At 30.5% G+C, this 57671-nt stretch carries 56 protein-coding genes (2 of these 56 running past the window's edge); 20 read left to right on the forward strand and 36 right to left on the reverse strand.

Going from position 1 to position 57671, the window contains the following annotated elements; genetic code table 11:
* Window positions 1-308 carry the 5' end (the start) of a tetratricopeptide repeat protein gene (locus HNV10_RS06035; RefSeq protein WP_173300422.1) on the reverse strand. Its footprint begins 457 nt before the window's first position, so only the first 308 of its 765 coding nucleotides appear in the window; it begins with the start codon at window positions 306-308; its stop codon lies off the left edge, out of view.
* Between the two features lie 139 nt (window positions 309-447).
* Here HNV10_RS06035 and recF point away from each other — a divergent pair, with 139 nt between their 5' ends.
* The 9 genes from recF to HNV10_RS06080 all read left to right on the forward strand — a co-directional run bounded on the left by recF (window position 448) and on the right by HNV10_RS06080 (window position 9317).
* On the forward strand, window positions 448-1527 hold the full coding sequence (gene recF, locus HNV10_RS06040; protein ID WP_173300423.1) for a DNA replication/repair protein RecF: 1080 nt from the start codon (window positions 448-450) through the stop codon (window positions 1525-1527).
* The gene (locus HNV10_RS06045) at window positions 1524-1943 is read left to right on the forward strand and encodes a lipocalin family protein (protein ID WP_173300424.1); all 420 of its coding nucleotides are present in this window, start codon (window positions 1524-1526) and stop codon (window positions 1941-1943) included. The genes recF and HNV10_RS06045 overlap by 4 nt, the downstream gene beginning before the upstream one ends.
* Before the next feature lie 29 nt (window positions 1944-1972).
* The gene (locus tag HNV10_RS06050; RefSeq protein ID WP_173300425.1) at window positions 1973-2269 is read left to right on the forward strand and encodes a DUF721 domain-containing protein; all 297 of its coding nucleotides are present in this window, start codon (window positions 1973-1975) and stop codon (window positions 2267-2269) included.
* Window positions 2270-2372: 103 nt separating this feature from the next.
* The gene (locus HNV10_RS06055; protein ID WP_173300426.1) at window positions 2373-2855 is read left to right on the forward strand and encodes a CIA30 family protein; all 483 of its coding nucleotides are present in this window, start codon (window positions 2373-2375) and stop codon (window positions 2853-2855) included.
* Between the two features lie 93 nt (window positions 2856-2948).
* Window positions 2949-5360: a penicillin acylase family protein gene (locus HNV10_RS06060; protein ID WP_173300427.1), complete on the forward strand. Its 2412-nt coding sequence runs from the start codon at window positions 2949-2951 to the stop codon at window positions 5358-5360.
* A complete protein-coding gene (locus HNV10_RS06065) occupies window positions 5360-5719 on the forward strand; it encodes a hypothetical protein (protein WP_173300428.1) in 360 nt (119 codons plus the stop codon). Before HNV10_RS06060 ends, HNV10_RS06065 begins: the two co-directional genes overlap by 1 nt.
* Window positions 5720-5815: 96 nt before the next feature.
* A complete protein-coding gene (locus tag HNV10_RS06070; RefSeq protein ID WP_173300429.1) occupies window positions 5816-7399 on the forward strand; it encodes a glycoside hydrolase family 30 protein in 1584 nt (527 codons plus the stop codon).
* A gap of 69 nt (window positions 7400-7468) precedes the next feature.
* The gene (locus tag HNV10_RS06075) at window positions 7469-8704 is read left to right on the forward strand and encodes a DNA cytosine methyltransferase (protein ID WP_173300430.1); all 1236 of its coding nucleotides are present in this window, start codon (window positions 7469-7471) and stop codon (window positions 8702-8704) included.
* Complete coding sequence (locus tag HNV10_RS06080; protein WP_173300431.1) at window positions 8697-9317, forward strand: hypothetical protein; 621 nt, start codon at window positions 8697-8699, stop codon at window positions 9315-9317. Before HNV10_RS06075 ends, HNV10_RS06080 begins: the two co-directional genes overlap by 8 nt.
* Window positions 9318-9340: 23 nt before the next feature.
* Here the strand turns inward: HNV10_RS06080 and HNV10_RS06085 are convergent, their stop codons facing one another.
* The 3 genes from HNV10_RS06085 to HNV10_RS06095 form a co-directional block, all read right to left on the reverse strand.
* Window positions 9341-9763, reverse strand: a complete 423-nt coding sequence (locus tag HNV10_RS06085; RefSeq protein ID WP_173300432.1) for a hypothetical protein — start codon at window positions 9761-9763, stop codon at window positions 9341-9343.
* Between the two features lie 60 nt (window positions 9764-9823).
* Window positions 9824-10528 (reverse strand): tetratricopeptide repeat protein, encoded by a 705-nt coding sequence (locus HNV10_RS06090; RefSeq protein ID WP_173300433.1) that lies wholly within the window; start codon window positions 10526-10528, stop codon window positions 9824-9826.
* Between the two features lie 89 nt (window positions 10529-10617).
* Window positions 10618-11553: a peptidylprolyl isomerase gene (locus HNV10_RS06095; protein WP_173300434.1), complete on the reverse strand. Its 936-nt coding sequence runs from the start codon at window positions 11551-11553 to the stop codon at window positions 10618-10620.
* Window positions 11554-11703: 150 nt separating this feature from the next.
* On the opposite strand from HNV10_RS06095, the gene HNV10_RS06100 reads away from it, so the two are divergent.
* Entirely contained in the window at window positions 11704-12150 is a 447-nt protein-coding gene (locus tag HNV10_RS06100; protein ID WP_173300435.1) for a hypothetical protein, read from the forward strand.
* Between the two features lie 85 nt (window positions 12151-12235).
* Here HNV10_RS06100 and recQ read toward each other — a convergent pair whose 3' ends face one another.
* Window positions 12236-14437, reverse strand: coding sequence for a DNA helicase RecQ (gene recQ / locus HNV10_RS06105; RefSeq protein WP_173300436.1), 2202 nt, complete (start codon window positions 14435-14437; stop codon window positions 12236-12238).
* Window positions 14438-14526: 89 nt separating this feature from the next.
* Here recQ and HNV10_RS06110 point away from each other — a divergent pair, with 89 nt between their 5' ends.
* From HNV10_RS06110 to lptB, 3 genes are all read left to right on the forward strand, one after another.
* Window positions 14527-15492 (forward strand): KpsF/GutQ family sugar-phosphate isomerase, encoded by a 966-nt coding sequence (locus HNV10_RS06110; RefSeq protein WP_173300437.1) that lies wholly within the window; start codon window positions 14527-14529, stop codon window positions 15490-15492.
* Window positions 15492-16313: a twin-arginine translocase subunit TatC gene (gene tatC, locus HNV10_RS06115; RefSeq protein ID WP_173300438.1), complete on the forward strand. Its 822-nt coding sequence runs from the start codon at window positions 15492-15494 to the stop codon at window positions 16311-16313. Before HNV10_RS06110 ends, tatC begins: the two co-directional genes overlap by 1 nt.
* 109 nt (window positions 16314-16422) lie before the next feature.
* Complete coding sequence (lptB, locus tag HNV10_RS06120; protein ID WP_173300439.1) at window positions 16423-17163, forward strand: LPS export ABC transporter ATP-binding protein; 741 nt, start codon at window positions 16423-16425, stop codon at window positions 17161-17163.
* Window position 17164: 1 nt separating this feature from the next.
* Here lptB and HNV10_RS06125 read toward each other — a convergent pair whose 3' ends face one another.
* From HNV10_RS06125 to HNV10_RS06135, 3 genes are read right to left on the reverse strand one after another with little or no spacing between them, the layout of a single operon-like run.
* The gene (locus HNV10_RS06125; protein WP_173300440.1) at window positions 17165-17467 is read right to left on the reverse strand and encodes a hypothetical protein; all 303 of its coding nucleotides are present in this window, start codon (window positions 17465-17467) and stop codon (window positions 17165-17167) included.
* Window positions 17468-17470: 3 nt separating this feature from the next.
* The gene (locus HNV10_RS06130) at window positions 17471-18298 is read right to left on the reverse strand and encodes a TerC family protein (RefSeq protein ID WP_173300441.1); all 828 of its coding nucleotides are present in this window, start codon (window positions 18296-18298) and stop codon (window positions 17471-17473) included.
* 42 nt (window positions 18299-18340) lie between these two features.
* Window positions 18341-19096 (reverse strand): CDP-alcohol phosphatidyltransferase family protein, encoded by a 756-nt coding sequence (locus tag HNV10_RS06135; RefSeq protein WP_173300442.1) that lies wholly within the window; start codon window positions 19094-19096, stop codon window positions 18341-18343.
* A gap of 143 nt (window positions 19097-19239) precedes the next feature.
* Between HNV10_RS06135 and HNV10_RS06140 the strand changes: the two genes are divergently transcribed.
* Both HNV10_RS06140 and HNV10_RS06145 read left to right on the forward strand, forming a co-directional pair.
* Window positions 19240-20310: a putative type IX sorting system protein PorV2 gene (locus HNV10_RS06140; protein ID WP_173300443.1), complete on the forward strand. Its 1071-nt coding sequence runs from the start codon at window positions 19240-19242 to the stop codon at window positions 20308-20310.
* An 8-nt stretch (window positions 20311-20318) separates the two neighbouring features.
* Window positions 20319-21488, forward strand: coding sequence for a lipoprotein N-acyltransferase Lnb domain-containing protein (locus HNV10_RS06145; RefSeq protein ID WP_173300444.1), 1170 nt, complete (start codon window positions 20319-20321; stop codon window positions 21486-21488).
* 6 nt (window positions 21489-21494) lie between these two features.
* Here HNV10_RS06145 and HNV10_RS06150 read toward each other — a convergent pair whose 3' ends face one another.
* From HNV10_RS06150 to HNV10_RS06285, 28 genes are all read right to left on the reverse strand, one after another.
* On the reverse strand, window positions 21495-22889 hold the full coding sequence (locus tag HNV10_RS06150) for an exopolysaccharide biosynthesis polyprenyl glycosylphosphotransferase (RefSeq protein WP_173300445.1): 1395 nt from the start codon (window positions 22887-22889) through the stop codon (window positions 21495-21497).
* Between the two features lie 56 nt (window positions 22890-22945).
* On the reverse strand, window positions 22946-23956 hold the full coding sequence (locus HNV10_RS06155) for a glycosyltransferase family 4 protein (protein WP_173300446.1): 1011 nt from the start codon (window positions 23954-23956) through the stop codon (window positions 22946-22948).
* Entirely contained in the window at window positions 23913-25271 is a 1359-nt protein-coding gene (locus tag HNV10_RS06160; RefSeq protein ID WP_173300447.1) for an O-antigen ligase family protein, read from the reverse strand. The genes HNV10_RS06155 and HNV10_RS06160 overlap by 44 nt, the downstream gene beginning before the upstream one ends.
* A gap of 42 nt (window positions 25272-25313) precedes the next feature.
* Window positions 25314-26396 (reverse strand): glycosyltransferase, encoded by a 1083-nt coding sequence (locus HNV10_RS06165; RefSeq protein ID WP_173300448.1) that lies wholly within the window; start codon window positions 26394-26396, stop codon window positions 25314-25316.
* Complete coding sequence (locus tag HNV10_RS06170) at window positions 26396-27535, reverse strand: glycosyltransferase (protein ID WP_173300449.1); 1140 nt, start codon at window positions 27533-27535, stop codon at window positions 26396-26398. The genes HNV10_RS06165 and HNV10_RS06170 overlap by 1 nt, the downstream gene beginning before the upstream one ends.
* Before the next feature lie 41 nt (window positions 27536-27576).
* Window positions 27577-28569, reverse strand: coding sequence for a glycosyltransferase family 2 protein (locus tag HNV10_RS06175; protein ID WP_173300450.1), 993 nt, complete (start codon window positions 28567-28569; stop codon window positions 27577-27579).
* Window positions 28570-28578: 9 nt separating this feature from the next.
* The gene (locus HNV10_RS06180) at window positions 28579-29385 is read right to left on the reverse strand and encodes a hypothetical protein (RefSeq protein ID WP_173300451.1); all 807 of its coding nucleotides are present in this window, start codon (window positions 29383-29385) and stop codon (window positions 28579-28581) included.
* Window positions 29386-29393: 8 nt separating this feature from the next.
* The gene (locus HNV10_RS06185) at window positions 29394-30938 is read right to left on the reverse strand and encodes a glycosyltransferase family 2 protein (RefSeq protein WP_173300452.1); all 1545 of its coding nucleotides are present in this window, start codon (window positions 30936-30938) and stop codon (window positions 29394-29396) included.
* On the reverse strand, window positions 30935-32101 hold the full coding sequence (locus HNV10_RS06190) for a glycosyltransferase family 4 protein (protein ID WP_173300453.1): 1167 nt from the start codon (window positions 32099-32101) through the stop codon (window positions 30935-30937). The genes HNV10_RS06185 and HNV10_RS06190 overlap by 4 nt, the downstream gene beginning before the upstream one ends.
* Complete coding sequence (locus HNV10_RS06195; RefSeq protein ID WP_173300454.1) at window positions 32098-33480, reverse strand: UDP-glycosyltransferase; 1383 nt, start codon at window positions 33478-33480, stop codon at window positions 32098-32100. The genes HNV10_RS06190 and HNV10_RS06195 overlap by 4 nt, the downstream gene beginning before the upstream one ends.
* On the reverse strand, window positions 33473-34594 hold the full coding sequence (gene neuC / locus HNV10_RS06200) for a UDP-N-acetylglucosamine 2-epimerase (protein ID WP_173300455.1): 1122 nt from the start codon (window positions 34592-34594) through the stop codon (window positions 33473-33475). The genes HNV10_RS06195 and neuC overlap by 8 nt, the downstream gene beginning before the upstream one ends.
* Window positions 34595-34596: 2 nt before the next feature.
* Window positions 34597-35256: a TylF/MycF/NovP-related O-methyltransferase gene (locus tag HNV10_RS06205; protein WP_173300456.1), complete on the reverse strand. Its 660-nt coding sequence runs from the start codon at window positions 35254-35256 to the stop codon at window positions 34597-34599.
* On the reverse strand, window positions 35256-36296 hold the full coding sequence (gene neuB / locus HNV10_RS06210; protein WP_173300457.1) for an N-acetylneuraminate synthase: 1041 nt from the start codon (window positions 36294-36296) through the stop codon (window positions 35256-35258). Before neuB ends, HNV10_RS06205 begins: the two co-directional genes overlap by 1 nt.
* Before the next feature lie 450 nt (window positions 36297-36746).
* Window positions 36747-37409 (reverse strand): hypothetical protein, encoded by a 663-nt coding sequence (locus HNV10_RS06215; protein WP_173300458.1) that lies wholly within the window; start codon window positions 37407-37409, stop codon window positions 36747-36749.
* A 29-nt stretch (window positions 37410-37438) separates the two neighbouring features.
* Window positions 37439-38260, reverse strand: coding sequence for a polysaccharide pyruvyl transferase family protein (locus tag HNV10_RS06220; protein WP_317166886.1), 822 nt, complete (start codon window positions 38258-38260; stop codon window positions 37439-37441).
* Complete coding sequence (locus tag HNV10_RS06225; protein ID WP_173300459.1) at window positions 38247-39356, reverse strand: glycosyltransferase family 2 protein; 1110 nt, start codon at window positions 39354-39356, stop codon at window positions 38247-38249. Before HNV10_RS06225 ends, HNV10_RS06220 begins: the two co-directional genes overlap by 14 nt.
* Before the next feature lie 81 nt (window positions 39357-39437).
* A complete protein-coding gene (locus HNV10_RS06230; protein ID WP_173300460.1) occupies window positions 39438-40535 on the reverse strand; it encodes a glycosyltransferase family 4 protein in 1098 nt (365 codons plus the stop codon).
* A 103-nt stretch (window positions 40536-40638) separates the two neighbouring features.
* Window positions 40639-41592, reverse strand: a complete 954-nt coding sequence (locus HNV10_RS06235) for a glycosyltransferase family 2 protein (RefSeq protein ID WP_173300461.1) — start codon at window positions 41590-41592, stop codon at window positions 40639-40641.
* A 1-nt stretch (window position 41593) separates the two neighbouring features.
* A complete protein-coding gene (locus HNV10_RS06240; RefSeq protein ID WP_173300462.1) occupies window positions 41594-42718 on the reverse strand; it encodes a polysaccharide pyruvyl transferase family protein in 1125 nt (374 codons plus the stop codon).
* Entirely contained in the window at window positions 42702-43625 is a 924-nt protein-coding gene (locus tag HNV10_RS06245) for a nitroreductase family protein (protein WP_173300463.1), read from the reverse strand. The genes HNV10_RS06240 and HNV10_RS06245 overlap by 17 nt, the downstream gene beginning before the upstream one ends.
* A gap of 133 nt (window positions 43626-43758) precedes the next feature.
* Window positions 43759-45015 carry an ABC transporter ATP-binding protein gene (locus tag HNV10_RS06250; RefSeq protein ID WP_173300464.1) on the reverse strand — a complete coding sequence of 419 codons (1257 nt, stop codon included), beginning with the start codon at window positions 45013-45015 and terminating at the stop codon, window positions 43759-43761.
* Window positions 45015-45887 carry an ABC transporter permease gene (locus HNV10_RS06255; protein WP_173300465.1) on the reverse strand — a complete coding sequence of 291 codons (873 nt, stop codon included), beginning with the start codon at window positions 45885-45887 and terminating at the stop codon, window positions 45015-45017. Before HNV10_RS06255 ends, HNV10_RS06250 begins: the two co-directional genes overlap by 1 nt.
* A gap of 64 nt (window positions 45888-45951) precedes the next feature.
* Window positions 45952-46893, reverse strand: coding sequence for an NAD-dependent epimerase/dehydratase family protein (locus HNV10_RS06260; RefSeq protein ID WP_173300466.1), 942 nt, complete (start codon window positions 46891-46893; stop codon window positions 45952-45954).
* Between the two features lie 111 nt (window positions 46894-47004).
* The gene (locus HNV10_RS06265) at window positions 47005-47982 is read right to left on the reverse strand and encodes an SDR family oxidoreductase (RefSeq protein WP_173300467.1); all 978 of its coding nucleotides are present in this window, start codon (window positions 47980-47982) and stop codon (window positions 47005-47007) included.
* A 4-nt stretch (window positions 47983-47986) separates the two neighbouring features.
* Entirely contained in the window at window positions 47987-49282 is a 1296-nt protein-coding gene (locus tag HNV10_RS06270) for a nucleotide sugar dehydrogenase (RefSeq protein ID WP_173300468.1), read from the reverse strand.
* A complete protein-coding gene (locus HNV10_RS06275; protein WP_194241023.1) occupies window positions 49279-49869 on the reverse strand; it encodes a sugar transferase in 591 nt (196 codons plus the stop codon). The genes HNV10_RS06270 and HNV10_RS06275 overlap by 4 nt, the downstream gene beginning before the upstream one ends.
* Before the next feature lie 20 nt (window positions 49870-49889).
* The gene (locus tag HNV10_RS06280; protein ID WP_173300469.1) at window positions 49890-52367 is read right to left on the reverse strand and encodes a polysaccharide biosynthesis tyrosine autokinase; all 2478 of its coding nucleotides are present in this window, start codon (window positions 52365-52367) and stop codon (window positions 49890-49892) included.
* Window positions 52368-52370: 3 nt separating this feature from the next.
* Window positions 52371-53171, reverse strand: coding sequence for a polysaccharide biosynthesis/export family protein (locus HNV10_RS06285; RefSeq protein ID WP_173300470.1), 801 nt, complete (start codon window positions 53169-53171; stop codon window positions 52371-52373).
* A 99-nt stretch (window positions 53172-53270) separates the two neighbouring features.
* Between HNV10_RS06285 and HNV10_RS06290 the strand changes: the two genes are divergently transcribed.
* From HNV10_RS06290 to HNV10_RS06310, 5 genes are all read left to right on the forward strand, one after another.
* Complete coding sequence (locus HNV10_RS06290; RefSeq protein WP_173300471.1) at window positions 53271-55133, forward strand: ABC-F family ATP-binding cassette domain-containing protein; 1863 nt, start codon at window positions 53271-53273, stop codon at window positions 55131-55133.
* A gap of 12 nt (window positions 55134-55145) precedes the next feature.
* Entirely contained in the window at window positions 55146-55904 is a 759-nt protein-coding gene (locus HNV10_RS06295; protein ID WP_317166887.1) for an O-methyltransferase, read from the forward strand.
* 87 nt (window positions 55905-55991) lie between these two features.
* On the forward strand, window positions 55992-56681 hold the full coding sequence (locus HNV10_RS06300) for an ABC transporter ATP-binding protein (protein WP_173300473.1): 690 nt from the start codon (window positions 55992-55994) through the stop codon (window positions 56679-56681).
* Window positions 56682-56778: 97 nt separating this feature from the next.
* Window positions 56779-57354: a cob(I)yrinic acid a,c-diamide adenosyltransferase gene (locus tag HNV10_RS06305; RefSeq protein WP_173300474.1), complete on the forward strand. Its 576-nt coding sequence runs from the start codon at window positions 56779-56781 to the stop codon at window positions 57352-57354.
* Between the two features lie 245 nt (window positions 57355-57599).
* Window positions 57600-57671, forward strand: the 5' end (the start) of a protein-coding gene (locus tag HNV10_RS06310; RefSeq protein ID WP_008272287.1) for a DUF2795 domain-containing protein. Its footprint extends 150 nt past the window's final position; only the first 72 of its 222 coding nucleotides appear in the window; the start codon lies at window positions 57600-57602; the stop codon falls past the right edge of the window.

Raw genomic sequence — 57671 nt, forward strand, 5'->3', positions numbered from 1 at the left:
GAATCTGCTGATGTACCGCTAACCGCCTCGTTAAAATATTTCTTTGCTGTATACATTTCGTTCATAGCATCCTTTTCTTTAGGTTCTGCTAGAAATCTATTATAAGCCATATATGCCAAAACCAATACTGCAATAATACCAACAATACCTAAAATATATTTTTGGTTTTTTACAGCCCATTCCTCTGCTTTAGAAGCACCTTCATCTAAAGTGTTAAACACTTCAGCTGTTGTTGAATCTTCTTCAACAATTACTTCCTTTTCTTTTTTGGTTTTTGGTTTGTAGCCTCTTTTATTATACGTTGCCATAAATTGTCATTTTGTGCGTGCGCAAAAATAAAATTTTTATTGGGATTTAAAAGCCTATTTATTTGTTATTTTTGAATAATTAATAACAAGCCTCAAAGCTTTTCTACATCAGTAAAATCAAGGAATCCGTGTACTTTTCATGAATCTAAACACACTATCTTTAATTAATTATAAAAATTTTGAAAGCCAAGTTTTCGATTTTGACGCCAAAATCAACTGTTTTGTTGGCGCAAACGGTATTGGTAAAACAAACGCTTTAGATGCTATTTATCACTTAGCTTTTGGAAAAAGTTATTTTAATCCCATAGCAATTCAGAATATAAACCACAATGCAGAGTTTTTTGTGGTCGATGGAAAATTCACTAAAAATGAACGGGAAGAAAAAATAATAGTATCCCTAAAAAGAGGCCAAAAAAAAGTCATTAAAAAAAACAGTAAGGCTTACGAAAAATTCAGCGAGCATATTGGTTTTATTCCTTTAGTTATTATCTCTCCTGCAGATAGAGATTTAATTATAGAAGGTAGCGATACAAGACGTAAATTTATAGACAGTGTAATTTCTCAAAGTGACAAAAGCTATTTAGCAGAATTAATTAACTATAATAAAGTATTATCTCAACGTAATGCGCTTTTAAAATATTTTGCTTTAAACAACACTTTTAATGCAGATACACTTGCTATATATAATGAACAGCTTCATAGTTATGGAAGTGAAATATTTAAAAAGCGAGATGCTTTTTTACAAACTTTTATTCCTATTTTTAAAGCACGCTACGAAGCTATCAGTCAGAATAAGGAAGCAATAGATTTAAAGTATAAAAGTGATTTGTTTGACACTGATTTAATTGATTTACTAGCTAAAAACATTAATAAAGACAAGGCATTACAATATACTAGTGTTGGTACTCACAAAGATGATTTGGTGTTTTTAATAGATGATTTTCCAATTAAAAAATTCGGTAGTCAAGGTCAGCAAAAGTCGTTTTTAATTGCTTTAAAATTAGCGCAATTCGATTTTATAAAACAGCAAAGTGGTGTTTCTCCAATTCTACTTTTAGATGATATTTTTGATAAGTTAGATGAAAACAGAGTAGCACAAATTATTAGTCTCGTGGACGATGAGCATTTTGGGCAAATCTTTATTAGTGATACTCATGCTGAGCGCACTGAAAATGTTATAAAACAAACGCATCAATCTTATAAAATTTTCAAATTATGAAAAACTACTTATGGATATTCTGCTTACTAATACTAAGTTGTTCTAAAAACCCAGAAACGCACATAAAACATCTAGAAGGCTATTGGGAAATACAAGAAGTTACCATGGCAGATGGCAGTAAAAAAGAGTATCAATTTAATGAAACCATAGATTATATTAGTATAAATGATAGTCTAACAGGTTTCAGAAAAAAACTAAAACCAGGTATAAATGACCAGTATTTTGCTTCTGGAGATGCGGAAGCCATTCAGTTAAAAATTGAAGATAATAGTTTAATAATTTATTATACGACACCTTATGCTAATTGGAAGGAAACCGTTTTAAATGCTGACTCTCTTCAGCTAAAAATTATTAATGAAAATAAGAATGTATATTTGTATAAACGCTATACGCCTATTAAGTTAGATATTGAATAATAAAAGGTAACACTTTCAGTTGAAATAAAATGGCAAAACGAAACAACGATAACCAAACCATTGAAGACATTCTAAAAGAGTTTGTGCAAACTAACAATCTACAATCTGGTTTAGATAAAGTAGATGTGCGTGAAGCTTGGGCTAACCTTATGGGAAATGGCGTTAACAATTACACAACAGCTATAGAATTAAAACACGAAACATTATATGTACAACTCAGCTCTAGTGTTCTTAGAGAAGAACTAAGTTACGGAACTGACAAAATCATAAAAATGCTTAATGAGTCCTTACAAAAAGAAGTTGTAAAGAAACTAGTGCTCAGATAATTCCTAAAGTTTTCAAAAAATAGTTTTCATTAGACGAGTGCCATTGTATTTTTATAAAATGACAATCGTTAAGTATATATTGCTGCTTTTAGTTTTTCAAACCATGACAATATTCAACTTTAATTCTGATAGCAATATTTCTAATTGGAAAATTGTAGATGATGTGGTAATGGGAGGACGCTCTAACGGAGAATTTAAATTAAGTAATGAAGGATATGGTGAGTTCTCTGGAAAAATATCCTTAGAAAATAATGGTGGATTCTCTTCTGTAAGATATGCTTTTGAAACATTAAACAGCTCAGGTTATTCTAAATTTATTATTAGAATAAAAGGTGATGGAAAAATGTTTCAATTTAGAGTAAAAGCTAATAGTAACAGTCGTCATTCTTATATATATAAATTCAACACTACTAGAGACTGGCAAACCATTGAAATTCCGTTTAAAGAAATGTCTCCATCTTTTAGAGGTTATGCCTTAGATATTCCAAATTATAACGGAGAACAAATGGAAAACATTACGTTTTTAATTGGGAATAAAAAAGAGGAATCCTTCATGCTATTAATTGACTCTATTATTCTTAAATAGTAATAGCCAAGTATTCAATTAAAATTCATTATTTGTTTTATCGTAGCATTTAATAATAATTGGTATTTTTAAAATCAATAATTATTTGATAAAATGAAATACTTCAAACTTATCCTATCCTTTATACTAACCATTGCCATATTTTATGCCCTCAACACAAAATTTGGAACCATTCCTCCTATCGGTAAATTTCTAAACCCATATTCTGGCGTCTGGCAAAATGAAAATGACGAATCCATAGCCGGAGAAATCTCAATTCCTAATTTAAAAGACAAAGTAACCGTCCATTATGATGCCCAATTAATTCCACATGTTTTTGCACAAAACGAACTCGATTTGTACAGAGCTCAAGGTTATATTACGGCTAAGCATAGACTTTGGCAAATGGAATTTCAAACTTATGCTGCAGCAGGACGATTATCAGAATTAATAGGTGAAAAAGCATTAAATTACGACAGGCAAGAGCGCAGAAGAGGCATGGTATATGGTGCAGAACAGAGTTTAAAAAAAATGTCTGAAGACGAAAACACAATGGCACTGATACAAGCGTATTCTGAAGGTGTTAATAGTTATATCAATCAACTAAACCCAAATAATTATCCAGTTGAATACAAATTATTAGATTATAAACCAGAACCTTGGACACCTAAAAAATCAGCGTTGTTATTAATGTACATGACAAAGATGTTGGCTGGTGGAGACGAGGACATTGAAAATACCAACGCTTTAAGACTTTTTGGAAAAGAACGGTTTGATTTATTGTTCCCAGATTTCTTCGATATTACAGAGCCTATTATCCCTAAAGAAACGGATTGGAGCTTCATAGATGTACCACAAACTCCAAATCCAAACACTTTACCTGTTTTAGACTCTATAGCCGAAACTATAGATAAACCAGACCCAAATTATGGTAGTAATAATTGGGCTGTTTCTGGTAAAAAATCTAACTCAGGCCATGCCATTTTAGCAAATGATCCTCATTTAGGACTCAACTTACCTTCCATTTGGTTTGTAATGCAATTAAGCACACCAAATCACAATGCTTTTGGAGCAACACTTCCTGGAGCATTAGCTGTAATTTCTGGTTTTAATGAGCATATTTCTTGGGGAGAAACTAATGCTACTAGAGATGTTATAGATTGGTACAAAATTGAATTTAATGATGATAGAACGCAATACAAATTTGATAACCAATGGAAAGATATTTCCGTTAGAGTTGAAGAAATCAAAATAAAAGGAAAAGAAACTTACAAAGATTCTGTACTCTATACACATCATGGACCAGTGGTTTATGATAAAAATTTTAAATCAGATAATGAATTGTCTGGTTATGCGATGCAATGGACTGGTCATATTCCTAGTAATGGTCAAAAAACATTTACGGAAATGAACAAAGCTAAAAACTATGACGACTATGTTAATGCTTTAAAAAGTTGGGTTGCACCAGCTCAAAATTTTGTGTTTGCCTCTACCGAAGGTGATATTGCCATTTGGGTTCAAGGATTGTTTCCTAATAAATGGGAAGGTCAAGGTAAATTTGTAATGGATGGCAGTAAACCTGAAAATGATTGGCAAAGCTTTATACCTCAGCAATTTAATGCACATACAAAAAACCCAGAACGCGGATTTGTAAGTTCTGCTAACCAAACTCCTGTAGATGAAAACTATCCATTTTTTGTATTTAATGATGGCTATGAAACGTACAGAAATAGAGTAATTAATGATTTTTTTAATTCTAAAGACAAGTTTAACGTTAAAGACTTTAAGGATTTACACAATAACAATTACAATCTTAAAGCAGCTGAATTAATGCCATATATGTTAGAAAAAATGAATACTTCTAACTTTACTAAAGAAGAAAAAGAAATTTATGACATCGCTAAAAAATGGAAATACAACAATGACATGACAGAAATAGGGCCAAGTATTTGGAGTGCTTGGTGGCCTATTTTAAGCCATATGGTTTGGGATGAATTTGACGTAAAAGACACAGCAATTGAACCTCCATTTACGTACCAAACTATCTATTTATTAAAAAACAATGGCGACGACGATTTTATGGATATAATAGAAACACCAGAAAAGGAAACTGCAAAAGATTTATTTAATCTTAGTTTTAGCAAAGCGGTTACAAAACTTAATAATTGGAAAACTAAAAATGGTGACCTTGCATGGGTAAATTACAAAGGCACTTTTGCAGGCCATTTATTACAAGCTTTACCTGCCTTTTCTCGATTTGATATACCAATTGGTGGAGGAAAAAACATTGTAAACGCGACTTCAGAAAATTGGGGACCTTCTTGGCGGATGATTGTAGAAATGACCTCTCCTCCTACGGCATTAGGCATTTATCCTGGTGGACAATCTGGAAATCCAGGAAGTAAATACTACGATAATTTTATTGATGATTGGGCTGCAGGAAATTATCATAGCCTTAATTTTTTAGAAAATGATACCACAACAGAAGCTGTTATCGGTACACAAACCTTAACACCTAGTAAATAATGAGCAAGAACATACTCCATTTTATAGTTACAATTATCTTAGCATATATACTCTCATTAGTATTGCCTTGGTGGTCTGTTATGATTGCTGCAACAGTAACAGCTTTATTTATTCCTTTAAAAAAAGCAGCTGTATTTTTTATTCCATTTTTTGCCATTCTTTTATTTTGGTTTGTATACAGCTATATATTAAGCAGTAGTAACGATTTTATTTTAGCCAAACGTATTGCTATACTATTACCGTTAGGTGGAAACCCATATATTCTAATGTTAGTTACTAGTATTATTGGTGGCTTAGCTGCAAGTGTTTCTGCTATTTTTGGAAAACAATTAAACTCAATAATAACAGAAAAAAAATAAGTATTAAAGTTTTTGTTATACTTAAATTAAAAATAGAGAAACTGTATATTTACTATCATAAAATAAATTTTAAAACAATAGAAATATAAAGCTATAATGAAAATATTTAATAGTAAAAAAGAATGGTTAAAATATATGGTTCTCCCATTTTTGTTAATCAATTGTACTCCAAAAAGCACCTATCAAAATTATGTTTCTGACGTCTATCAAACATCACAATCGGGAGATAACCTAAAACTTGTTTCCAGTGAAGGTTCTATTTCAGATTCTAAAGATTTAAAAAAAGTAAGTATCGAAATTTTTCCTAATGAAGAATTTCAAAAATATTACGGTTTTGGTGCTTCATTTACAGAATCTTCAGCATGGAATCTGGCTACAATTCCTGTTGAATCTCGTAAAAAAGTGTTGACCAAACTTTTTAGCCCTTCAGAAGGTGCTGGTTTTACATTAACACGTACTCACATTAACAGCAGTGATTATTCTAATACACATTACACCTATGTAGAAGACGGTGATAAAGACCTTTCTACCTTTAATATAAATGAAGATTTAAAAGGATTTTCTGGTGATGAAAATGACCAAGTTACTGGTATAGAACTTGTAGAACCAGGTTATGATCTAATCCCAATGATATTAGAAGCATCTAGTATTCCTGGTGCTGATTTCAAAATTATAGCATCACCATGGAGTCCGCCTTCTTGGATGAAAACTGGAGAAACTTCAGAAATGACTAATGGTTCGTTATTACCTGAATATTATGGACTTTGGGCAGAGTATATTTCAAAATATGTAAGTGCATATAAAGAACAAGGCATAAAACTTTGGGGAATTACACCTCAAAATGAACCGCTACATGCGCATGATGCGCGATGGGATAGTAATGGATTTACACCAGAACAAGGTAGAGACTTTTTAAAAAATCATTTAGGACCTCAACTTGTAAAGGATGGTCATCTTAACCTTGATGATTTAGAATCTGGATTACGTGTTCTTATTTATGACCACAATAAATCTACAATGAATGAGTATGTTTCTGCTACTTATAAAGACCCAGAAGCTTCTAAATATGCTTGGGGAACTGCATTTCATTGGTATACAAATTCCGAATTAAAGAAAAACAATTGGTACGCAGAAGAATTAGCCGAGTTACAAAAAACATGGCCTAACAAAGGAATGATTCATTCGGAATCTAGTATAGATATTGATGCCAATGACCCAATTGGTCAATATTGGAGAGCTAGTACAGATTATGCAGGAACTTTTGTGCCTTTTGAAACTTATGCTTACGATGTCATTACAGATTTAAACCACGGAACTCAAGGTTATGTAGAATGGTGCAGTATTCTCAGCAATGAAGGTAAACCAAATCCTTACGACAATTTTAATAGTGCTCCAGTACTTATAAATCCAGTTACTGATGAAGTAATTTACACACCGCTCTATTATTTACTAAGCCACTTTAGTAAGTTTATACGTCCGGATGCAAAAAGAATAAACCTTAAAGGTGAAACCACAAAAGGGATTATTTACACCGCTGCAAAAAATATAGATGGCTCCATTGCTGTTGTTGTATATAATAATAACAAAGAAACACATGAAGTTACTATAACTTTAGAAACCGAAACCTTTACAACACAAATTTCACCAAAAGCCATGCAAACCATTCATTTACATCAGTAAAAGCCAATTATATTAATGTCAATTTTTTAATTAAAACCTTATAAACCAGAACAATACAGACACAATTACATGGGAAATAAAAAATTAAAAGTTGCAGAGTTATTTGCAGGTGTTGGAGGTTTCCGTCTTGGGTTAGAGAAAAATAATTTTGAAATTGTTTGGAGCAATCAATGGGAACCATCTACTAAGATGCAACATGCTTCAAAAGTTTATGAAGCACGTTTTGGTAAACATAATCACTCTAACGAAGATATTAACCAAGTTGTAACAAGAGATGTTGAAGAAATCCCAGACCATGATTTATTAGTTGGTGGCTTTCCTTGTCAGGATTATTCAGTAGCAACAACTTTACATAATTCTAAAGGCTTAAAAGGAAAAAAAGGTGTGCTTTGGTGGTCTATTCATAATATTTTAGAAAATAAAAAGAACAAACCAAAATATCTATTTTTAGAAAATGTAGATCGGCTTTTAAAATCGCCAGCCAAACAAAGAGGACGCGATTTTGCCGTAATGCTACAGAGCTTAAATGATTTGGGTTACGCTGTAGAATGGCGCGTTATTAATGCTGCAGAATATGGAATGCCACAGCGTAGACGACGTGTTTTCTTTATTGGTTATCACAAATCAACTTCAACTTATAAAAGGCTTCAAAAATCGAGCAAAGCAGAATGGCTTACTAAAACTGGAACCATTGCAAATGCTTTTTCTGTAGCCAAAACCAATTCTATTGAAGAGGTTGAATTAAAAGGTGACTTAGTAGAAATTACCAATAACTTTAATAAAAACGGAAAATTATCACCTTTTTTAAATACTGGCTTACTCATTAAAGGGAAAGTTTACACCACTAAAACAGAACCAAATTACGATGGTAAAAAAACGGTTTTAGCAGATGTTTTACAAAATGGAGACGTAACACCAGAATTTTTTATTGACGACAAAGACAAAGAAAAGTGGGAATATTTGAAAGGTGCAAAAACTATTGAACGCAAATCTGCAGATGGCTTTGTTTATAAATATTCTGAAGGAGGTATGATTTATCCAGATGCCTTAGATAATGCTTCAAGAACCATAATTACTGGTGAAGGCGGAAAATCTCCATCGCGATTTAAACATGTTATTATTTCAAATAAAGGTTTAAGAAGATTAACACCTGTAGAACTAGAACGTCTTAATATGTTTCCGGATAATCACACAAAGCTAGAGGGTATTACTGACGCCAAACGTGCCTTTTTTATGGGAAATGCCTTAGTTGTTGGTGTTATTGAAAAAATTGGAGCCGCACTTTATAAACAAATTAATGCCTAATTTTAAATCTGATTTAGCTCAAGAAGAAATTTTATCTACTTATTTAGATACCATTTATGCTAAAAAAAAGATTGAATTTAAAAGGGTACCTGATTTAAACAAACAACTTCAAGGAATCGATGTAATTATGACCGTTAATGGTCAGTCTTATTTAATAGATGAAAAAGCGCAACTTCATTATTTAAATTCTGATTTACCAACATTTACTTTTGAATTGTCTTATTTAAAGAACTCTATTTTTAAAGAAGGTTGGCTCTTTGACACTAGCAAACGCACCCATTATTATTTCTTAATTACCGGAATATTTTTAAAAAAAGGAATAAACAAGCTTTCATCTTATAACGATATTGATAAAATTAAAATAACAAGTGTTAACAGAACTAAACTCATTACACACTTAAAATCAATTAATTTAAGTAAAGAAAAGCTATTGTACTATGATTTTGATTGTAGAACTAACAAAACCTATGGTAAAAATAATATTGCAGAATTAAATCCTCACAAAGAAGGTCTAATCTATTTTACAGAACAATTAGAGGAAGAACCTGTAAATCTGCAATTACGACTTAGTTATTTAATTAAAATTGGTGTAGCAAAAAGATTTCATTATTAAATGTCTTTGAACAAAAAATAATACTAATCTTCTAAAAAATCAATACTTTTTGCCCAATTTACAGCAGATTCTACGCTATTAAAACGTCTTATTTTCTTTTTAAAAAATAAGTTTTCTATTACTGTATTTACAAAACTTAAATCATCGTATCCTATAACACCATAACCTTTAATGGTAAAACTATTTCTAAAAAATTTAAGCCAATCGGTTGGAACTAGTGAATATGAATAAATCCTATGAGATATATACACTAAATCTTTACCATCACATTTTGTATAATCGAGTACATCATTGATAATACGTTTAGCATGTTCTTCCCATGAGAAACTCACACCTTCCTTTATTTCCGAGATTAAAAAACCATTAAAAATAAATATATCACCAAACTTGTAGTTTAATTCTTTGAGAACTTCATTGTATAACTCACTATGTCTTATACTTTGCATATAGAAAAATATGAAAATTCTTTCTTATGCAAAAATAATATGTTTAATCTTAATAGATACTTAATTAGAGGAAGTTGTTTCATACTCGATTACAAATTTTTTGGCTCGTCTGTTTTCAGAATTTATCTCTAATGTCTTTTTATAATTAATATAAGCCTGCAAACTATCTCCATGCAATAAATAGGCTTCTCCCAAACTATCATAAACATTTGCACTGTTTGGATGTAATGCTGCATTAATTTTTAAAATCTCAATAGCTTTTTTGTATTCATGCTTTCTTATGTTTTGGTAACCCAAACTATTAAAATCCCATTCTTTAATAAATATACTCATAGAATCTTTCTTCTTAATTTCTAGATAACCAGCTAATGCTTTATCATAGTTACCTTCTTCTAAGTGTAAGCTAGGTGTTTTATAACCTTTAGGAGCCTTTAAATAATCATAGGTCACTGTACCATTATCATCTTCAGATATAATGGACATATATCTGTCCTTAGTTTTAGGATGCTGAACAAATCTAAATTTCTTGTATATATCAGCTACAAAAAATTCATTTTCTGAAATAGCAACAGGTTCAATTTTACCACCTCTCCAATTTAGCATAAGCTTATTGTTTTCATAATAAACCTCTATCATATCGTCTAAATTGTAAAGGTAACCACCTGCAGTTTCCTTTTTAAATTCTTCGGAATACTCAATATTATTTGAACAATTAAAAACTAAAAGAAAAAGTGTTAGCGTTAAAAGCAATGTTTTTGGTTTCATAATCAATGGTTTGGTTGAATAATGTGCAAAAAAAAGTCTCACTATAAGTGAGACGATTCTTTTTCTATTTTGTTACGAATGAGTTTTATTTACCCTTTAACATCCATTAGTTCAACATCAAAAACTAAAGTTGCATTTGGTGGAATAACTCCTCCTGCTCCTGCTGCTCCATATGCTAAATCACTAGGAATAACTAAACGCGCTTTATCACCAACGTTTAAGAGACAAATTCCTTCATCCCAACCTGGAATAACTTGACCTACGCCTACTTGAAAATCTAATGGTGAATTTCTTTTGTATGAAGAATCAAAAACAGTTCCGTCTGCCAATTGCCCTTTGTAATGAACAGAAACAGTATTTCCTTTTTCTGCTTTTTTACCTTCTCCTTTTTGAATTACTTTATAACGCAAACCAGATTCAGTAACATCAAAACCAGCAGCCAATTTATCTAATTCAGCTTTTGCTGCTTCGCGTTCTGCAGCTATACGTTTTTCTCTAGAACCTTCAAATGTTCTAAACGCTTCAATAGCATTAAATTTTTCTGCAGCATCACCTTGTCTTACTATTTCAATACTTTCAATAGAATCACCTTGAGCAATTGAATCTACAATATCCTGTCCTTCTACTACATTACCAAAAACAGTATGCTTACCATCTAACCAATCTGTTGCAACATGTGTGATATAAAACTGGCTGCCATTTGTTCCTGGACCAGAGTTTGCCATAGCTAATATACCAGGACCTGAATGTTTTAAATCTGGATGAAACTCATCATCAAATTTATAACCAGGATTTCCTGTACCTGTTCCTTGTGGACAACCACCTTGAATCATAAAATCTGGAATTACTCTATGGAATTTTAAACCATCATAGTAAGGATTTCCTTGTGGTTTAGCTGAATTCTCAAGATTTCCTTCCGCTAATGCCACAAAATTCCCAACTGTTCCTGGAGTTTTTTCAAACTCTAAATTTACTAAAATCACACCTTTTGTAGTGTTGAATTTTGCGTATAAACCGTCTTGCATTGTGTTTTCTTTTGTTTAAGAGTGCAAAGATAAGTAATGATTTATGATTTACGAATTTAGACTGAAGATTTACGAATTTGATAATTTAAATACAGAGGACTGAAATATTTGATTTTTAAATTAATAAAGTTAGTTTTGAAAAAAAACTAAATGGCATTTTCATTATCTAAACTTTTTGGCAATTCAGCTTCTAAAACTAGCGATAGCACTGACGCAATTATAAGAGATGTAGAAAACCATCCTTATGGTGTCTCTGAAAATAATGTGCTTTATGCTGGTTTAAATGAATTGGGAGGTTATTTCTTTTTTCAAACTGTAATTGTTGGCCAACTTCATATTAAATGCAAAACTGGAGCAACGCTTACCTTTTTAGGTGATAATTTTGAATTACAATTAGATTCTGATATGCCAGAATTTGAATCTGAAAACTCCAGTATAAAAGGAAGAAGCATCACAAAAATTGATTTTCAGATTGAAGAAAGTGAAGTCAAAAAATTAGAAAATGCAACGCTAAACAGTGTTAAAGTAAAAGCTAAACAACAGAATCTTTTATTTAAAAAATCTACTATAGTTGAAGTTTCTGAAGAGGAAGAATAAAATAATAACAGTCCGATTAAAATGAAGGAACTAAATCCCTAAATTTAATCGAACTGACATTAAAAATTTTTATATAATCATAACCTTAATTGGCTACTTCGCTCATAAATTTTATTCTATATAGGCGTAATTCTTCATCATCATAATCACCATCAAATTCTTCTATGGCATCAGAAATTTTATCACTTTCTGTTTCCATAAAATAATCATGAATTTCTTCTTGTTGGTCTTCGTCTAAGATTTCATCAATCCAATAATTGATATTTAATTTAGTACCAGAAAAAACAATAGATTCCATTTCCTTTATAAATTGAGGCATTTCCATGCCTTTTGATGATGCGATATCGCTTAAAGGTAACTTTCTATCAACATTTTGTATAATGTATAACTTTATTGCAGAGTTAGTTCCTGTAGATTTTACAACCATATCATCTGGTCGCATTATGTCGTTATCCTCAACATAATCGGCAATTAAACCAACAAAATCTTTTCCGTATTTTTTTGCTTTACTTTCACCTACACCATGTACATTAGACAACTCATCTATAGTTATAGGGTACTTTAGCGCCATATCTTCTAAAGAAGGATCCTGAAAAATAACAAATGGAGGAACACCCAACTTTTTAGCGTTACGTTTGCGCAAATCTTTAAGCATTTTCATCAGTTTCTCGTCTGCAGTTGCTCCACCTCCTTTTGCGTTTGTAACGATTCCATCATTAGATTCTTCATCAAATACATGATCTTCTGCCATTAAAAAAGATTCTGGTTTAGAAATAAATTCTACCCCTTTTTCACTTAGTCTTAAAACACCATAAGTTTCAATATCTTTCTTTAATTGACCAGCAACTAATACTTGACGAATTAACGCCATCCAATAGCGTTTGTCCTTATCCTTACCTACGCCAAAGAAATCTTGTGTATCTGTTTTGTGAGAAGATATTAGTGCATTAGAATTACCAACTAATACTTGTACTAAATCTTTAGCCTTATATTTTTCGTTTGTTTTTTGTACTGTTTCTAGTAATATTTTAACATCATCTTTAGCTTCAACTTGTTTTTTAGGATGACGGACATTATCATCCATATCTCCACCTTCTCCAGTTGCGTTATCAAATTCTTCTCCAAAATAATGTAAAATAAATTTACGTCTAGAAACGGAAGTTTCGGCAAAAGCAACCACTTCTTGTAAAAGTGCATGCCCTATTTCTTGCTCTGCAACAGGCTTGCCTGCCATAAATTTTTCTAGTTTTTCAATATCTTTATAGGCGTAATAAGCTAAACAATGCCCTTCTCCACCATCTCTACCAGCTCTTCCTGTTTCTTGATAATAACTTTCAATACTCTTAGGAATATCATGATGTATTACAAAACGCACATCTGGCTTATCTATTCCCATTCCAAAGGCAATGGTAGCCACTACAACATCAGTATCTTCCATTAAGAACATATCTTGATGTTTAACTCTCGTTTTTGCATCTAAACCTGCATGATATGGTACCGCTTTAACACCATTAACTTGAAGTACTTGTGATAATTCTTCTACACGTTTTCTACTTAAACAATATATAATGCCAGATTTGCCTTCATTCTGTTTTACAAAACGAATAATATCTGCATCTACATTTTTAGTTTTTGGTCTTACCTCATAATAAAGGTTGGGTCTATTAAAAGAAGCTTTAAAAGTAACAGCCTCTGGCATTCCTAAACTCTTTAAAATATCTTCTTGTACTTTAGGAGTTGCGGTTGCCGTAAGTCCAACTATAGGTATATTGTCACCTATTCGCTTAATAATGGTTTTTAGATTTCTGTATTCTGGTCTAAAGTCGTGTCCCCATTCACTAATACAATGCGCCTCATCTACAGCCATAAAAGAAATTTCAACTGTCCTTAGAAAGTCTACATATTCTTCTTTGGTTAAAGATTCTGGTGCCACGTATAGTAACTTTGTGATACCATTTGTAATATCATCCTTTACGCGTTTTACTTCTGTTTTATTTAACGAAGAATTTAAAACATGTGCAACGCCTTCATTTTCAGATACAGCTCTAATAGCATCAACCTGATTTTTCATCAAGGCAATAAGAGGTGATACAACAATAGCTGTACCCTCTTTAATTAGTGCTGGTAATTGGTAGCATAAAGATTTTCCGCCACCAGTTGGCATAATAACAAAAGTGTTATTACCAGCTACGACGTTCTTTATTACTTCTTCTTGAAGACCTTTGAATTGTGAAAACCCAAAGTACTTTTTCAGTGAATCGTGTAAGTCAATTTCTGCAATACTCATTAATCCCTATTGGTATTTTATATACATTTGCAACAACTTTAAAGATAACAAATTCTTTATATCTAAAAAACTCAATTAAAAAATAAGTTTTGAACACAAAGCAATCTATCTTAAAAACTGCAAAAACAACGATACAATTAGAAAGTAAAGCTATAAATAATTTATCAGAATTACTAACCGAGGATTTTGCAGATGCTGTAGAATTGATTTATAAGTCTAAAGGACGCGTTATTATTACAGGAATTGGCAAAAGTGCCATCATTGCAAATAAAATTGTTGCAACTTTAAATTCTACTGGTACTCCAGCTGTTTTTATGCATGCAGCAGATGCAATTCATGGTGATCTTGGATTAATATTAAAAGATGATGTGGTCATCTGTATCTCTAAAAGTGGAAATACACCAGAAATTAAAGTGTTGGTTCCACTCATAAAAAATGCTAAAAACAAAATGATTGCTATAACAGGTAATAAAGAATCATTTTTAGGACAACAAGCAGATTTTGTTTTGAATGCATTTGTAGAACAAGAAGCTTGCCCAAACAACTTAGCACCTACCACTAGTACTACAGCTCAATTAGTAATGGGAGACGCTTTAGCTGTATGTTTATTAGAATTACGTGGATTTTCTAGTAAAGATTTTGCAAAATACCATCCAGGAGGCGCACTTGGTAAACGTCTTTATTTAAGAGTAAATGATTTATCATCTCAAAACTTAAAACCACAAGTTGGTTTACAAGCGAGTTTAAAAGAAGTCATTGTTGAAATTACAGAAAAAATGCTTGGTGTTACTGCTGTAATTGAAAATGACAAAATTGTTGGTATTATTACAGATGGTGATTTAAGACGAATGCTAAGCAAAAGTGACGATTTTACTAGCTTAAAAGCAAAAGATATTATGAGTAACAGCCCAAGACGCATTGCTGAAGATGCTATGGCTGTAGATGCTAAAGAAGTCATGGAAGAATTTGGTATTTCGCAATTACTTGTAGAACAGGAAGGAAAATATGCAGGTGTTGTTCACCTTCACGATTTAATAAAAGAAGGCATTATATAATGGCAAAAAAGGAAGTGAATGAGATGTCTTTTTTAGACCATCTCGAAGATTTAAGATGGCATTTAGTAAGAGCTGTAGCTAGTATATTTATCGCTGCAACTTTAGCTTTTATTTTTAAAAATTTTATTTTCGATATTATTTTTGGACCTACTCACATGGATTTCCCAACGTATGAAAGTCTATGTAAAGCATCTGAGTTTTTAGGCATGTCAGACACAACATTTTGTGCCGAAAAATTTCCTTTTATTATACAGAATAGAACTGTTGCTGGTCAATTTTCGGCACATATTTGGACTTCAATTTATGCCGGCTTTATAGTATCATTTCCATATGTACTTTATCAATTATGGAGTTTTATTAGCCCAGGATTAAAACCTAGTGAACGAAAAAACTCAAGAGGTTTTATAATTATTGCTTCTTTATTATTCTTTATAGGAGTCCTTTTTGGCTATTATATTGTTACACCTTTATCGCTTAACTTTTTAGCAAATTACCAAATAAGTGAGGAAATTTCTAATGAGTTTGATATTAGCTCTGTTATTGCAATTGTACGCTCGTCATCTATAGCTTCTGGTTTTGTATTTGAATTACCCATTTTAATATACTTTTTAACTAAAGCAGGATTGGTAACACCTCAATTTTTAAGAAAATATAGAAAATTTGCATTGGTTATTGTATTAATATTATCTGCAATAATTACGCCTCCAGATATTGCGAGCCAAGTCATAGTTGCTATTCCTATTTTAATATTATATCAGGTAAGTATTTATATTTCTGCTGTTGTAGTTAGAAATCAAAAAAGAAAAATGAAACACGCTTAATTCGTTAAAAAGTGAAATCATATTATACAAGGTTAAACTTTTAATAAATGAGTATTAAAGCCACCTGAATAGATATGATTTTATTAAATTTAGCGTTCTTATATACAATATGAAGTTACGAGCAGAACATTTAATGAAGTCCTACAGCGGACGAAAAGTTGTAAAAGATGTTTCACTAGAAGTAAATCAAGGTGAAATTGTTGGTTTATTAGGTCCAAATGGAGCTGGTAAGACAACCTCTTTCTACATGATTGTGGGTATTATAAAACCTAATGGTGGAAATATTTATTTAGATGACACCAATATTACTAAATATCCTATGTATAAGCGTGCACAAAACGGCATCGGTTATTTAGCTCAAGAAGCTTCTGTTTTTAGAAAATTAAGTATTGAAGACAATATTTTAAGTGTTTTACAACTTACCAAATTAAGTAAGAAAGAACAACATGAAAAAATGGAATCTTTAATTGAAGAGTTTGGCTTAGGACATATTAGAACTAATAGAGGTGATTTACTTTCTGGTGGAGAAAGACGAAGAACTGAAATTGCAAGAGCTCTTGCAACTGACCCTAATTTTATACTCTTAGATGAACCTTTTGCAGGTGTAGACCCAGTTGCTGTAGAGGATATACAACGTATAATTGCCAAATTAACTAAAAAGAATATTGGTATTTTAATAACAGACCACAATGTACAAGAAACACTAGCTATTACTGACAGAACTTACTTAATGTTTGAAGGTAATATTCTTAAAGCTGGTAAACCAGAGGAATTAGCGAGTGATGAAATGGTACGTAAAGTTTATTTAGGTCAGAATTTTGAACTAAGAAAGAAAAAATTAATGTTTTAATTTACTTATTACTCTGTTTCATTTTTTGAATCACTAATAAAACACCATAAACAAAAGCAGATTGTATTATTAAGTTAATTGACCAATATATAAGTATCATTACAAAACTTTCTGACACAAAAAATGGAAGTTTACTATTGATTAAACTTAACGGAATACTGCATATAGATATAAGAACAGAGGTTATAGACGTTAAATCACTGTTTCCTTTAGATAATAAAACATCTACCAAACCGATAATAAATTGAATTACCATTAGCACAAAGAAAATATAGATTAAATATTTAAGCTTATACTTTTCCATTATTTACTGGTTTTTATTACTACTTTTTAACGTGTTCTCTCTTTCTTTTATTAATTTCTTTTGATATCGTCCTTGCACAATATCAACAATAACTAAAACAACAATTACAAAATAAAATGTGGTTTTGCTCATAGGCACAATTTCGTTACCAAAAATCTTTAAATGAGCTAAATGACCACCTTCTGTCACTAACATAATACCGACAATAAATAATATAAAAAGCCCTAAAACTTCATACATTCTATTTTTAGCCAAAAATGTAGATATTCTATCTGCTAAAAATAGCATCAATAATCCACTTGCAACAATTGCGATTGCCATTACAATAAATGCGGTAGACGCATCTTTAATTTCACTTGTAAGACCTATAGCTGCTAAAATTGAATCAAATGAAAATACTAAATTCATTATTACAATACTAACCACTACTGCATTTGCTGTTTTTTTTCGTTTATCAGTACCATTTTCAACATCATGACTTAAATCTGTAACAGCTATCATATGCCAAATTTCTTTTATAGCCGTATAAATAATAAAACCTCCACCTACTAAAACAATAATGCTATGACCATTAAATGCAAAATCTAATACATTTTCTATATGACCCGTTAAAAATGAAAACGGTTCTTGAAAAAAACCAATAACTCTAACTAAAACAAATAACAATACTATTCTTAATACTATAGCGATTAAAATACCAACTTTTCTTACTCGTTTTTGGTCTTCTATTGGTGCTTTTTTAGATTCTAGAGAGATATAAAGTAAATTATCAAAACCTAAAACAGCTTGCAACATTACAAGCATTAGAAGTGTAAAAAGAATTTGCGCCATAATTAATTTAGTATAGTTGTTAAAAGTAAGTAGTAAGTATCTTTATTTAATATTTTTTCTATCAACTAACGACAATATTAGATACAATGCAATAATTAAAGGAATTGCAGCAAATTGAAGTACAATTAAAAGAACAATACTAAGAACCAGAAAAATATAACGAACAGCGTTATCTTTAAAACTCCAGTTCTTGAATTTTAATGCAAATAATTTTATGTTAGAATTTAGCAAATAACAACTTAATAACGTTAAGCCAATCAAAAACCATTTATTTATAATAATAGAATTGATTAAATCACTATTCTGATACTCTAAAATCAATGGCAACGACAATATCACTAAGGTGTTTGCTGGCACAGGTAGACCTTTAAAATATGTTTGTTGATCTTCATCTAAATTAAATTTTGCTAATCTATAGGCAGAAGCCAAAGCAATTAGCAAACCAATTAGTGGTAATAACGGCATCTCTAAAACAGTGGTTTCTACTCCAGAAGACCACGTATCAGCGTAATTAAAATTAGATGTCCCTAAAGACTCTGAAATAAGTTTAAACATTATTACGCCTGGTACAACACCACTTGTTACTAAATCTGCAAGAGAATCTAACTGTATTCCTAAAGGACTCTGCACATTTAATTTACGGGCTAAAAGTCCATCAAAAAAATCAAAAAATATCCCTAAAAAAACAAATATAGCGGCAGCAATAAAATTACCATTTACAGCAAATACCAAAGCTATGCAACCCGAAAATAAATTCAGCAATGTTACTATATTAGGAATATGACGCTTAAAACTCATAATTTAAATTTATGTAAAAATATAAAAGTATTTGAGTCTTAACTTAATATTTTTAAAATTGCGCAAAAGAAAACAATAACAACACTACTTTTCAGTTAAATAGATATAAAAATATTGTGCATCTTTGTAAAAAATTATTGCTGTTGAAAAATTACTTGGTAATTCTCTTAACACTTACTACGCTTATTGCTTCAGGTCAAACTACGAGAAAATATTCTAATGAATTTATGAATATCGGTGTAGATGCTGCTGCATTAGGTATGAGTAATGCAGTTGTTTCTCAAACAGCTGATGTAAATTCTGGATATTGGAATCCAGCCGGATTGGTACATCTTGAAGGTAAACAATTGGCATTAATGCACTCTAGTTATTTTGCTAACATAGCCAATTACAACTATATAGGTTTTGGAATGCCATTAGATAATAAAAGTGCTTTAGGCATCTCCTTAATTAGGTTTGGAGTTGATGATATTTTAGATACTACACAACTCATTGATGACCAAGGAAATATTAATTACGATAGAATAAGCACATTTTCTACAGCAGATTATGGTCTCACGTTTTCTTATGCGAGAAAATTACCATTAGACGGATTAAATTATGGTATAAATGCTAAAATAATTAGACGGATTATAGGTGATTTTGCTTCTTCTTGGGGTTTTGGGTTAGATGCAGGAATTCAGTTTGAAGGTAATAACAATTGGAAATTTGGATTTATGGCAAGAGATATAACAACCACCTTTAATGCTTGGTCTATTGACGAAGCCAAGTTTGAACAAATTAGTGGCGCTATAGATGGTGAAAACCAAGAATTACCAGAAACTACAGAAATCACTATTCCAAAACTTGAAATAGGAATGTCTAAAAAGTGGACATTTCACTATGACTATACTTTAGTCGCTGCTGCTAATCTTAATATGCGATTTGCTCAAAACAACGACATCATATCTACCTCATTTGCAAGTATTAATCCTGCGTTAGGATTTGAGTTTGGTTATACGGATTTGGTGTTTTTAAGAGCTGGTGTTGGTAACTTTCAAAATGAAATTCAAATTGATGATTCAGAACAATTAACGTTTCAGCCCAACTTTGGAGTAGGTTTTAAATATAAAGGTATAGAAATAGACTACGCTTTTACTGATATTGGAGACCAAAGTGCAGCTTTATACTCTAATGTTTTTTCATTAAATATAGATTTTAGTTTTTTTAGATAAATAGATACATGAAATTAAGAATATCCTTTATTGTAATTCTATTCACCATTATTTCAACGTTTGGACAACAATATCAATTATCTCCAGAAGCGCAAGTCTCAGTTCTAACAATTGGTCCTGGCTCATCTTTAAACGATGCTTTTGGCCATAACGCATTTAGAATTAAAGACAACAAATTAGGAATTGATGCTATTTATGGTTACGGTCAGTACGATTTTGACACACCTAATTTTTATTTAAAATTTACACAAGGTAAGTTAGAGTACCTTATTAGTAGGCATAACTTTGCTGACATTTACTATCATTACACCAGTTATAATCGTTCTATAGAAGAACAAGTTTTAAATTTTTCACTAGAAGAAAAACAAAAATTATTTGACTATTTAGAAAATAATTATAAACCAGAAAACCGTCGTTACCTATATGATTTCTTTTATGACAATTGTGCAACACGTATAAGAGATATTACTGAAATAGCTACTGATGGTAAAATAAATTATAATATACCTAAAAGTTTTAAACACAAGACTTTTAGAACACTTATCCACGACCACGTTGGTCTTAATACATGGGGAAGTTTTGGGATTGATATTGCTTTGGGCTCTGTAATTGACTTAGAGGCTACAACTTCAGAACACATGTTTTTACCCAAATATATTCATGATTTTTTTGCGTATGCTACTATAAATGATTCTAAGCAATTAGTAAAAAGCTCATCAAACCTTTACCAGAAAAAGGAGAATAACTCATCCTTAAGTTTCCTTTTTAGTCCACTAATAATAGTAGGATTAATAAGTCTTGGCATAATTTTTCTTACCTATAAAGATTATAAAAACAATCATAGAACAAAATGGCTAGATAGTATTTTGTTAGGAATCACAGGTGCAGTAGGTATTATTCTATTGTTACTATGGTTTGCAACTGACCATACAGCAACAGCCTATAACTTTAATCTTTTATGGGCTTTTCCGCTAAATATTTTAGTTGTTTTTCAATTATTAAAAACAAAAATTAAGAATTGGGTTAGACGTTATTTTAAATTCTTAATTATTTTACTGACACTTTTAACGTTTCACTGGATAAGTGGTATTCAGGTCTTTGCTATAGGATTAATTCCCTTTTTAGCTGCACTTTTTATTAGATTCATTTACCTTTTAAAGGTTTTAAATAAAAACTAAAAAATACTATTGTCCTCTGTAATATAATATTGTGCTGAGTGTTTTTATTGAAATGCTAAAATCTAAAAAGACACTTCTATGTTTAATATAATACAAATCGTATTGTAGTTTAGTTAAACTATCATCAATAGAAGATCCATATCTTGTACTCACTTGCGCCCAACCAGTAAGACCTGGTTTTATTATATGACGCGTTTCATAAAAAGGAATAATACGAGACAATTCATTAACAAAAAATGGACGCTCTGGTCTTGGCCCTATAATACTCATTTCACCTTTTAAAACATTGATAAATTGAGGGATCTCGTCTAAACGAGAACGACGTAGAAACATACCAAAAGCCGTTATTCTAGAATCATTTTTTTGGGCCCATTTTACACCATTTTCCTCAGCGTTTTCAACCATGGTTCTAAGTTTAATAATCTGAAAAGGTTTTCCATTGCGTCCTACACGCTCTTGTGAATAAAATAAAGGACCTTTGTTTCCTATTAAATTTCCTACTAAAATAATTGGTAAGATTAAAACACCTAAAAGCAAACCCAATAATGAGAAAAAAACATCAAAACCTCGCTGAAAAAAGATGTATAACTTGTTCTCATTACTTCTACTAAAAGGAAAATATTTGTAAAAGTCCTTACCAACAAATTGAACAGGAACTTTTTGAAGCAACTCTTCATAAACTTGTGTATAGTCTCTTATTTTAAATCCACGTTCTAGAAGCAACATAAGATCGTGATAAACTTCTGTTATAATAGCTTCAGTATTAAAACTTGCTACCAAAATTTCGGAAATTTTTTCTCTATCAATAATTTGTAAAAAATCTTTTGCTTCAAATTCTTTAATTCCCTTATACCTTACAGAATCTTCAGATGAACTTTCACTGTTTATAAAACCCACAATCTTATAATTTGGATCAGTAGAGCCAAAGGCCTTTACAAGGCCATCAATATTTGAAACTTCTCCAACCAAAAGTACGCGCTTATAAAAACGAGGCGATTCAATTAAATTTATATATATAATTCGCCATAAGAGAACAGAAAAAATAATTGTTAAATAGAGATATACAATTTGGAGACGCTCAACAGGAAGATAAGGCGAAAGTACAGGTGTTAATAGGTAAAAAAGAACTACAGTAGATGCCGTAATAACAATATTTCTAAAAGTTGAATCGGCTTTACTTGCTTTCTGTAAATCGTATAATTCAAATATGGTTCCGAATATTGATATATATACACCTAAAAGAATTAATGCAACACTATTGTCCGTACTTACTTCAATGTACTCAAAATCGAAAGATATACTCAATAAATAAACACCAAAATATACCATTGCCAAATCAAAAATTCTAAGTAGAATTTTGCGCTCAGAAACTTCGAAATGTATGCCTTTCTTTTTAGCCATAAATAAAGAAAACTAAGAAGTAAAGATAATAAGTACAATTGATTCTATACATATATTTAAGACAAAAGGTTTTGCCATTTTGGTTTCACGGATTGCCAACTAAAATTTTCGACTTTTTTGCGAGCATTCTCAACTAACTTATGTTTGAATTCTGCATTATCTTTTATTCTTATTATTGCCTCTACCATTGCATTACAATCATTAGCATTTACTAAAACACCATCAAAATTATCAGAAATTAAAAAAGGAAGTCCTCCAACATTTGTTGAAACTATTGGTAGACCAAGAGCCATAGCTTCTATTACGCTTACAGGTGTATTATCAAAATTAGTAGTATTAATAAAAATGTTAGCATCTGTAGAATAATTAATCCATTGTTGTTTAGACAACTTACCTGTAAAAGTTACATTGAGATTTTTCTGTGCTGTTAATGCTTTAACTTTTGTTAATGACCCATCTACATCTGGACCAATCATGGTTAATTCCGCTTTATAATTGAGTTTTAATAATTTTTCTAAGACTAAAACTGCTAATTCGGGATTATATATTGACGAAAATGACCTAACCCATAATAGCCTAATAACATCTATGTTTCTATTTTTAAAAGTATAATTTTCTAATTCTATACTGTTTGGAATGTATTGAACATCTTTATAACCATAATTATTAAAAACTGATTTCAAAAAATTTGAAGGTGCAATTAATTGGTATGCGTTTTTAAATATGCGCTGGCTTAATTTTGGGTTATTAACTAATCTGTGCTCTAAATTACCTCCATGTAGAATAGGGATATATTTAATATTAAATAACCTACACATTTGACTAATAACTAAAGCATAGTAAAAATTGACAGTACTATAAGTATCTATTAAAACAAAATCTGTATTATAACTATTTCTAATAACTAATACAGCCATATCTAATAAACGCAAAACTTTATTAGACTTAGTAGACGCTATTTTTAAATTACTCATAGCTTTTAAATGAGCACTAAGCGTATCTATAGTTGAGCTGGTCTTTCCTTTATTGGATAATGCGTTTCCTATGTATAGGACGTTTTTTTTCATTAGTAACGTTTAATAAGGCTAAAGCGTAAATAAATCCAGGTGCAGCTAAACGCATTGCCGAATGATTAATAGTGGCAAACCAAAACACTAAAAAAGCATAAAAAAATAAGTTATTTTTCGATTTTTCTCTTATACTCAAAGGTTTTAACAAAAGAATACAAATTATAAATATTCCAAGTATTCCATGCTCGGACAGCAATCTGCTAATCTCATTGTGTGAAGCAATAATCTGCCCCTCTTTTTCTAATCTCACCTGCTTCATCCCACTAGCACCAACACCTAAATAAGGATGGTTTATAAATCCTTCTAACTCTCCTAAAAATAAATCGGTACGACCTGTGGTTATATCATCCTTATTTCTACCTACTGCGTCTTGATTTGCATATCTGTTTTCTATTAAACCATTGGTTTGATCTTTACTTACAACCCAAGTAACCAAACCAAATAAACAAAAAAGAATAAAGGCGAATATAATACGTCGTTTTTGATTAAAACTAGAATTGGAGAATAATAATAGTAAAAAAGCCCCAATCATTAAAATAGCCGTGAATACTCCTCCTCTACTAAAAGTAACCAAAGCTCTAAATGTTATTGCAATAATTAAACTTCCATTAAATATTTTTAATAAGAGATTTGGTGATTTTAAAAAAAAACGAACAGTAAGAGCAAATATCCCTAATCCTAATATTGTAGAAACTTGATTAGGACCAAAACCACCAGAGGCACCAAAATTAGAACCTGTACCAGCTAAAGTCTCTTTAATACTCGGCGAGTATAAAAAAAGATAAGTTGTCATTGAAATCACTGGTAGACTTAAATATTTAATGATATCTAACAATTCTGACTTTGTGATTCGTTTGTTGTAACAGTATAAAGAAGAAATACCTAAAGCAACAGGACCACTTAACACAAACGCCACAGAGGATCTAAAAATTAAATCATAACCCAAATTTATAGATGCCAAAACCACTGCTGGTAATAATGCAATTAAATAAAAAAAGTAGGGATAACTACGGTTTGAAATTCCGGAATAAAACATTCCTAATATAGAAAATAATATTATTAAATATTTTGAAATTTCATAAAACAGACCTCCTCCTGTCATTCTAAATAAAGACTCTCCAGCAACAATATAAGAACAAGCAAATAATACAGTTAACGTTTTTTTTGATTTTTTGGCTATAATAATCTGAGCAACAAAATATACAATTACGGCTAAGTAAAAAGGCTGACGAATAATTGGTAAATAAAAAATTAGAATACCAATAACAATGTGTAATACAATTAAGCTTAAATAATTTAAATCTTTAATCATAAACTTTTGTTTGTTTGACTTTACTATATACTGAAATACATATCAAAACGTTAATATAGTTCTATACCGTTCTAGTATCAAATTTATTACTGACGAATGCGAAAATTTGTTAGTTATTACTTTATTTAAATTTAGTCCCATTTCTATAGCCGCTTTTTTGTTACGGATGTGCTCGCTTATAGCATTACTTAAAGCGTTTGGTTGTTCTGAAGGCACCAAGAGTCCAGAGAAATTATCCTCAACTACTTTATTACAGTCACCTATATTAGTTACAACTACAGGTAACTTTGCATATCCATATTCTAGCAACGCTAATGGTAAACCTTCGGATTTAGAAGACAACACACCTATATCACATGCAGAGAGTATTGCTGAAACATCGGAACAACTGCCATAAAAGAAGACTTTTAAATTTAGCTTTAGAGAGGTCACTAATTCATACACATTTTTAGAATAAGCATCATCAAAATCTTGACCAACACAATGGAGTGTAAATTCAGGAAAATCGGAAGTAATCTTATTAAATGCTTCCAATAAATTTATATGGTCTTTTTGAGGACGCAAATTCGCTAAACAAACTATTCTTCTTCCGTTTATTCCTTTTAAATCTGTTTTAAGCTTAGCAGAATTAGACAAATTCACAAAATTTGGCAAATAACTTACCGACTTATGATTTAAATTCTCTTTTGCCCAAGAAGCCAAAGCTGAATTAACCGCAAAACTATGAGAAAAAAAATACGAACAAAGCTGCAAAACAAGTTTAGGTCGTTTGGATACATACTCACTATTCCCATAATGATCATGCCATACAACTTTAGTTTTTCTGCAAAATAAAGATACTACAACCGCAAGAAAGAAGGAGCTAGAATGCGCATGAATAATGTCAATTTTCTCTTTAGTTATATACTTATAAAATCTAAAGAAGCTTTTAAAATCAATAGTCCCTTTTTTTTGTAAAAAAAGATACTTCACATTATTATATAGATCTTCTTTTAAAAGACCTTCAAAACGTGTGGTACAGAGATATGAAACTTCAATTTTATCTGATAATGCATTGGCCATATTAACAGCCATACGTTCAGCTCCACCAGCGTCTAATGTATCTATTAATTGTAAAACTCGCATTAGATTATGGTTAATTTACTTATTTCGTTTTCTAATCTATCTACAGTATATTGCTGAGACCAACGTAATGCATTATGTGATAATCCATTTAAATGCTCATTTCCTTTATGTATTGACTCTAAAATTGTTTCTACCGCACGCTCTAGATTAGCCTCAATTAAAATACCACGTTTACCAAAATCTAAAATCCATGGTAGACAAGATATTTTGGTTGAAATAGGTATAGTTCCAAAAAACATACCCTCTGCAATTGCTTTTGGCCAACCTTCGCTTTTAGAAGGTAAAATGGAGAAATGTGCATCTAACAAACAGGTTTTGACTTTCTCTTTGGGTTGATTTCCATAAATAAAAACATTATTATTTAATTTTTTTTCATTTAGATATAGTTTTATATCATTCATTAAAGGTCCATCTCCAAACATGTGTAGTTCTGCCAGTATTCCTTTTTCTATTAAAGCTTCAATGATTTTAATTGTAAGCATAGGACGTTTTCCTACAACCATGGCACCTGTAAATACAAACTTTAACTTTTTAGAATATTCACGTTTTTTAAATTCAATTTTCTCAGATTCCGTATAAGTTGCAGACATAAAAGGAACAACGGATTTAGATTGATTTTCCCAATCTCCATAGACTAAAACTTTCATGTTTTTAGTTAAAAATGTATTACTTAATAACCATTTTTGAAACCTATATCCAAGAGGCTGGTTACTATTTGGATTCCAATTACCTGCGTATTTAGTGGTTTTTGGTATTCTTGGAAAAAATACCTGAACTATCGCTGCGATAGCAGATACATTGCTAGGACATCGAAAATGAAAATAATCTGATTGATACATTACCCTAACCATTCTAAAAATAATCAATGGTAAGTAAAAAAATAATTTAGCTATACTAAAAACCGATTTAACATTAAAACCAGGAACCTTTACGAGACTTATATTAGTATGATTATAGGGTGACTCTAATTTATCAATATTTTCAGAATTGCTAAAATTACCAACAACAATAACCTTATCAAAATGACTAGTCCACATATTCATTTCATTTATATAAGGACTGTAGCCATATAATTGTCCATTCTTTTTTTTATGTACAACTAAGGTAAAAACAGCTAATGTTTTATTATTTTTTCTCAATTCTTAAAACAGTTTAATAAAATTTAAATAATAAGCTTTTCTTATTTAATAATTGGCTTAGAGACTACTAATGTTAACAAGCCTACACACCTACCTAAGCCTTCTTTCAACCTAGTTATCTTATACTTACTTTTTAAAGCTCCAACAAAAGTAAGTAACATAAGTAATATTTCCGTTAAATACCATTTTACGATTGCTTTGAGAGTTGGTTTGCTATTTTTTACTCGCCAAATGTACCATCCATTTCTCGCTACCATTTTGCCGTACCTATAAGAACTTGGTCTACCTGAAGCATCATGATAATGACCTAATCTTGCTGCCGTATTTACATATAATTCTCCAAGTTTTGAAAGACGTAAGCAAAAATCAGCATCTTCATAGAGCCCATAACCCTCAAAGTATTTAGAAAATTGTAACTTCTTAAATACTTCACTTTTATACGATGAAACTCCACCCATAAATTGTTCTACATTATAAATTTTATCCGAAGGTGGTAAAAAACTAACAGAACGACCATGGCTAAAAGTTGGCAAAAAACAAGGAGGAGTATCTGGTTCTAATCCAAAAATTGAGCGTACTCTAAAACGTAATGGTTCATCTCTACAATAACCATCATAATAGAATACTTTTTTAGCATTAATATTTTCACATTGATGCCATTGCACTTCATTAGTTATATATCCACCAACTCCTAAAGCTTCTGGATAGGTTTTATAAGTACCAATTAAATGATGGAAATAATCGCTTTCTAAAATAACATCATCATCCAAAAAACATACAATGTCTATATTTCCTTTTAATTGAGATATTCCAAAATTTCGTTGTTTGGTTAAGCCCTTATGTTTTTCTTCTACTTTAAAATATTCAGTATTATTAAAGTTATTATTTGCAATTAAATCTCTTGTTTCATTATTCTCTGAAGCATCAATAATTAAAATCGCATTAGGATGCAGTGTTTGATTAGTAACTGAATTGAGCAATCTCTCAAGAGATGAAGAGCGGTTATATGTGCAAATAATTAATGCAAAATTCATACTGTAGTCTTAGTTTTTATTTAGATAACCCATTGCCATTCTTAGCGATTTAGAACCTTTTTTTATAGCCATTAATTGAAGTTTATTTACAGAATGATCTCTATTTACAGGATTAAAAGCCTCTGTAACCTTTGTTGATTGCCAAATACTCTTTCCACCTGTTTCTTCTTTAAAAAATGAAGTGTTAATTACATTTATGTTATCTATTGCCTCTGAAAATTCACTAAAAGTTAATTTAGAATCAAACTTTTTTATCAAGTATTCTAAATGCTCTTTATCACGTTGCACAAGCAACTCGTAGCGAACTAAAATGAAGTTATTGCTTTTAGGTAAATTTTTTAAAATTGAACTACTGTACTTTCTAGCATATTGATAATGATAAATACCTGTAGGCCAAAGGATTTTTTTAATTTTAGATTTGAAATCGTTTTTCAACCTAATCCCTTTAAATAATGAAAATAAGCAATCTTTTGGATCACGGTAAGATACAATACTTATATCTTCTGGGAAATATTTTAGAGTAGTCTCAGCACCTACAAATGAGGTGTACTTTATGACTTTATTTACTCCATCATTTAACAACTTTTCTCTAATGGGTTCTATAAAAATACTATTCAAAAACTCTTCTGACCTATTACTTTTATATGATGTTTTGAGCGTAGTATGATAATTTTCAATTATTGGCCCAAATGGTACTTCACTACGTTCTCCCACAACGGTTTCTGTTGAGACAAGTTTCCTTAAAACATCAGCCACAAAATTATGACCTGAGCGAGGAGATTGTGAAAAAAGAAAAAGTAATTTCGGATCTTTCATATAATATATCAATGATTATTTTGATTAATTAGATTTATAGCCGAGTCTTCGCTAATACGCCATCTCTTCTTAAATTGTTTTATGTAAGCAAAAGGATTTTTAACGTTTTGTGCCTTATAATATTTAATAGCTAAGGTTGTTTTATAACCTGAAAGTTGAGCTTTAGTAGTGTGTAACATTCTAAATAGCATTATAGTAGGTGAAGGCTTCGGTAATAATTGATTATTAGTTGTTTCATTTAAGGATTTAATATCACTTCTAAAACCACCAATTGGCGCTTTAAGATGCAGTAACTTTAAATTTGGTGCATAGATAACATCTTCGCCAATATTTCTTAATTGCATACCAAAGTCAACGTCCTCACCATAACCATGCTCTAAAGCCATATTAAATCTTAGATTTTTGACACATCTAGATAACACCATACTACTTGCAGATCCAAATGCAGCCCATTGTTTAATGTTTTTTACCGTGTCTGTTTCATTGACTTGCAAGCAAGCTAGGTTTATTGCATTAATATCGAGTTGTGCAAACGTTTTAAAAGTTCGTTCTAATAGTTCTTTGTCTTCTAACCTTATGTCATCATCTGCAAAAAAAACATATTCAGAGGTCACTAAATCCAAGGCGATATTACGCGCGTTACATGCACCTGTTTGGTGTATAAATATATGCTTTACTTCAAAAGGCCACTCATCATCATTTAAATAGTCTAATTCTGAACTCGAAGTTGGTTCCGGGTTTTGCTCAACGATAATAACTTTACTAGGCAAAGTGGATTGCTCTTTCAAATCTTTTAAAAAATCATACAAATACTTTTTTCTTCCCATAGTGGGAATAATAACATCTAGTGAAAAGTTCCGTTTATTAACTTCGGAATTTGGCGTACTTAACTCAATTTTAAAATCAACAGTTCTTTTCTTGAAGAATAACCCATAACAGAGCGAGACAAGAGTAAATCTTTTTTCATAAATCAACAGATTAATAAAAAGTAATAGAATCCATCGTTTTTTATAATGTGATGCTATAAATTTATAGAGATTATTAATATTAGCAGATTTAGATTTTACAATATCTGGCCTTAATAAAATCTGTGGTGATGAATAGCACCACAACCCATTAGTTAAACCCAATTTACCGATAGAGTTTAAGGCAAAATCAAGATTTTTATCTTTAACAGTATTTTTAAATTTTAAAAGTTGACGAGCATGAATAACACCACAATTACTTGTCATTAGCCAAGTTGGGTATTTCACATCTTTGGCAATTTTTAGAAATGGTGAATCTTCCACATAGCCAATTGCGTCTCCCAAATATGTATTAGACGCATAGGACCACATCATATAATCCTTAAAATTATTAAGGATATAAGGCCTATTAATATCGTCTTTTAACTTGGTATGATACCAAATAATTATATCGTTGGGATTTTGATCTGCAATGTCATAAAATTGAGAAATAAGAGATTGCTTTTTAGAAAATTGTAATGCAACACTTACATCTTCTACCCTATAAAGATTAAGGATTTCCGACCCGTTATGTTCAATCTCTATCATAACCCAATAAGCTCTTTATAAAACTGAATATTTTTTTTAACTTGAATCTTCATGTTAAACGCACTATCAACTTTTAGTCGTGCAGCTTTTCCAATACTTATACATTTTGGAATATCATTTAAAAGACTATTTATTCTTTCAGCATATTCTTTATGATGAGTAGGATGTATTAAATAACCGTTTTCTCCATTATCAATAAGTGATTGTGCCCAACCTATACTAGTATTTACAACAGCTTTTTGCATAGCCATAGACTCTATTGTAACCATACCCAAAGTTTCTGCAAAAGATGGAAAAACACAAACTTGAGCATTTTTTATACAATTTTTCACTTCAGTATAAGGCACTTTTCCTAAATAACTAACATTTGACAATGCTTTTGGTGTTAACAAGGCTTCAAATAATGAATAGGTAGAATTTGTACCTGTTTGTACATCACCACTATCTGCACCCACAAGTATAAGTTTTACTTCAGGATTAGCCTCAACTACAAGATTAAAAATCTGTGCCAAATCTAGAACTCCTTTTTTTCGGATTATAGTACCAATATATAATATGGTATTTGGTGTAAACGATGATGGGTTATTATTGATAAAATCATTTAATGATAATCCATAATGTATAGTTCTAATTTCTTTTTTATTTATCTTAAATAGTTTCTGCGTTTCTGTTGCAGCAAACTCTGTTGGAGCAATATATGCATCTGCCATTTTTAAAGCGTTACTTTCTAAAAAGCGATTTTTCCATTTCTGTGGTCGCTTTTCTAAATGACAAAAATAGGTATCACTACCATGAAACCTAATTACAACAGGTATCTTAAACTTCATAAAAGCGGTAAGACCTGTCCAATCGGGAGCTTCGAGAATATCAACACCTTTATTTTTGCATATTAAATTTATGCGTTTATTAGCATAAATTCTATATAACAACCAATTAAAAGCTCTAAAGGTTTTATGTTTAATTTTATACAGTGTTATACCACTATCATCGATTTCTGCATTCTCATCTTGATTTACAATAAAAACACTAACCTTATATCCTTCATCAGATAATGCTCTAGTTAAATGTTTTATACTTGTACCCAAACCACCAGAGTTTCCGGTGGAAGAATGAGGATACTCCATTGTTATAAAACCTATATGTAATTTTTCGGTTAAACTCATTTCTCCAATAAAGCTTTTAAAATACGATCAGAACTCATCTCAAAAGGGCTAGTGTTAATATGTTGAAACCAAGCTTTAGCATGAACCGTTGTCTCATTAGGCTCAGAAATCATTTTTAAAAGATCTAACTCCATATTTGGCGAATTTAACCAAATCACAGCTTCTTTACTTGGTTGAGATCTAAAATGAACATATTTATAAACGTGCACGCCTTTGCATGAGTTTAAATTAGAATCGTAATGATAATTAACATAAGCACATGGTTTATTATGGCTCGCAAAATCAAACACCATTGATGACCCTAAGTTTATAACGCCTATGCAATGTTCGGCTAAATTGGCTAATAATATTCCATCTTTAGCTGTTGGGAATATTTGATTCCATTGCCCTCCAAATTCTTCCCATAATGGCTCTATTGGTGTAATAATATCTGAAAAATCTCTTAGAACTTTATTATAGCGATCTGAAAAATCAACAGGACAACGCCTAAAAATAAGACCTACTTTGTGACCTTTATCTCTCAATTCTTTTATTGCTTGCGCTACATCTCTAAGATATAAATCATCTTGTGGACTTGTTGTAATATCGTCTCCACTAAAACAAAAATAATTATAGTCTTGTTTTAGTTGGTAAGTTTCATAAAAGTCTGTTCTAGTTAATATTTCATGTTTATTAAAATGAGGTTCAAACTGCGGAGTGCCAGTTACTTTTACTTTCTCTTCTTTTATAAAAGGGTGATAATCTAACAACTCTAATTTCATATGCTCACTCCACACATGGTACATATCGGTAACAACCTCTAATGTGGATTTAGGAACATTGTCCCAAGAAAATATAAAACCAACCGTATTAATACCTAAAGCTTTTGCTGCCTCTACTGGCGCAATAGCAAGTACTGAACGTTGACTTGTATTGTAAACAACATCTGGCTTAACTTCTTTTAAGGTATCAACACACATTTTGTAATAGTCTGTTCTACTTTCTAGTGTATTCGTTTTTTTTCTTAACCAGAGTAAGCCTTTTTCAGAGTTTGAAACTAAAATTATGGTTTTAGAAATAGCCGTTCTTATCTTATTTTTTATTCCATTAAAATTCCATGGAAATTTATAAGATTGATATACATTATCTTGTTTACGCTTTGTAAAACAATTAAGTTCTACATGCTTTCTAGCATTTTTAAATACAGAAGTTAATGGATGTATTTTTGCTGATTTTAAAGGAATAGAATCATAACCTAAATTAGAGAGGTCAAACGAAGTACCATTCCAAAAAGTCACTTTATAGCCAGCCTGTATAGCTTTTTTATAAAAAGAAGTATAGGCAAAGTTTCTAAGACTAACACCATCTGTTACTATTACCAATACATGAGGCTTACTCATAACTTTGAAATTGTTTTTGATGATTTATAGTCCAAACACGTGTCGATTCTAAACTATCTAAAAACAGCTCAGCACTGTTACCTTTACCAAAGGAATTTGTTAATTCGTTTGAAGACGTGTTTAAGTTATTAAAAGCCTTTTGAATCTCTTTTTTGTCACAAGGCACATTAATTATTTTAGATGATGTTGCTCTATTAAGTTGTCTATTTCCAATATTTATAGTAGGTATACCATAATAAGGAGCTTCTCTAACACCAGCACTACTATTACCTATTATAAAATCTGATTTCTTTAGAAGTGTTAAAAAATATTCAAATCTAACGGAAGGAAAGACTCTAAATTTAGCATTACCTTGTAGTCTTTTATAAGCTTTAAGAATATGTTTACTCCCTAAATCATTATTCGGATAAATAACAACATAGTTTTTTTCGCTTTCAATTAATGCTTCTACAAATTGATTTGCTCTGTCTTCAATTTCATCAATCTCTGTTGTAACCGGATGAAACATTGCCACTGCATAAGCACTATAATTTATTTGATAATATTGTTTTACCTCATCGATTGATGGTAGATTCTTAGAAAACATAATATCAACATCTGGAGAACCTATGGTAAAAATTGAAGCTTCAAGTTCTCCCATTTGCAATAGGCGTTTTTTGGCTTCATCATTCGACGTATAGTGAATATGGCTTAATTTTGTAACCGAATGTCTTATTAATTCATCAATTGTGCCTGATAACTCACCACCTTCAATATGTGCTACTAAAATATTATTAAGACTACCAACAATTGCACCAGCCAAAGCCTCTACTCTATCTCCATGAACTACAATTAAGTCTGGCTTTACATTCTTTATGTATTCAGAAAAACCGTTAATGGTTTTAGCTAAAGTTAAATCCATTGTAGCTTCATCCGTATGGTTATGAAAAGTAGATATATTTTTAAATCCACAACGTTCTACTTCTATAAGGGTATAGCCATACTCATGCAGCAAATGCATACCTGTTACAAAAATATATGGTTCAAAATCATTATGATTTTCAACACTCTGAACAAGGGCTTTAATTTTACCAAAATCTGCTCTTGTGCCTGTAAGAAATACTATTTTGCGCATAGTTATTTTACGATATATGAAATAGCATTAGAATAGGGTAACTTTTTTATTTCAACATTATTTTGAAAAAAATCATCTACTGCTTTATTTGTACCAGCAAATGCACCATAATCGTCTAAAATTATAATTCCTCCTTTAGTTACTTTACTATACAGTTGTTCTAAAACAGCTTTTGTCGGTTCGTATAAATCGACGTCAATATGAAGTAGTGAAATCTTTAAATGTGGATTAACCTCTATATATTTATCTAAAGTTTGAAGAATATCTCCTTCAATTATTTCTACATTTTTATGAAGGTTTTGTTTTTTGAGTAATTTAGAAATCTCCTGATAAGAAATACTTTTACCTCCTTTAGTTTCTTCAATAAAGGCATCTCTTTTTAGTTTATCTTCTTCAAAATTAGCTTCAGGAAAATCTCCAAAAATATCAAAACCAATAATTTTACGACTACTAGTTTGCTCTAACAGTTCTCTAAATTTAATCCATCTAAAAAAAGAATTTCCTTTAAAAATACCGAATTCTACAATTTCTCCTCTAACCTCTGAGGTGCGCTTAAAGAATTCTAAATGTGAAATAAATTTGCTAAATCTTGAAGGGTCTGCTGTAGCATAAAATCCATTTTCGTATTGAAAACGCTTTTCTAAATCGTATAAATCACTCATTATTCAAAATCTTTATAATCTAAGTGTTCTCCTTCTTCAATTTCTCTAAGTGCAGTTTTTCCTAAAACATTATTATATTTTTCAGCTAAAATTTCTCCTGTTCCTGGGCGTTTTACCCAAATATTCTTTTCGGTAAGTTTCTCTCCTTTTTTTACATTAGCTATGGTACAAACCGTTGCAAAAGCAAAATCAATAGTAACCTTTTCTTCTTTTGCTGGCACTTTGGTTCCACCTCGCATAGACCAAATTTCCTTGCTTCCTACGATAAGGTTTTTGCATTCTTGCTCGTCCATACTACAAATAATATCTGGTCCTTGTCTTTGCATATGATCTGTAAAATGACGCTCTAATATGGATGCACCAAGTGCAACTGCGCCAAGGCATGCATTATTGTTTAAGGTATGGTCACTTAACCCAAATACATTATCTGGAAAAGCTTTATGTAATTCCATCATAGCACCAAACCGCACTAAATGCGATGGTGTTGGATACAAATTAGTGGTATGTAATAAAGCTAACGGTGTATTATTTGCTTTAAAGATTTCTACAGCTTTGCTAACACTTTCTATAGTATTCATACCTGTACTTAAAATTACAGGTTTGCCAAATTTTGCGATATGCTCTAATAGTGGGTAATTGTTACATTCTCCAGAACCAATTTTATAAGCAGGAATATCAAAACGTTTTAAACGTTCTGCTGCTGCTCTAGAAAAAGGTGTAGATATAAAAATCATCCCTTTACGTTCTACATACTTTTTTAGCTCTAACTCATCGGCTTCATTTAAAGCGCAACGTTCCATTATTTCATAAATTGAAACTTCTGCATTACCTGGAATAACTTTCTTTGCAGCTTTACTCATTTCGTCTTCTACAATATGAGTTTGATGTTTTACCACCTCTGCACCTGCCCTATATGCTGCATCAACCATCTCTTTGGCTACCGAAAGTGAACCTTCGTGGTTAATGCCTATCTCTGCAATAACCAAAGGTGGATAATCTAAACCTATTTTGCGATTAGAAATTTGTATGTGAGGATGCATGGATTAAAGAGATTTATTTCAAAAATAAGATTTTTAAGTACAATGAAAAATCATTAATACTCTTTATTTAAGATTTATGAACTAATGGTTGATGCTTTAATAAAAAAAGTGAATTTCTGTATTAAGACTTAATGTTTTGAGTTAAAACGCATAATCTTATAACTCTTACTTTTACTATAAAATTTACTACTTAGAACGAATTAGCAAATTGCTCAATTACTACTACAGCTCACTTCTTTTTTGATTTTTCAGTAGCACGTTTTGTACTTATAGAGTTTTGGTTTAATTACCTAAAATATCTACAGTGTTTTTTAAGGCATTGGCATATGAATCAATATATGCCAACAAAAGCTAACTTTTTAGTAATCTAGTCCCATTTTGCTTGTAATCTCTTTGATTCTACCATAATTGAAAAAATTACAACTATATGTTTGTAATTATCATTATAAACTAAACGTCTAAACGCCTTCTTTTATAATATTTAATTTTTGTATTCAATTTTTCTATTAAATAATGTAAATAATTTTTCAATGAAGGGTTAGCAAAAATAATTCGACCTCCACCCATCCAATGCGATTTTATAAAAGGGCTATAATCTCTATTTTTCTCATTACTAATAACATCTACAGCAACAGCTTTAGGAAATAATTTCTTAATCTCAATAAATTGACTTTCTCTGCAGCCTTCCACAAACAATATTGTATTCTTTTTAACCACAGATTTTATTATTTCTAAATCTGTACCACCACCATCAATAATAATTAAATCAAATTTTTGTTCAACATTTATGGATGTAACCTTATCAAAAATCTCAATATCTTTGTAAAACTTAGTATTTGTCTTCAATGCTTCTAGACAAAACGTGTTGTGCTCTGTCCCAACATATTTAATCGGCATATTTTTTTTATCATAATAGAACAAGAGTGTATCTGCAATGCAACCAATACCGAGACCAATCTCTAATACCGACTCTACTTTGTAGCGTTTACAAAGTTTTAAAAGTATATACAGAGCATACTCTCCAGAGATATGGTCGCACCCTTCAAATTGGCAAAATTCATAAAACTTATCTTTTGCTATTTTAAGTTCTTCATCTTTAATATGCTCTTCCATTTATTTTTTTATTAACTGATATTATTTTTTTAATTATAAAAAGGGCATACTCTCAACAACCCTTCTTGTAATTCACAAATTTTATTTTCTTTTGGTAAATTAGGAAATGTATTAAAATCCTTAAAAACATTTTGTAACTCTAACTTATCAGATATTTTTTGAGGAGTGTAATAAGAGAGTTTTACCGATTCAAAATAATCTCTAAACTTTATACCATCGCCATATAATTTATCAGAAAATTCTATCCAAACTGCCGGAATTTGATAAGCATGAGAAATAATTAAACCATGTAAAGACGATGACAAGATACGCTCACATTGCAAAAATAAATCAGTAACAGATTCTATAGACATTGTCATTAAATCTATTATAAGCACGTCTGTATCCTCTTTATACATTTGTTTTACAAATTCGTAATCTTTATAATGAGGTACTATACCCAATTTATAGGTTTTCTTAATATCTGGATTATAGTATTTGGGAAGTAACAATGCAGGATCTCCATATACTTTGGGTACTTTATATCCTTGAGCCAATAAATTATCTCTCGTCTGAGGACCTCTCACGGCTAAAAATTTAGCAGGTTTTACAACTTGGTCTTTTTGAATTATTCCACTTCCCCAAACAATACATTTCTTATTAACGTGTGCCAAAACACTTCCTGCTGTAACATAAATTGGCTGAAAATAATCACTAAAACGCCATTTTTTAGGGTGCATCCAAACCACGTTTTTATTCGAAATTTTATCAACGAGATAAGCGCCTATTAAATCACCATAATTCTCTTTAGACTTTCCCATTAGATGAGGCTCACTCCACCAAAATAATTTTATCGATTTAAAGCCCATCATAACTATTAATATTAAGTTGAATTGTAAAAAAAATCTGGTTTAGGTTTTCAGAAACTAAATAAGAGTAATTATAATCGCGATATGTAAATATAATTTCTTTTAAAATTAAATCATTAACCTCTTTCATTGACATATAAGGCTGAGTCTGTTTTCCTAAAAGCTTTTTAATTAAATGTTTTAAAGATTTATAATATGGCGCTTCGGTTACTACAACTGTAACAACTGAATCGTTATACTGCTTAATTTCCTCTCTAAAAAAATGTGTTATATGCGATGAAACATTACTTAATTCTATTTTATGCCTAGATTCTTCAAGTAATAATTTATCGTTTTTTTTATAAACAAATCCCCAATTTTTAGAATTTGGATGTAATAGACTTTCTTCTTGGTGTCTAATAAAATGACGTTGGTTTATTCTTAAAGCATTTGACAATCTTGGCATTTGAGTAAGCTGTTTATTACTTTTTTGCGGATATCTAGGATGCCATTGGTGATAAAGCAACACATCATCACAATTACTTAAACTTGTCTCTGTTAGGCTTATTCTATAATTTAAATCTTGATCTTCTGAGCCATAGAAATGAAAAAACTCATCGACGCCACCAACCTTTTCTAAAGCTAACTTAGGATACAAGCCTATACCAAAAGTATCACCTATGAACTTAGTTTCTATAGCTTTTAAATTAAGTTCTGATTGTTGTTGCTCTGTTATTTTTTGTGAGAGATATCCAATTTTAAAAAGTGAAAAAGTATTTGATTTAGCTAAATCTAAGGCTTTTTCTATAAAGGTTTCGCCAAACAGCACATCTACATCTGCTGTAACAATGTATTGGCTTTTTGCTGTTTTAATACCATAATTTAGTGCTTTGCTTTTGTTCCATAATAAACCTGGATGACCAACATACATGTAACTTACAAAGTCGAAATTATTAACTGTATTTTTTACTGAATTAGCATAGCTATCTTGACTTCCATAATCAACAAAAATTACTTCAAAATCTTTGCTGCTTTGCAATTCTAAAGATTGTAACGACAGCCTAACACGTGTAGCATCACGATCTCTAAAAGGAAAAATAATTGTTATTTGTGTTTGCATAATTATCTCCTAAAAACTGTATAATCAATAAATGATTTCTGTCTAAATACCTTTTGTGTCATTACCTTTTTTATTACAAAATCAATCTATTAAAGTTACTGCCTTATTTATAATTTTATTCATTCCTTCTATCCATTTCTCTTTAGTATATAAATCAACCTTTTTAGGAGTATACGATTCTTTTTGTTCTAAATAATCTTCTATAGCTGTTACCCATTCTTCAACAAAATGAGGGTTAGAAACCAACACTCCCAATTCGCCTTCTTTTAAAACCTCTGGAACACCACCTAAAGCCGAAGCTATACAATAATTACCACAGTGTAAAGCTTCTATTAAACTCATACCAAAACCTTCATGATTTAAAACAGGAAACAAATAACAATCTGAAGTTTGGTAATACTCTGGCAAATCAACATTTGGTATTTTTCCAAAAAAGCGTACATGGTCTAATTCTACGGGTCTTTTCGCTCCAATTACCCACAATTCTATATTTTGATGCTTTGCTGTTAACAGTTTCCATGCATATAAAATTAAATCTAAGCCTTTTTTAGGACGATCTTGTGAGCACCATAAAAACACAGTTTTATTCTCAACACCATGTTTTTGTTTTAGTTGTATTTTTTGCTGTTGTGAAACTAAATGAAATCTTGAAGCATCAATACCGTTATGTAAAACAGAAAACATACAAGGTAAAATGGTATAATAATTTTTGTGTTCTATGTAAGAGGCTTGCGTCAATAAAACCATTTCGTCAATAAATTCGAAAAACCAACGACTATCAAAATTGCCAAAAAAAGGCGGATATCCATGATAGAAAAACTGTATATACAGTTGCTTTCTTAATTTTTTGTTTTCTAAAAAATAATCATATAAAGCTCTTACTAATCCAAAATTGTCGATAATTTGAATGATGTACTTTTCATTTGGATTGATATAAGATATTAGACTTTGTATATAAGCCTGATGTTGTTTTTTATTGAGTTTACGTTTTACTTTGGTGGTTAGATTATTTGGTACTATACAATATTCTACATTCTTGAAATGTTTTTTTGGTGCCTCACACAAAATGGTATCAATAGCAATACTATCTGATTCAAAATAATTTTTGTACATCGTTGTCCAACTTCCTATAAAAGGATAAGGCAATGGATTTTGAGAAACTAAAATTACTTTTGGCATTTAAAATATTTTATTTTACAATTTTTACTTCTAGCTAATTATTCTATTTAAATATTGAATTTTATAAATAGATATTCTTAAATGTTAAAATTAGCCTTTTTTACTATATTTTAAAAAGCTTATAACCTTTTCCTGATATAGTATATATTACAGGAGCTACAAATATTACACGAATAAGCTTTAGTTTGTAATTAGATTTAAAAAATCGGTGACACAAACCCTTAATGATGTTATTAACCGAATCATAATATTTCAATTTTAAAGCCTCCATTAATGTTGTTGAAACGGTTTGTAATAAAATTGATTCTCTTTTTGAGTTAAGTTGTTTCGCATTATAATAAACATCAAAAATCTGAAATCTCGAAGCTGCTGTAGAATCTGTTTTGGAGCGCGATACATTTTTACCAATACGATCGTTGTGACCACGTGCCAAGTATGTTACATCATCTATTAATTGATACGAAAGCTTATTTACTAAAATTTTTAAGTGAAATGTCCATTCTTGTGAACTTGCTAAGGTTTCATCAAATGGAGATTTAGGTAAGGCTGACTTAGACCAAACAACTCCACCTATTGGCCAAAGTGTTTTATTGGCCATCATTTCTGTAACTAAATCCTCTTTTGGATAAATATTTGACCAATATTTATCTAAATTAATCGACGAATCATAAAATATTTTTGAATTACTTACAGAAGCTTCTAGAGTTGTATTAAGATGCAAATTCACATGGACTTCTAAATGATTTTTAGTGAGCTTATCATCACTATCAACCCAGTTTACTAATGCTCCATTACTTTTTTGTAATCCATAATTACGACAAGCATTTGCACCTTTTAGTGATGAACTGGGTCTTTTATAAAATCTAAATTTATCGTTGTTTTGTATGTACTCGTTAACTAAGAACTCAGTGTTGTCCGTAGAGCCATCATCTACTATTATGCATTCCCAATTTTTATAGGTTTGCTCAATAACACTGTCAATAGTTTCAATAAGGATATCAGCTCTATTGTATGTGGGAATGATAATTGAAATTAATAAGCCAGATTGTAAACTCATTTTATATGGTGTTTTTAACTAGCATCCACATTTGCTGCGTTTTTTCTTTTTCTACAGATGATTTTAACTTTAAATTTTCAACAATATCATTCAATTCGTCTTCTTTCTGCAATAAGTGGATAATATCAGAAACAGATTTATCAATATTTAAAAAATCAATTACACCATTCATTTTATAATCATTCATCAATTCTTCATATTTATGACTCCAAGATGTGCAAAATGTTGGGACATTTTGGCAAAGTCCACTAACAACTCCATGAAATCTTGATGAAATAACAAATTTAGACTTACCTATAACATATTTAACATCGTTAGCATTTAAACTACTTAATACAGGTAAATTAAATGTTTTATTTAAATCTTCAATAATATGCATATCGCCAGCCCCTTCATGGTTTAAAAAGAATAAATCAATACTATTTCTTTTACACTCTTGCAACAAGGTATTTAGAAACAATTGATATTTTAGTTTCTTTTCTTTAGAAGTGTGAGTTAACATTTTTGAGTTTGGGATAAGACAAACCTTATTCTCATAATAAGTTAAATCTCTTTGTGGTTTTTGCGGACTATATAAATTAGTGAAGTCTGGAAATAGTTTTAATTTAACATCATCTCCTACAACTTTTTTACAAGCCTCATAAGAAGTCTTATCTCTAGCAATAAATAAATCAACAAGCTTAAAAAGTTCTTTAAAATAATATTTAGATAGTTCTTTTTCAAATGGCCCAGCAGCCTGAGACAAAAAAATTAATTTTGCTCCTATTCTTTTATACTTCTTATAATAATTTATTTTTTTATCTATGTCTTCTTTTAGTGTTTTATCGCTTATCCACTGATCACCAATATGAAACCCTCCAGCATCAAATAAAACATTGATGTTTTCTATAAATTCAATACCTGTATTTCTAAATCTATTTTGAGGAAATATTTTATGAAAATTAAATCTAAATCGTTGTAATGAAACTATTGATAAAAGTCCTAAAGATGCCTTTTCTTTATAGGTGGCTACACCATTAAACACAAAATTAACTTCGCTATTATCGCTAAACTCAGAAACAATTGCATTAAGCATTAATTCGGCTCCTTTATTTATAAAACCTGTATTATCAATCTGTATATTCATTATAACTTAAAATGTCTAACGTGTCTTTTTTTTCTGAAAAAGGGACTAACCCTTCGTTTTTTGCATATCCAAAAGCAATAAAACATATACATCTCTTATGCTGAGGAATTTTAAACTCTTTATAAAAATCTTTTTCTTTCTGCTCTATATCAGGCCAATTAATAATACAAGATGCTATTCCTTGTGCTTCTAAACCATAAACAAAACTCATAGAGAATAGACCACCATCAATATAAATAATATGCCTATCTCTTTCATCTTCATAATAACTTAAATCACCTAAAACTATTGCTATATTTTTAATTTCGTGTTTATAAGTTGTTATACCCATTGGCAGATTTAATGTTCTACCAATTTTCTCTTTGTCTTGAACCACAATCACTTCAAATGGCTGTCTATTGCATGCACTTGGTGATTGTAAGCCTACCTTAATTGCGTTTTCAATAATATGCTTATCTACTATTAAATCTTTAAAATATCTAATAGAATGTCGCTTTTTTACAAAACTGAGTAAATCAGTATATTCAATATTAGCTGATTTAAGGTTATCATACTTAAATGGTACAGATAAATTCTTATTTCTTTTTTCTTTTACAAACTGCTTTTTAAAATCATCATATAATCTTTTAGAATTACTAACAACCTTAATCTCCATATTTGCAATATCAAAATATGCATCTAAAACATCTAATGCCCATTTTTTAGATTTCTCATCTAATTCGTTATATGTTACAAAAAGAATTTGGCATGTCTTGTTTATATAATCTAAAGCAAAATCTCTCCTAGAATGAGGTATTATAAGTCCTTTTTCTATTCTATGGATAGATCGTCTTATAAAAGCTTGATTTGATTCAATATTAGTATTTCTTCTATTATGAATCTTTTTTCCAATAAGAACACTAATCATTTCTCGATTAAAAGATGAATCTAGAAAGAAATAATACAATTTGGCTAAATATATTTTTTCTTCAGTAAGTCTTTCTAAAATTTTTTTTGCAAGAGCTTTGTGTAATTTAACTTTTATCCGATAAAGATTCTTTCTAAATTTCATCCCAACTCGCATTTATTAAAAATTTACCATTATTCCTTATTACATTTTTACCCACACCATAATAATCACCAGGTGAAACTTCGAAAATGAAAGCTTCTTTTTCTCTATGATGTGGTTTGCCGTATGCATGTAAGGACAAGTTAATTTGAAATCTTCCTTCTACAAATGGTATTTTCTTTAATACAACAGCAACAGTAGTTGATTCTTTTTTTATACTGAACTCTGAATATGTGTTACCAATATGTGCTACTTTTTCACCATACTCATCATATAAACCTATAAAAATATTAATTGGAATATGCTCATCATTTTCAATTGAAATAATAATTTCCACATCATCACCACTATGAAAATTAGTTGTTGAAATACCTTTATTTTTAATCTCTGCTGATAACATTCTTACAAGAGTTGGCCTTTTAACAAATTCTCTAAAAGACCCACTTTTAGAAATATTTATTGTTAAATATTCTTCTATTGCTTCTCTAGTATTTCTAATACTTTGAACATTACCATTATTTAAAATAACACATCTTGTACACAGGTTCTTAATCGCTCCCATATCATGGCTTACAAATAAAACAGTTCTACCATCACTATTAGAAATGTCCTGCATTTTACCAATTGCTTTTTTCTGAAATTCTGCATCTCCAACTGCTAATACTTCATCTATAACTAAAATATCTGGCTCTAAATGGGCAGCTACTGCAAAAGCCAAACGCACTTTCATACCAGAACTATAGCGTTTTACAGGTGTATCTACATATCTTATACAACCAGAAAAATCAATTATTTCATCAATCTTAGAATTGATTTCTGCTCTTGTCATTCCCAAAATAGCTCCATTGAGATAAATGTTCTCTCTTCCTGTCATTTCTGGATGAAAACCTGTACCTACTTCTAAAAGTGATGCTATTCTACCTTTTGTTTTTATTTCGCCGGTTGTTGGACTTGTGACTCTAGATAAAATTTTTAGTAAGGTTGACTTACCAGCACCATTTTTTCCAATAATACCAAGTACTTCACCTTTTTTTACTTCAAAGTTTATATCTTTTAATGCCCAAACATAATCTGAGCTTCCTTTTTTACTTCTATTATTAACCTCACCCACTTTTAAGTAAGGATCCTCTTTTCCTCGTACGCTATTCCACCAGCGATTAAGATCATGACTTATAGTGCCTGTTCCAACAAGTCCCAATCGGTATTGCTTACCTATATTTTCTACTTTTAAGATTATGTCTGTATCCATTATATGGTATCAATAAAGCTTTTTTCTGTCTTATTAAATATTACTAACCCAATTAAAAAAACAATTGCACTAATAATCATGGTATATGCCAATTTATAAAAATCTAAATCACCAACTCCAAAGACCATGGTTCTAAAAGTTTCTACTAATATAGCAATTGGATTCCATTCTATTAACCAATAATAATTAGGTAATTTATCCATAAAGTAAGACATAGGATACATTACAGCAGAGCCATACATTAATAATTGAACCCCAAATTGCACTAAAAATGTTAGGTCTCTATATTTGGTTGTCATAGACGAAATAATCATACCCAATCCTAGACCTAGTAAAGCCATTAAAAAAATCAAAATAGGTAACAGAGCCAGACTAAATGTTGGAAAAACATTAAAAGCTTTGTCTGTAAAATTCACGAAATAAACATAAAAACCTAAAAAAACAACCAACTGTATTCCATATTTTAACAAATTTGAAACTACAACAGACATTGGCATTATAACTCTGGGGAAATAGACTTTACCAAAGATGTTTTCGTTTTTTTTAAAAGTATCACTCGTCCCAACTAAACATTCTTTAAAATAATTCCAAGATGTTATGCCTGCAAGATTAAACAAAAAATTAGGGACACCATCTCCTGTAGGTATATCTGCTAAATTATTAAATATTAAAGTGAATATTAAAGAGGTAAATAATGGCTGAATGAGATACCATAGTGGACCAAGAACCGTTTGCTTATAAAGTGTTATTATATCTCTTTTTACAAACAAAAACAACAAATCTCTATACCTCCAAATTTCTTTAAAATTAAAATCTATTAATTTCTTTTTTGAAGAAATAACATATAGCCAATGCTCATGTGTGGTTTTCAATTATTAACGCTTTTTTATTATTACTGCGAATATAAGAAATGAACAATGGAAAATAATCCAATCACTATGGTTTTTGAATAGTATAGGTATTATAATAATCCATCATTTTATAAATACCTTCTTCTAGCGTTACTAAATCTCTACCTAACAATGTTTTCATTTTTGTAATATCAGGACATCTTCTAGACATATCTCCTTCTTTTAAGGATGGAAGAAAAATAATTTCAGATTTAGAATTTGTTAAGTTTATAACCTTTTTAGCTAACTCTAAAACACTTATTTCTACATCATTTCCAATGTTTAAAACATCATTAATATAACAATTTTCATACAATGCTTTTATGCATGTATCTATATTATCATCGATATAACAAAATGATCTTGTTTGATTACCTTTTCCATAAATAGGAATTGGTTGATGATTCATTGCCAGCCTCATAAATCTAGGCATTACAAAATCATTACTTTGCAAAGGACCGTAAGTATTGAAAAATCTAAAAATGGTATAATCTAAACCATATTCATTTTTATAAGCCTTAAAAAAAGCTTCTCCTACATTTTTTACTATTGCATAAGGCAATCGAGAATTTAAAGGTGTAGTCTTTTCGTTTTGTGGTATTTCAAAAGGTTCACCATAAACTTCAGAAGAACTAGAATAGAACACGCGCTCTACTCCAGAATTTTTTGATAATGATAATATATTTTTTATACCATCAATATCATCTAAGACGTTGATTGGGTTTTCTAAGGTTCTTTCTACTCCTACTACAGCTGCAAAATGAAATACGTAGTTAAACTTAAATGCAGCAAAAATAGACATCATATCATTATAATTATTGACATCTGCTTTTATAAATTTAACATTAGATTTATTAGGAATCTTAGACCTTTCGCCTGTAGACAGATTATCTATAATTACAACAGTAGTTGATTTATTATTGGATAATTTTGAAGCAAGAGTACTACCAAGCTGACCTGCACCTCCAGTAACTAAAATATTTATCATTGATTCATAGCTTTTAGCTAAAACTTATATAAGGCAATATAATAAGCTTTTAAATATCTTACAATAAAGGTATTAATTTAAGCGAAAAAACTAATTGAATCTAGATTATAATTAATTAAAAGAATCCCAAGTAATCTTTAATCCTTCTCTTACAGTATATTTTGGTTTATAACCTAGAAGCTTCTCTGCTTTTGAAATATCCGCTAAAGAATCCCTTACGTCACCTTGTCTGTTTGGACCATAAATAGCCTTTAATTCAGATTTAGCAGCAATCCGTAAAGAGTCCCATAAATAGTTAATAGTGATACGCTCACCACATGCAACATTAAAGACTTCATTCTTAGCTTCTTCTGAAGCAAAAAAACCTTTTACATTGGCTTGTACAACATTATCTATAAATGTAAAATCTCGTGTTTGCTCTCCATCACCATTAATTTTAGAAGGCTCGTTATCTTTTAGTGCTTGCATAAATAAAGGGATAACAGCTGCATATGCACCATCTGGACTTTGTTTTGGCCCAAAAACATTAAAATAACGGAGACCAATTACATCTGTATTATACGTTGTACCAAATACATCTGCATAAAGCTCATTAACATATTTTGTTACTGCATAAGGTGATAATGGTTTCCCAATGGTATCTTCAACTTTTGGCAACGATTTACTATCACCATATGTAGAACTAGATGCTGCATAAACCATACGTTTTACTGTAGGACTATCTTTTAAAGCAATCATCATATTTAAAAAACCTGAAATATTAACTTCATTGGTAGTCGCTGGATCATTAATAGAGCGAGGAACAGAACCTAATGCTGCTTGGTGAGATACATAGTCTATACCTTCCATAGCCTTTTTACAAGTTTCCAAATCTCGGATATCGCCTTCAATCAATTCAAAGGCTGGATTATCCATAAATTCAGTTAAATTTTTACGATGTCCATTAGAAAAATTATCTAATACTCGTACTTTTTTAGCATTATATTTTAGCAAATATTCTGTTAGATTTGAGCCAATAAAGCCTCCTCCTCCTGTAATTAAAAAACTTAATTGCGATAGGTCTGTAGTATGATGTGGATTTGAGTACATATTATTATAGTCTTGCGTCTACAGTGTCAATAGGAAGTAATGATTTTACATCAAAAGTGACACTTTTTTCTGATTTTAAATTATCTAATTTTATTTCTAAAAATTCATTGTGAGAAACGGCTAAAATTATAGCATCATAATCTGACCTTAACTTATCAAATTCACTAATTAAGTCTAAATTATACTCGTGTTTCACTTCTTCTGCTGAAGCCCATGGATCATATACATCTACATCAACATGGTAGGTTTGTAATTCTTCTATTATATCAATAACCCTAGAGTTTCTAATATCTGGACAATTTTCTTTAAAAGTAATTCCAAGCACTAGTGCTTTAGAACCTTTAATGGTTGCCCCTTTTTTAATCATCATTTTTACAGTTTCAGTAGCAACGTAAGCTCCCATACTATCATTCATTTTACGTCCTGCCAAAATTATTTCTGGATTATAACCAGATTCAATAGCTTTTTGAGCCAAATAATATGGATCTACTCCAATACAATGTCCGCCCACTAAACCTGGTGAGAATTTCAAAAAATTCCATTTTGTACCTGCAGCTTCTAAAACAGCTTTCGTATCAATATCTAATAATCTAAAAATCTTAGATAACTCATTAACAAAGGCGATGTTAATATCTCTTTGAGAATTCTCAATAACTTTGGCCGCTTCAGCAACTTTAATACTAGGTGCTAAATGAGTACCTGCGGTTATAACTTGTTTATAAAGATTATCTACTTTAGTTGCAACTTCAGGAGTTGAGCCAGAAGTTACCTTAAGTATTTTAGTAACGGTATGGTGCTTGTCACCTGGATTAATTCTTTCTGGAGAATATCCTGCATAAAAGTCTTTATTATAGGTTAATCCAGAAGTTTCGGCAACTACAGGTATACATATATCTTCTGTTGCTCCAGGATAAACTGTTGATTCATAAATTACAATATCACCTTTGCTTAGCATTTTCCCTACTGTTTCACTAGCCTTGATTAATGGTGTAAATACAGGCTTATTTAGAGCATCTGTTGGTGTTGGAACAGTGACAATATAATAATTAGTTTCGGCTAATGCATTTATATTATCTGTTATATATAATCCTTTATCCGCATTTAAGTCTGTAGTTAAAACAGATTTTAAATTATCATTTTCAACTTCTAAAGTTTTATCAATTCCATTATTTAATTCGCTGATTCGCTGCTTATTAATATCGAAACCAACTACAAAAAATTTTTTGGCAAATTCAACGGCAAGGGGTAAACCGACGTAACCTAGTCCAATAATCGCAATTTTATCTTCTGAATGTATCATTTGTTTAAAGTAGATTTTAAAATGAGTGTCAAATCTAAGTAAAAACTGTAATTCTCAACGTACTTTTTATTGATTTTTACTTTATCTACCCAAATAATCGTTCTATTGTAATGAACTGGATCATTTTGCCGTTCTAATACACTTTCTTCATTTCTATATTTAAGTGTTGCCGGACCAGTAATACCAGGTTTTACTAACAATATAATTCTGTCATCTCCTTTTAATTCATCGGCAAACCCTTCTAAATCAGGTCTTGGGCCTACAAAACTCATGTCACCAATTAAAACATTAAATAATTGAGGAAGCTCATTTAACTTTGATTTTCTTAGAAATACTCCGAACTTAGATGCGTATCGATTTAAATCACCTAACTGATGTTTCCCTTCCCTTAAGGTTCTAATTTTATAAATTTTGAAAGGTTTGCCGTGTTGACCAATTCGATATTGTGTATAAATACCAAATTGTTTAGTATCAACGGTAGCGAGAATAATTAATAAGACAATTGGAACTATCAATATTGGCAAAAACACTAAGGTTAAGAAAACATCAAAAACACGTTTAATCTTAAGTTGGGTTTTTGTAATCAATTTTATATTATTAATAGGAGTTAAATTCTTTTAAAAAAGTTTTTGATCTTACTTAAAACAGTGTTTTTATCTTTTTCGTGATATGCACTACCATAAACACCATAACCGTAACCGTAACCGTATCCATAGCCATAGCCATAATTATAGTTGTTTTTATGTTTATAAAAATTAAGGACATAACTTACATTTTTCAATTCACCATTTCTATGCTTTGCATTTACCAGCTGCAACATTCCTTTTTTAGTATAATCCAATCTAACCATAAATATTGTAGCATCAACATATTGCACCAACTCTAACGCATCAGTTACTAAGCCCAATGGAGGTGTATCCAAAATGATTATATCATATTGCTGTTTAAAGCTATCAATAAGTTCTTTTAACTCATCTCCCATTAATAATTCTGAAGGATTAGGAGGTATTGGTCCAGACGTAATTAGGTCTAAATTTTCAATATGGGTATTTGTAATGATTTCGTCCAATGAACTGTCACCAATCAAATAATTAACAATTCCTTTATCGTTATCGATACTAAAATCATCAAATATTTTTGGCTTACGTAAATCTAGCCCTAATAATATCGTCTTCTTACCAGAAAGAGCAAAAACGGTTGCGATATTTATTGAGGTAAAAGTTTTACCTTCTCCACTTACAGAAGATGTAATCATTAAAGTGTTTGCTCTCGATTCTGATTTTTTATTTTTAAAAAGAAACTGTAAACTTGACCTTATAGCTCTAAATGACTCGGCCACAGCAGATTTAGGCTTCTCATATACAACCAAATTATTTTTATATCTATACTTTCCTATAAGACCTAAAATTGGAATATTTGACATTCTAGCAATTTCATCCGAACCATGTATAGTATTATCTAAAAGATAAATAACAAAAATTAAAAACATTGGTGCAAAAAAACCAATCATTAAACCCATCATATAATTGAGAGATTTATTAGGTCCAATTGGTGAATCACCTATATCTTTTGCTTCATCTATTACGGTTATATCAGATATATTGGCTGCCTTAACTATTGCAGCTTCTCCTCGTTTGGCTTGATAAATATCATAAGCTTCTCTACTTAAATCTAATTTTCTTTGAATTTTTAAGAATTCTTGTTGCCCTTCAGGTAAACCTGATAGTTTAGACTCCAAATTAACTATCTTTCTACGAATAGTATTCAATTGTATTCCAATTGTCTGCTTTGTAGCATTTATAGTTTCTAATAAAACATTTTTCTCTGTATCAATTTGTCTATCTAAATCTTCAAAAAGTATTGAACCTTCTTTGGTAGAATATTCTAAATTACGTCGTTGCACTGATAGCGCTATTATACGCCCAACTCCACTTAATATATTTCCTTCTTCAATACCAACTGACGTTGGTGCTGCCAGTTTTGTATAATCTGTTTTTGTAATTAAGTAATTCTGTAAGGTATTTAAATAATTAAGTTTTGATTCTTCTATAAGCTGTTCTTGCTCGTAAGTTTTTAATTGTTCTGATATTTGACTAATTTCTGCCTCTACATTGAATACTTTATTTGTTTTTCTAAAGTCATTCATTTCATCGGTTACAGCCTTTAAATTAGTATCAACTGCCCCAAGACTACTATCAATAAATTTTATAGTATTTGTAGCGTAAAGATTCTTTCTTGCTAGTTCTGTTCTACTAAGAATATCTGAAGTTGCATTTAAAAAATCTACAATTTTAGATTTATTTTTTCCTATTAATGATAATTTTAAAACAGAAGAAGACTCTCTAGAAAACGGCTCAATTTTTATACTATTTTTATATTGATTTACAACACCATCAAAATTTAGATATCTTACAAAATACGTATCGCCCTCAGTAACAGCAACATCTGATTTAATATTTACAATACCATTAAAAAATGATGTATTAACAATTTCTCCAAATTTATAAACCTTAGAAAATAAACCAGGAGTGACTTGTGTTCTTAATTTTTCTTTAGAATCAAATTTTTGACACAGTACTTTACTACCTGTAAATTCGTAAAACAACTCATAAGAATTTCGGTCAATAAATTTAATCCCAATGGGTTTTCCAATTGCTTGAGGCTTGGATTTATCGGTTAAAACTTCAAATGGCGCAGCTTTATAGATATCTATTAAATGATATTTTCCTCGATATAGATATTGCTTATAAAACTCTAAAGAATCTACTACCAGTTCATTATGAGTTCTAGTTTTAATTTCTGTTAAAATACTTCCTACTTTACCAGAAACTCCTCCCCAATTAAACGAAATACTGGTATTTGCTGTAAAAAAAGGATTCTGATCATTATCTATTGTAATTAAGGAATCTAATCTGTAGATACTTTCCTTTCTAATATTTATAAAATATGCAACTAACAAAGCAACACCAATACATAATAAAACTAATTTCCAAAGGCTTAAAACTCTAAATAAAAACCCTTTAAAATCAAAAGTAATTCCCTGAGTTTCCATTTCATCGATGTCGTCGTAATCTCTAGTTTTCATCTATTATAATCTTGAAAAAAGTAAAACTGTAGTTGATAATAAAGACACTATTGTTGCTATAGTAGTTAGACTTGAAACTGCCGTCTCTCCAGTTCCTATTGATTTTTGTTTTAAAGGTTCTACATAGATAATATCATTTGGTTGAATAAAATAATAGGGAGATTGCATTACTTTAACATCTGTTAAATCTATGGTATGAATTTTTTGCCCTTGAGGATATTGACGTATAATCTTCACCTCTTTTTTATTACCAGTTACGGGTATTTCTCCTACATTAGCAATGGCCTCAAAGATATTTACACGCTCTTTGTAAAGCACTACACTACCTGGACTGCCAACTTCTCCGTTCGCTGTATAGCGCAAACCAGCTAATTTAACAGTAACAAATATATTAGCAGTTGCCTTAAACTGCTCATCGAGTAATTTCTTTTCAATTATCTTTTCAATTTCTTCTGTAGTATAACCTAAAACATTTAAATAGCCTAAAGTTGGTATTCTAATATTTCCATGCACATCAACAGTAAACCCATCAAAGTAAGCACGTTCTGCACTAGTTGCATTAAGAACATCTTCGCCACTAGGATTTAAAATAGCAACCGTTTCTTGATCTATTGCCTTAACTTTTATATTAAGGATATCATGTATTTGTATTCTGTATGGTTTCTGAATTTCACTTAAATTATACGGAATTGTATCATTAGTAGAATTACCTTTATTCTGTAAATAAATTGTGTCTTTGTGAGGAATACATGAGGAAACAATAACACAAACTAATAAAATGATTAAAAGCTTTATACGCTTCATATAAACAATGGATCTTTAAAGACAAATATAATGTATCAATAGTAATAACAAAACAATTACTTTTGTTTTTGGTTTTATTCCATTTTAAAAAAATTAAGTTTGAATTATCTCAACGTAGAAAACATATCAAAATCGTTTGGAGAGTTAGTGCTCTTTAAAGATTTATCATTTAGTATCCACAAAGATCAGAAAATCGCTTTTGTAGCTAAAAACGGCAGTGGTAAAACGTCTATATTAAACATTTTAGCAGGCAAAGATGCACCAGACAACGGTCAAATTGTTGTGAGAAAAGGACTTAGATTGGCTTTTCTGGATCAAGAGCCAGATTTAGACCCAAATCTTACACTCGATGAAACAATATTTGCTTCAGAGATTCCAATTCTTAAAGTTATTGAAGCTTATGAGCATGCATTAAAAAACCCAGAAGACACAGAAGCTTACCAAAAAGCTTTTGAAGCTATGGATAGAAATAATGCCTGGGAATTTGAAACACAATACCAACAAACCCTATCTCAACTTAAACTTGATGATTTAACTCTGAAAGTAAAAACATTGTCTGGAGGACAAAAAAAACGACTAGCATTAGCGCAAGCCCTTTTAAGCAAACCAGATATTTTAATCCTAGATGAGCCAACTAACCATTTAGATTTAGAAATGATTGAATGGCTAGAAGATTATTTTGCTAAAACACAGCAAACCTTGTTTATGGTAACGCACGATCGCTATTTTTTAGAACGGGTTTGTAACGAAATTATAGAATTAGATGAAGGTCAGCTTTATACTTACAAAGGTAATTACTCTTATTATTTAGAAAAAAGAGAAGCTAGAATAGAAAATGAAGTAACCGAAGTTGGTAAAGCAAAACAACTCTTTAAAAAAGAATTAGAATGGATGCGTCGCCAACCCAAAGCACGTACCACGAAATCTAAAAGTAGAATAGATGATTTTTCTGAAATAAAATCTAAAGCACACAAACGTCGTAATGACCACCAAGTGCAATTAGAAATTAATATGGAACGATTGGGCAGTAAAATTATAGAGTTTCATAATGTATCAAAATCATTTAAAGACAAAACCATTTTAGATGGTTTTGAATATACTTTTAAAAAAGGAGAACGCATCGGTATTATAGGTAAAAACGGAACAGGAAAATCTACCTTCTTAAACCTCCTAACTCAAACTATGCAGCCAGATAGTGGTAAAGTTGTTGTCGGAGAAACCGTAAAAATCGGATATTATACACAAGGTGGAATTAAAGCTAAACCAAACCAAAAGGTCATAGACGTAATTAAAGAATTTGGAGACTATATTCCATTATCAAAAGGTAGACAAATTAGTGCCCAACAGTTATTAGAACGATTTTTGTTTAACAGAAAAAAACAATGGGACTTTGTAGAAAAACTTAGTGGTGGTGAGCAAAAACGATTGTATTTATGTACTGTTTTAATTCAGAATCCTAATGTTTTAATTTTAGATGAGCCTACTAACGATTTAGATATTGTAACCTTAAATGTCTTAGAAGATTTCTTGATGGATTTCCCTGGTGTTTTGCTAGTTGTATCCCACGATCGTTATTTTATGGATAAAATAGTAGATCATATGTTTGTATTTAGAGGCGATGGTGAAGTTGAAGATTTTCCTGGAAATTATTCAGATTTTAGAGCTTATGATATTAGTCAACCAAAGCAAATAGATCAATCTGAAAAAACAGACAACACAAAGTCTATTAAGAAAAATGAAGCTAATAAACTAGATTATAACGAACAGAAAGAATATAAAAATCTAGAATCTAAAATTAGAGCTTTAGAGTTAGACAAAACAGCCTTAGAAGAAAAATTTAATAATCCTGAATTGTCACAAGAAGACATAAAAAAATTATCAGACAAACTACAAGTAATAATGGATTCAATTGAAGAAAAAGAAATGCGTTGGTTTGAGTTATCTGAGAAATTAGAAGACTAAATGTATCAGGTTTTGGCCTACATAAAATTTCTATTAAGTGCCACTAATCAACATGGTGTCCACTCTCCTTTTGTCTATAATTTTGTAACTAAATGTTTATACGATAAAAAAAAGTATACTGCATACAAAACATTAAATAATTACCGTAAAATCCTTAAAAATTCAAAAATTGAACTAGAAATAACCGATTTAGGTGAAGGTTCAAAAGTATTGAATTCAACGCAACGAAAAGTTAGCGATATGGTAAAAGCATCAAGCAGCTCAAAAAAAGAATCCAAATTATTATTTAGATTATCACAATATTTCAATTTTAATACCATTTTAGAGCTTGGTACCTCTTTAGGAATGGGAACTTATGCGTTAGCATTAGCAAACCAGTCTTCAGTAATTACAACTATTGAAGGCTGCCCAAACACGTCAGCTTTTGCAAAATCTAAATTAGATGATTTAGACATCAAAAATATTCATTTTAAAGTAGGTAGTTTCGCTGAACGTATTCAAAAATTAAAAGATGAAAATTATGATTTCATTTACTTTGATGGGCATCATAACAAAAATGCAACTATTCAATATTTCGAAGCCTTTTTACCTAAAATTCATAATGATACCGTTTTTTTATTCGATGATATTTATTGGTCTAAAGGCATGACTGAAGCTTGGGAATATATTAAAAACCACGAGTCGGTTAAAGTCACCGTAGATTGTTTTCATTTAGGCATTGTATTTTTTAGAAGAGAACAAGCAAAAGAACATTTTAAAATTAGATTGTAACATCCTTATAACTTTGACGTCTTATTAACAAATTACTGCAAAAACTAGTATCTTGCAGAACAGTTAAGCAACTAAGAGCATTTAATTATGAGTGACAACGTCATTGAAATTAGAAATATCATCAGAGATTTTAAATTAGGACAAGAAATTGTTCATGTTTTAAAAGGTATCGATTTAGATATAAAACGTGGTGAATATGTTGCCATTATGGGACCATCTGGCTCAGGTAAATCTACACTTATGAATTTATTAGGCTGCTTAGACACACCAACAGCAGGTTCTTATAATTTAAACGGAAACGACGTTAGCCAAATGACTGATGATGAGTTAGCAGATATTAGAAACACAGAAATTGGTTTCGTTTTTCAAACCTTTAACCTATTGCCAAGAACAACAGCTTTAGATAATGTTGCATTACCCATGGTTTATGCTGGAGCTTCTAAAAAAGATAGGGAAGAACGCGCTACTGAGGTTTTAACTGATGTTGGACTTGCTGACCGAATGGACCACAAACCCAATCAACTTTCTGGTGGACAAAGACAACGTGTAGCTGTTGGTAGAGCTTTAGTAAATAAGCCTTCAATTATTTTAGCAGATGAGCCTACAGGTAACTTAGACTCTAAAACAGGTACAGAAATTATGGCATTATTCGACCAAATTCATGCCAACGGAAACACCGTAATTATGGTAACACACGAAGAAGATATTGCTGCACACGCTAAACGTGTTATACGTTTACGCGATGGTATAATTGAGAGTGATACTTTTAACGCTTAGGTGTTGGCACTTAATTATTAAATGTTGGTGTATGATTATTAATTCTTAATATTCAAAAACTTTTCAGCATACAACTTAAACTCTTAACTTTGTTTACATGAAAGTATATACAAAAACAGGAGACAAAGGCACAACCGCACTATTTGGTGGCACACGCGTTCCTAAGCATCATATAAGAATAGAAAGTTACGGTACTATAGACGAGCTAAATTCGCACATAGGTCTAATTAGAGATCAAGACATTAATCAATTGTATAAAAATACATTAATGCATATTCAAGATCGTTTATTCACTGTTGGTGCCATCTTAGCAACTGACCCAGAAAAAGCTGAATTAAAAAATGGAAAATCACGCTTAAATATTCCGAAGATATCTAACCAAGACATTGAGAAATTAGAAAAGGAAATGGATTCTATGGAAGACAGTCTTCCACCTATGACGCATTTTGTTTTACCTGGAGGTCATCAAACTGTGTCATTCTGTCACATTGCTCGCACAGTATGCCGTAGAGCAGAGCGTTTGGCGTCTCATCTTAATGAAATAGAACCTTTTCAACCCGAAACTTTAATGTATATCAATAGACTATCTGACTACCTTTTTGTATTGGCACGGAAATTGTCTTATGATTTAAAGGCTGAAGAGATAAAGTGGATTCCTCAAAAAAATTCATAAACCTAAAGCCTTTAGACCTTAAATAATGCAATATTTAGGTCTAAATAAGTTGAATATTATACGTTCTTACTATTAATGATTAAACATTTATAAATGAATTTTGATTAATTAAAGATTCACAAAAATAAATGTTCAGCGAGACGAATAAATTAAAATATTTATCCTAAAAGCTAATTAATTTAATTTTTCCTTGAATTATTCAACTAAAAAATTATTTTTGCAAAAATTAAATTATACACGCTATTATGTATTGGACATTAGAATTAGCATCTTATTTAAGTGATGCGCCTTGGCCAGCAACCAAAGATGAGCTTATT

The organism is Winogradskyella litoriviva (genome assembly GCF_013249065.1).
Taxonomy (GTDB): Bacteria; Bacteroidota; Bacteroidia; order Flavobacteriales; family Flavobacteriaceae; genus Winogradskyella; species Winogradskyella litoriviva.

Bases quoted from the DNA above. Each gene is read 5' to 3' on its own strand.
- recF (WP_173300423.1), top strand. From the start codon at position 448: ATGAATCTAAACACACTATCTTTAATTAATTATAAAAATTTTGAAAGC.
- HNV10_RS06045 (WP_173300424.1), top strand. From the start codon at position 1,524: ATGAAAAACTACTTATGGATATTCTGCTTACTAATACTAAGTTGTTCT.
- HNV10_RS06050 (WP_173300425.1), top strand. From the start codon at position 1,973: ATGGCAAAACGAAACAACGATAACCAAACCATTGAAGACATTCTAAAA.
- HNV10_RS06055 (WP_173300426.1), top strand. From the start codon at position 2,373: ATGACAATATTCAACTTTAATTCTGATAGCAATATTTCTAATTGGAAA.
- HNV10_RS06060 (WP_173300427.1), top strand. From the start codon at position 2,949: ATGAAATACTTCAAACTTATCCTATCCTTTATACTAACCATTGCCATA.
- HNV10_RS06065 (WP_173300428.1), top strand. From the start codon at position 5,360: ATGAGCAAGAACATACTCCATTTTATAGTTACAATTATCTTAGCATAT.
- HNV10_RS06070 (WP_173300429.1), top strand. From the start codon at position 5,816: ATGAAAATATTTAATAGTAAAAAAGAATGGTTAAAATATATGGTTCTC.
- HNV10_RS06075 (WP_173300430.1), top strand. From the start codon at position 7,469: ATGGGAAATAAAAAATTAAAAGTTGCAGAGTTATTTGCAGGTGTTGGA.
- HNV10_RS06080 (WP_173300431.1), top strand. From the start codon at position 8,697: ATGCCTAATTTTAAATCTGATTTAGCTCAAGAAGAAATTTTATCTACT.
- HNV10_RS06085 (WP_173300432.1), bottom strand. From the start codon at position 9,763: ATGCAAAGTATAAGACATAGTGAGTTATACAATGAAGTTCTCAAAGAA.
- HNV10_RS06090 (WP_173300433.1), bottom strand. From the start codon at position 10,528: ATGAAACCAAAAACATTGCTTTTAACGCTAACACTTTTTCTTTTAGTT.
- HNV10_RS06095 (WP_173300434.1), bottom strand. From the start codon at position 11,553: ATGCAAGACGGTTTATACGCAAAATTCAACACTACAAAAGGTGTGATT.
- HNV10_RS06100 (WP_173300435.1), top strand. From the start codon at position 11,704: ATGGCATTTTCATTATCTAAACTTTTTGGCAATTCAGCTTCTAAAACT.
- recQ (WP_173300436.1), bottom strand. From the start codon at position 14,437: ATGAGTATTGCAGAAATTGACTTACACGATTCACTGAAAAAGTACTTT.
- tatC (WP_173300438.1), top strand. From the start codon at position 15,492: ATGGCAAAAAAGGAAGTGAATGAGATGTCTTTTTTAGACCATCTCGAA.
- lptB (WP_173300439.1), top strand. From the start codon at position 16,423: ATGAAGTTACGAGCAGAACATTTAATGAAGTCCTACAGCGGACGAAAA.
- HNV10_RS06125 (WP_173300440.1), bottom strand. From the start codon at position 17,467: ATGGAAAAGTATAAGCTTAAATATTTAATCTATATTTTCTTTGTGCTA.
- HNV10_RS06130 (WP_173300441.1), bottom strand. From the start codon at position 18,298: ATGGCGCAAATTCTTTTTACACTTCTAATGCTTGTAATGTTGCAAGCT.
- HNV10_RS06135 (WP_173300442.1), bottom strand. From the start codon at position 19,096: ATGAGTTTTAAGCGTCATATTCCTAATATAGTAACATTGCTGAATTTA.
- HNV10_RS06145 (WP_173300444.1), top strand. From the start codon at position 20,319: ATGAAATTAAGAATATCCTTTATTGTAATTCTATTCACCATTATTTCA.
- HNV10_RS06150 (WP_173300445.1), bottom strand. From the start codon at position 22,889: ATGGCTAAAAAGAAAGGCATACATTTCGAAGTTTCTGAGCGCAAAATT.
- HNV10_RS06155 (WP_173300446.1), bottom strand. From the start codon at position 23,956: ATGAAAAAAAACGTCCTATACATAGGAAACGCATTATCCAATAAAGGA.
- HNV10_RS06160 (WP_173300447.1), bottom strand. From the start codon at position 25,271: ATGATTAAAGATTTAAATTATTTAAGCTTAATTGTATTACACATTGTT.
- HNV10_RS06165 (WP_173300448.1), bottom strand. From the start codon at position 26,396: ATGCGAGTTTTACAATTAATAGATACATTAGACGCTGGTGGAGCTGAA.
- HNV10_RS06175 (WP_173300450.1), bottom strand. From the start codon at position 28,569: ATGAATTTTGCATTAATTATTTGCACATATAACCGCTCTTCATCTCTT.
- HNV10_RS06180 (WP_173300451.1), bottom strand. From the start codon at position 29,385: ATGAAAGATCCGAAATTACTTTTTCTTTTTTCACAATCTCCTCGCTCA.
- HNV10_RS06185 (WP_173300452.1), bottom strand. From the start codon at position 30,938: ATGATAGAGATTGAACATAACGGGTCGGAAATCCTTAATCTTTATAGG.
- HNV10_RS06190 (WP_173300453.1), bottom strand. From the start codon at position 32,101: ATGAGTTTAACCGAAAAATTACATATAGGTTTTATAACAATGGAGTAT.
- HNV10_RS06195 (WP_173300454.1), bottom strand. From the start codon at position 33,480: ATGAGTAAGCCTCATGTATTGGTAATAGTAACAGATGGTGTTAGTCTT.
- neuC (WP_173300455.1), bottom strand. From the start codon at position 34,594: ATGCGCAAAATAGTATTTCTTACAGGCACAAGAGCAGATTTTGGTAAA.
- HNV10_RS06205 (WP_173300456.1), bottom strand. From the start codon at position 35,256: ATGAGTGATTTATACGATTTAGAAAAGCGTTTTCAATACGAAAATGGA.
- neuB (WP_173300457.1), bottom strand. From the start codon at position 36,296: ATGCATCCTCACATACAAATTTCTAATCGCAAAATAGGTTTAGATTAT.
- HNV10_RS06215 (WP_173300458.1), bottom strand. From the start codon at position 37,409: ATGGAAGAGCATATTAAAGATGAAGAACTTAAAATAGCAAAAGATAAG.
- HNV10_RS06220 (WP_317166886.1), bottom strand. From the start codon at position 38,260: ATGATGGGCTTTAAATCGATAAAATTATTTTGGTGGAGTGAGCCTCAT.
- HNV10_RS06225 (WP_173300459.1), bottom strand. From the start codon at position 39,356: ATGCAAACACAAATAACAATTATTTTTCCTTTTAGAGATCGTGATGCT.
- HNV10_RS06230 (WP_173300460.1), bottom strand. From the start codon at position 40,535: ATGCCAAAAGTAATTTTAGTTTCTCAAAATCCATTGCCTTATCCTTTT.
- HNV10_RS06235 (WP_173300461.1), bottom strand. From the start codon at position 41,592: ATGAGTTTACAATCTGGCTTATTAATTTCAATTATCATTCCCACATAC.
- HNV10_RS06240 (WP_173300462.1), bottom strand. From the start codon at position 42,718: ATGAATATACAGATTGATAATACAGGTTTTATAAATAAAGGAGCCGAA.
- HNV10_RS06245 (WP_173300463.1), bottom strand. From the start codon at position 43,625: ATGATTAGTGTTCTTATTGGAAAAAAGATTCATAATAGAAGAAATACT.
- HNV10_RS06250 (WP_173300464.1), bottom strand. From the start codon at position 45,015: ATGGATACAGACATAATCTTAAAAGTAGAAAATATAGGTAAGCAATAC.
- HNV10_RS06260 (WP_173300466.1), bottom strand. From the start codon at position 46,893: ATGATAAATATTTTAGTTACTGGAGGTGCAGGTCAGCTTGGTAGTACT.
- HNV10_RS06265 (WP_173300467.1), bottom strand. From the start codon at position 47,982: ATGTACTCAAATCCACATCATACTACAGACCTATCGCAATTAAGTTTT.
- HNV10_RS06270 (WP_173300468.1), bottom strand. From the start codon at position 49,282: ATGATACATTCAGAAGATAAAATTGCGATTATTGGACTAGGTTACGTC.
- HNV10_RS06280 (WP_173300469.1), bottom strand. From the start codon at position 52,367: ATGAAAACTAGAGATTACGACGACATCGATGAAATGGAAACTCAGGGA.
- HNV10_RS06285 (WP_173300470.1), bottom strand. From the start codon at position 53,171: ATGAAGCGTATAAAGCTTTTAATCATTTTATTAGTTTGTGTTATTGTT.
- HNV10_RS06300 (WP_173300473.1), top strand. From the start codon at position 55,992: ATGAGTGACAACGTCATTGAAATTAGAAATATCATCAGAGATTTTAAA.
- HNV10_RS06305 (WP_173300474.1), top strand. From the start codon at position 56,779: ATGAAAGTATATACAAAAACAGGAGACAAAGGCACAACCGCACTATTT.